Genomic DNA, 43033 nt, shown 5'->3' on the forward strand with positions numbered 1-43033 from the left:
TCTATTCACAAACACACTCCAGCACTAACACGCTGGATTTGCCGCCTTCGGGCGGTTTTTTATTGGAGCAACCATGAGTGACTTGTCCAACATGAGGCGGCGCAGCGTGCCACGGCCTTCAAGCTGTGCAGGCTCCACATATCGGGGTTGCGCGCAGGGCTGAAGCCGTCCAGGTAGATGCTGTCTGCGACCAGCTCCTGCTGGCGCAGCATGGTCTGGCTGTCGCCAATCAGCAGGCTGAGCAGCACCCGGCCACCGGCCAGGCGCAGGCGGTGCACGCCCGGCAGCAGCCCCCACCACTGGGCGGCGAGTTCTTCGGCCAGCGGCAGCAGATGGGGAAACTTGCGCGCCTGCGCCATGAGGTCGGCCGCTGCGATCGGAAAGGCCTCGGTCGAGACAAAATGCAGCAGGCCCGGGCGGGCCGGGTCTTGCTGCCAGGCATGCCAGGTGACCAGAAAATTGAGCCCAAAGCCAAAGCCGGTCTCCAGAATGCGCCATTGCGGATGGCCCGCCCAGGCCTGGGGCAGGCCGCAGCCGGCCAGAAACACCTGCTCGGCCTGGGCCAGTGCATGGGCGGCTTCGCTGTGGTAGCGGTCACCAAAGCGGGGGCTGTAGGGCGTGCCGTCGGCCATCCATTGCACGGTCTCAGTCATGGCTTGCAAAGATTATTTCTCAAAGAAGGGGGATTGTAGGGAGTTCAGTCCCAGCGCGCGGCGCAGCATTCCCTGGATGGCGGTTTTGTGACAATTTGTTGTTAAACCCGTACTATCATGGCTCCATGCCTGATCGACCGTCTGCCCGTTCTCTTGCCGCTCACTGCTTGTGGCTCGCGCTGGCCTGTGCTGCACCCGTCCACGCCCAAACGCAAGCCCACATGCCCGCCCAGGCCCAGCCTGCCGTCTATGCCGCTGCGCAGGCAGAGCAAACGCCGATGCTGGCGACCTTGAAAAACCTGGTGCATATCGAATCGGGCAGCCGCGATTATGGCGGCGTGAGCTATATCGCCCAGGTGGCGGCCGAGCGGCTGAAAGCACTGGGCGGCGAGGTGCAGATCATTCCGGCGACGGATGTGGTGCGGCTGGAAGATACGCCCGAGCAAGTCGGCCCTATGGTGCAGGCCATCTTCAAGGGCCGGGGGCAGTCGCGCATCATGATGATTGCGCATATGGACACCGTCTACCAGCGCGGCGATGTGGACAAGCAGCCGTTCCGCATTGAGGGCGATCGCGTCTACGGCCTGGGTGTCGAGGACGAAAAGCAGGGCGTGGCGCTGGTGCTGCACAGCATCGCGATGCTGCAAAAGGTGGGCTATGACAGCTTTGGCGAGATTACCGTGCTGTTCAACAGCGACGAGGAGATCAGCTCGCCGGGCTCGCGCCGGCTGATCAGCGCACTGGCGCGCGACCAGGATGCCATTTTCTCGTTCGAGAGTGGCGGCCTGCAGGGCAGCCTGCACCTGGCCACCAGCGGCATTGGTGCCATGTTTTTGGATGTGCAGGGCAAATCGTCCCACGCCGGTGCCAAGCCGGAGGCTGGGGTGAATGCGCTCTATGAGCTGTCGCACCAGCTGCTGCAGATGCGCGATCTGTCGCAACCCGACAATGGCCTGAAGCTGAACTGGACCATCGCGCAGGCGGGCACCAGCCGCAATGTGGTGCCGCCGCATGCGCAGGCGCAGGCCGATGTGCGGGCGCTGCGGGCGCAGGACTTTCAGGCGCTGCAGGATGCGGTGCAGGAAAAAATCAAGAACCGCCTGCTGGAGGGCAGCCAGGTGACGGCCCGCTTTGAGCTGCGCCGCCCGCCGATGCAGGCGAGCGACGCCGCACGCCGCATCGCCGCGCAGGCACAAACCATTTACCGCGAGGAGCTGGGCTTGCCGCTGCATGTGAACGACGTAGCACTGGGCGGCGGCACCGATGCCGCTTTTGCCGCCCTCAACACCCGGGGTGGCGTGGTCGAGGGCATGGGCGTGTGCGGCTATGGCGCGCATGACATGTATGGCGAATACATCCTGCTGGACTGCATTGCGCCGCGCCTGTACCTGGTCGCGCGCATGGTGATGGCGCTGTCGGAGCCGCCGACCGCACCCTGATCGCCGGGTTCCAAGCAGGGGTGGGGTTCAGCCCTTTTTCTGCAGCATCTTGATGACGCTGGAGAAGTCCTCCGCGCCATGGCCGGCAATGCTGTGCGCCGCATACAGCTGGCGCGCCATGCCGCCCAGCGGGGTGCTGGCCTTCACGGTCATCGCGCTTTCCTGGGCCAGGCCCAGGTCCTTGAGCATCAGGTCGGTGCCAAAGCCGCCGGTGTAGCCGCGCGTGGCGGCGCTGGCTTCCTGCACGCCGGGGAAGGGGTTGTAGACCTCCAGTGCCCAGTTGCCGCCCGAGCTGCGGCGCATGATCTCGCTGAGCACCTTGGGGTCCAGGCCATTGGCCACACCCAGCGCAATCGCCTCGCTGGTGCCCACCATCAAAATGCCCAGCAGCATGTTGTTGCAGATCTTGGCGGTCTGGCCCGCACCCACATCGCCGGCGTGGAAGATGTTCTTGCCCATTTTCTCGAGCAGCGGACGGGCGCGCTCCAGGTCGGCTGCGCTGCCGCCGACCATAAAGGTCAGCGTGCCGGCAATGGCGCCGCCGGTGCCGCCGGAGACCGGCGCATCGATAAAGCCAATGCCCAGCGCCTGTGCGGCCTTGGCCACTTTCTGGCTGGTCGCTGCTGCAATGGTGGAGCTGTCAATGATCAGCGCGCCCTTGGCAATGCCTTGCAGCAGGCCTGCCTGGCTGCCGTTGCCCAGAAACAGGCCTTCGACATGCTGGCTGGCGGGCAGCATGCTGACGATGACCTCGGCGCCTTCGACCGCCTCCTGGGCGCTGGTTGCCGCGCTGCCGCCTTCTGCCACGACCTTGGCCACCGCCTCGCGGCTCAGGTCAAAAGCGCGGACCTGGTGGCCGGCCTTGGCCAGGTTGATGGCCATGGGCGCGCCCATATTGCCCAGGCCGATAAATGCGATAGTTGCCATATTTGTCTCCTTGAAGGTGTTATTGCACAGGGTTGTGGTTTGGCATGGATAGGGAAAGACAGCGTCAGTGTTCAAAGATCGCTGTCGAACACGCTGTGGCGTTTGCGGGCGGCAGGCGCTGGGTTCGCATCGCCAGCCGCCTTGGCGGTTTTAGCTTTTTTCAGCGGCTTGGCGGAGGGATCGGAAGCGGCTGCCTTGGGCTTTTTCTTCGGTGTGGCCTTGGCACGCGGGTTAAAGGCCAGCGCAGCATCGATCCAGTGCTGCCAGGCCTCACGCGTGGCATAGGCGGCAGGCCCGACCAGAAAATAACCGTCCATCAAGCCCTTGGATGACAGCGGCCGCACGCCCGGCACTTCTGCCACCTGGGCATGGGTTTCAGGCGCAATGCGTACCAGCAGCTCATCGTTCTCCACGCCCAGGCACATCTTGCCGTCGACCATGAACACATGGCAGCCGAACATGGTTTTCTCGTCGACCGAGACGCCCACGGCTTGCTCGGCCAGCGCCAGGCGCACGCCATCGATCAAGCGCAAGGTTTCGGGGTCTAAGGGGCGGCGTGGCATGGCTAGGGTTTGGGGCGGGGGTGAATCGATCAGCGAATGGCCTCTGGCGCATCCCCATCGAGCATGCGCCGGGCGATGATGACCCGCATGATCTCGTTGGTGCCTTCCAGAATCTGGTGCACCCGGGCGTCGCGCACCAGGCGCTCGAGCGGGTACTCACGAATATAGCCGTAGCCGCCGTGCAGTTGCAGCGCATCGTTGCAGACACTGAAGCCGGCGTCCGTTGCAAAGCGCTTGGCCATCGCGCAGTAGGTGGAGGCGTCGCGCGCGCCGGCATCGAGCTTGCTGGCGGCCAGGCGCACCATCTGGCGCGCGGCGACCAGCTCGGTGGCCATGTCGGCCAGCTTGAACTGCAGCGCCTGAAAGCTCGCAATTGCCTTGCCGAACTGCTTGCGCTCCTGCATATAGCGTTGCGCCTGGGTCAGGGCGCCCTGGGCCGCGCCCACCGAGCAGGTGGCGATATTGATGCGGCCGCCGTCGAGCCCCTTCATCGCAATCTTGAAGCCTTCGCCCTCGCGGCCCAGCAGGTGGTGGGCGGGAATGCGCACATTGTCAAAGCTGATCGTGCGCGTGGGCTGGCTGTTCCAGCCCATTTTTTCTTCCTTCTTGCCGTAGCTGATGCCTTCCAGGTGCGCGGGCACCGCAAAGGCACTGATACCCGAGGCACCCGATTGCGCATCGCCCGTGCGGGCCATCAGCACCAGCATGTCGGTGGCGCCGGCCCCGCTGATAAAGGCCTTGCTGCCGTTGATGACGTAGTCATGGCCGACCAGCTCGGCCCGGGTCTTGAGCGAGGCGGCATCCGACCCGGCGCCGGGCTCGGTCAGGCAGTAGCTGGCGAGTTTTTGGCCGCTGGCCAGCAAGGGCCCCCACTCGTCGCGCACCGCGTCGCTCGCCCAGGTGCCCAGCATCCAGGTGGCCATGTTGTGGATCGTGATGAAGGCGGTCGTGGACGGATCCACCGCGGCAAGCTCTTCGAACACCAAGGTGGCATCGAGCCGGGGCAGCGCCAGGCCGCCGGCGTTTTCGGGCGCATACAGGCCGCAAAAGCCCAGCTCGCCCGCCTTGGCAATCGCCTCACGCGGAAAGACGGCCTCCGCATCCCAGTGCGCGGCATGCGGGGCGAGCTCCGCCTGGGCAAAGGCGCGCGCGGTGTCGGCAAAGGCGCGTTGGTCTTCTGATAGCTCGAAATCCATGGGCTGGTCTCTTGTCTCTTATCGTGCTGCGCCGGGCATGGGAAGCCTGGGCAGCACCGTTTTGTTGTGAACGCGGTTGGCTATGGTTTTTGCAGCGGCTCGGGCGGCGGGCCTTCGTGCAGCCAGACCATTAACTCCTTCTTGCGCTTGCCGATTTCGGCCACCAGGCATTCGTGGTAGCGGCGTGGCCAGTCGAGCTGGGCCTCGTGCGCGGCCTGCTGCTTTTTGCAGGTGGCAGCGCGCTGGCGTATCCACTCGTTCTGGTCGCGGCGCAAGGCAGGGCGCTCGTGCGCCGAGAGTATGCGCATCACATCGGCATACAGGATGTTGTTGTCGGTATCGGCTTGCTGAAATGCCTGCACCGCGCAGGCATTGGTTTGCTCGGTGCTGCCGCCGCTCACGCAGGCCGCACCGGCCTGGGCCAGCACGGTCTGCGGGGCGAGGGCCGCCGAGGCTGCAAAAAACAGAGCCAGCAGCGCTGGGCGGGATGCGGGGGGAATAGGCATACCTGCAATCATCGCCGCAAAACAGCAGCGGCCCAGCAAAGGGCCGCAGCTGTGCTGGGCTTACTTCAGGCTGATGGTGGTGTTCACCCCATGGGCAATGGTGCTGTCGTCAAACCAGCGGGCGGTCACGGTCTTGGTCTGCGTGTAGAACATGACGACCTGCTTGCCGTAGGGGCCCAGGTCGCCGAGCTTGGAGGCGCGGCTGCCGGTGAACGAGAACAGCGGCACGGGCACAGGGATCGGCACATTGATGCCGATCTGGCCGACATCGATCTCTTCCTGGAACTTGCGCGCAGCGGCGCCACTTTGCGTGAAGATGGCGGTGCCGTTGCCATTGGGGTTGGCATTGATGAAGGCAATGGCTTCGTCGATATCGGCGGCCTCGGCAATGCAGAGCACGGGGCCAAAGATTTCCTGGTCATAGATGGCCATGCCGGGCTTGACGCCAGAGAAGACCGTTGGGCCGACAAAGTTGCCCTTTTCAAAGCCGGCGACGGCAGGCTTGCGGCCATCGAGCTCCAGCTTGGCGCCATCGGCAATGCCGCGCTCGATCAGGCTCTCCACCCGCGACAGCGCCTGGCAGGAGACGACCGGGCCCACATCGGTGCCCGCTTCGGTACCTGCAGACACCTTCAGGGTCTTGGCCTTTTCGACCAGCTCGGGGATCCACTTCTGCGCCTCGCCCACCAGCACCACCACCGACAAGGCCATGCAGCGCTGGCCAGCGGCGCCAAATGCGGCACCCGCCAGGGCGTTGAGCGACTGCTCCTTGTTGCAGTCAGGCAGCACGATGGCGTGGTTCTTCGCGCCCATCATGCATTGCACGCGCTTGCCGTTGAGCGATGCGCGGTTGTAGACATGGGTGCCGACCTTGGTCGAGCCAACAAAGCTGATCGCCTTGATATCGGGGTGGTCGCAGATGGCGTTGACCGCGTCTTCGCCGCCGTGGATGACGTTGAGCACGCCCGGGGGCACGCCGGCTTCCAGGGCCAGCTCGCACAGGCGCATGGTCACCATCGGGTCTTGCTCGGAGGGCTTGAGCACAAAGGTGTTGCCCGTGGCAATCGCCATCGGGAACATCCACAGTGGGATCATCGCCGGGAAGTTGAAGGGGGTGATGCCCGCGCACACGCCCAGAGGCTGGTTCAGGGTATAGGTGTCGACGCCATTGGCCACATTGTTGGCCAATTCCCCCAGCTGCAGCGAGCCGATGTTGGCGGCATGCTCGACCACCTCCAGGCCCCGGAAGACATCGCCTTCGGCATCGGGCAAGGTCTTGCCTTGCTCGGCCGTCAGGATGGCGGCGAGCTCCTTCATGTTCTCGCGGATCAGCTGCTGGAGCTTGAGGAAGATGCGGGCGCGCACGCCAATGGGCGTCTTCTTCCAGGTCTTGAACGCTTCCTTGGCATTGGCCACCGCGGCGTTGATTTCTTCGGGCGTGGCAAAAGGCACGCGGGCCAGCACCTGCTGGGTGGCGGGGTTGACCACATTACGCCATTGCGTGGTCTTGGATTCGACCAGCTGGCCGTTAATCAGCAGCTTGACGGTCGGCGCCAAGGTGCTGGTGGATTGCGGTGCGTTCATGGTTTGTCTCCTGGGAATCTGGGATAGAGAGAGGCGGCAGGCTGCCCGCAGGCGGCGCACCGTTATGCACATGGTAGATGTGCGCATTCGCCCAAACAAGAGGTTGGGTGCACAGGGCTGTGCGGCGCTGCACAGTCTGCGGCTTGCAGGTGGCCTGGTGCATACTGCTTCGATCGCATGCAGCAGGGAGATTTCCATGGGTTGGTTGAACAAAATCGGTCAGCTGTTGGGCGCCAAGGCGCCTGTGCAGGGCGAACGCGCCGCGTCTGCGCTTGCACCTGACCCCGCACCCGAGCCCACGATGGACGATTGGCAGGCCTTGTGCATGGCCCTCGGCCAAGCGCTGGCCTTGGACGATAGGGATGAACTGTGGGGCGAGGTGCGGCAGGCGATCGAGCTGCCCGCGCAGTACCTCGATCGCTTTGCCGACGAATTGGTCAACCGAGGCATGGACGAGCCCGCACATGTGACGCCCTGGCTGGCGCTGGTCGAGGGCCTGCAACGCCGCAGCCAGAACGTCGAACTGGACTGGAAGCTGACCATGGATGACGCCATCTGGGCGCTGCAGCAGCTCCGGACCGTGCAGCAGCGGGGGCTGGACCTGCAGGCGCTGGCGGGCAGCCGAGCGCTGAACCACGAGGCCTTGCAGGAGGCGGGCGACTACCTGCGTCGCCAGGGTTTGGCGCTGGTCAGTATCGACATCGATAGCGACAGCTATCCGCTGTCGGTGCTGGAGGCCAGCGCGGTTGCGCCTTTGCAGGCCTTGGCCGCGCAGGTGGGCGGTAAATTGCTGCCTTTGCACAATTAGTTGCGCAGCAGAATAACCTTTTGCCCCTGGCTGGGCTGACGCTGTTTTATCCTTGCGCACCTTCGCGGTGCGTCCGGGCCTAGGCTCGCAGGCCGCACCACCTTTCTCGCTAACGCACTGCGCTTTTTTCTCATGAGCAAACAGGCCCCAGTGGAGCAATCGGGGGCTTCGCCCGGCACCGATGACCTCCAACGCAACCTCAGCAACCGCCATATCCAGTTGATCGCCATCGGTGGCGCCATCGGCACCGGGCTTTTCATGGGCTCGGGCAAGACCATCAGCCTGGCGGGGCCCTCCATCGTGCTGGTCTACGCCATCATCGGCATCATGCTGTTCTTTGTGATGCGGGCCATGGGCGAGCTGCTGCTGTCCAACCTGCAGTACAAGTCCTTCATTGATTTCTCGGACGACCTGCTGGGCCCCTGGGCCGGCTTCTTCACCGGTTGGACCTACTGGTTCTGCTGGATCATCACCGGTATTGCCGATGTGATAGCCATTTCGGCCTATGCGCAGTTCTGGTGGCCTGATTTGCCGCAGTGGGCACCGGCCATTGCCTGCGTGGCCGTGCTGCTGTCGCTCAACCTGCTGACCGTCAAGCTCTTTGGCGAGGTCGAGTTCTGGTTTGCGATGATCAAGATCGTGGCCATCGTCGCGCTGGTGGGCACGGGCCTGTACATGGTCAGCACCGGCTTTAGCTCGCCGGCCGGGCGCCAGGCGAACATTGCCAACCTCTGGAACGATGACGGGCTCTTCCCCCATGGCGCCATGGGTTTTTTTGCCGGCTTTCAGATTGCGGTGTTTGCCTTTGTCGGTATCGAGCTGGTCGGCACCACGGCCGCCGAGGCCAAGGATCCGCACCGCACCCTGCCGCGCGCGATCAACTCGATCCCTGTGCGCATCATCATCTTCTACGTCTGCGCGCTGATCGCCATCATGGCAGTCACCCCCTGGCGCGATGTGGTGCCCAGCAAGAGCCCGTTTGTCGAGCTGTTTGTGCTCGCCGGCCTGCCGGCTGCTGCCAGCGTGATCAATTTTGTCGTGCTGACCTCGGCCGCCTCGTCGGCCAACAGCGGCGTGTTCTCCACCAGCCGCATGCTCTACGGCCTGGCGCTCAAGGGCGATGCCCCACGCTCCTTTGGCCAGCTCTCGGCCAGCAGCGTGCCCTCGCGCGGCCTGCTGTTCTCCTGCGTCTGCCTGCTGGGCGGTGCCTTTTTGATGTGGGTGGTACCCAACCTGGTGGAAGCCTTCACGCTGGTGACCACCGTCTCGGCCATCCTCTTCATGTTTGTCTGGTCGCTGATTCTGCTGTCCTACATCAGCTACCGCAAGCAGCGCCCCGCGCTGCACCAGGCCTCCCACTACCGCATGCCCGGTGGCGTGTTCATGTGCTGGGTCTGCCTTGCGTTTTTTGCCGCCGTGCTGGTGCTGCTCAGCCTGGAGCTGGACACGCGCCAGGCGCTGATCGCGACGCCGGCCTGGTTTGTGCTGCTGGGCCTGGCCTACGCCTGGCAGCGCAAGCGCGCCAAAGCCGCCTGATCGGAGCCAGGCACGGTCCCCATCTGCTGCCCCTGTTGCAAATTTGCACAATAATGCTGTGCAACATCGACAAGGGGCTGGCATGGATTGGGATCATTTGCGCTTTTTCTGGGCCTTGGTGCAGGCCGGCACCCTGGTGGGTGCGGCCAAGGCGCTGGGCGTGGAGCACACCACAGTCTCGCGCCGCATCCAGGCGTTGGAAAAGCAGCTGGGTGCGACCTTGTTCACCCGCGAGGGCAGTGGCTACAAGCTGACCGATGCCGGCCGCCAGCTGCAGCCGCGCGCCGAGGCCATGGACCAGATTGCGCGCGGCATCGCTCCCATTGCCGCGAGCCAAAGCGCCGAGACGCCCAGCGGCGTGGTGCGCATTGGCGTGACCGAAGGCTTTGGCACCCAGGTGCTGGCCAAGCACCTGGCCTTGCTGGCCCAGCGCTACCCCTTGCTGACGATCGACCTGCTGGCCGTGCCGCGCATGCTGCAGCTCTCGCGCCGCGAAGCCGATATCGTCATCTCGCTCGAGCGTCCAGTGCGCGATACCGTCGTCACCAGCCGCCTGACCGAGTACCGGCTGTACCTCTATGGCCAGCGTGAATACCTGGCGCGCCACCCGCTGATCACCTCGACCGAGGGCCTGGCCAGCCACCGCTTTGTGCACTATGTCGATGACCAGCTGTTCACCAAGGAGCTGCAGTTCCTCGACAGCCTGAGCGCGCCTCAGCGCTTTAGCTTTCGCAGCACCAGCATCCTGGCGCAGTACACCGCCGTGCGCACGGGCGCGGGCTTGGGCGTGCTGCCGGGCTTTCTGGCCGACAAGGATCCCTTGCTGCAGCGCGTGCTGCCCGAGCAGGCGCAGTTCACCCGCACCTTCTGGATGTCGATGCCGCCCGAGCTGCGCTCGGTGCCTGGTATCCAGGTGGTGTGGCGCTTTTTGCAGGCCACGGTGCAGGAGCAGCAGGACCTGCTGCTGTGCTGATCGCTGGCGCATAAAAAAACCGGCTGCCAAGGCAGCCGGTTCGTCGCGGACCAAGGCGAGGTTTACATGTTGTTGGGCAGCACGGTGACGATCTGGGGGAAGAACCAGAGAATCACCAGGGCCAGCACCATCAGCGCAAAGTAGGGTGCGCAGACGCGTGCCAGGTAGGTGATCTGCTTGCCTGTCATGCCTTGCAGCACAAAGAGGTTGAAGCCCACCGGCGGCGTGATCTGCGCGGTCTCCACGGTGATCACCAGGAAGATGCCGAACCACAGCGGATCGATGCCCGCGGCCTGGATGATCGGCAGCACCACACCCATGGTCAGCACGATGGTGGAGATGCCATCGAGGAAGCAGCCGATCAGGATGTAGAAGATGCCCAGCACGATGATCAGCATCGCAGGCGACAGGTTGAGGCTGCCGACATACTCGGCCAGCTGGCGCGGCAGGCCGATATAGCCCATCGACAAGGTCATGAAGGCGGCACCGGCCAGGATCAGCGCGATCATGCAATACAGGCGCGTGGCACCAAACAGCGAGTCCTTGAAGTTCTTCCAGGTGAGCGCCCCTTGCGCCGCAGACAGTACGAGCGAGCCCACCACGCCAATGGCAGCCGCTTCGGTCGCCGTCGCAATACCCGTGTAGATGCTGGCAATGACCGAGGCGATCAGCAGCACCACAGGAATCAGGTGGCGCGACTCGTGGAGCTTTTGCTTGAAGCTCATCGTGCTGTCGGCCTTGGGAATCTTGTTCGGGTTGAGCAGCGCCCAGAACACGATCCAGCCGCTGAACATCAAAGCCAGCATGATGCCGGGCAACACGCCGGCCATGAAGAGCTTGGAGATCGACATCTCGGCAGCGACGCCGTAGACGATCAGGATGATCGAGGGCGGAATCAGCAGACCCAGCGTGGCAGGGCCGCCCAGCGAGCCGATGACCATGTTCTCGGGGTAGCCGCGCTTCATCAGCTCGGGCACATTCATCTTGCCCACCGTGGCGCAGGTCGCGGCCGACGAGCCCGACACCGCCGCAAAAATCGTGCAACCGATCACATTGGTGTGCAGCAGGCGGCCAGGCAGCAGGTTGACCCAGGGAGCCAGGCCCCGGAACATGCTCTCCGATAAATTCGTGCGGTAGAGAATCTCACCCATCCAGACAAACAGCGGCAGCGCCGTTAGGGTCCAACTGCTGGCCGAGCCCCAGATGGTGATCGCCATCGCATCCCCGGCGGCGCGGGCGGTAAAGAACTCCATGCCGAACCAGGCGACCCCGGCCAGGGTCAGGCCCACCCAGACGCCGCCGCCCAGCAGGATCAGCAGCACCACGATCAGCGCAATGCTGGCGGTAATTTCATTCATGGTGGGCGTCCTCCTTGGCCACAGGTTTGCGTTTGCCCATCAACTCCAGCACCAGCTCGTCGCAAAAGGCGATAAAAAACACCAGGGTGCCCAGTGCCATGAAAATTTGGGGAATCCACAGCGGCGTCGCATCGATGCCTACGGAGATATCGTCGATCTCCCAGGATTGCCAGACCAGGCGTGCGGCGTAGAACGCCAAAAAGCCCGAGAGGATGGTCGCGATGCCCAGGGCAATCACTTCCATGGTTTTCAGGGCGCCACCTTTGAGCGCGCCCAGCAGCAGGGTCACGCGGATGTGCTCACCTTTTTTGAGGGTGCTGGCCAGGGCCATGAAGCCCGCTCCCGCCATGGCGTAACCGGCGTAGGAATCGGTGCCGGGTGCACTGAAGCCGATCAGGCGGCTGACCACGGTGAGCAGCACCATCAAGAGGATGCCGATCATCGACAGCCCCGCCAGCCAGGCAGAGGCGTCATACAGTCCATTGAGTAGCTTGCGCATGCTTGTCATTCAAAGCAGTAAGGGTTGCTGACTGTGCAGCCCGCCAGGACCAGGCCGGTGGGCTGCAAAGACAAGGGGCCGTGGCTTACTTGGAGGCCTGGTAGGCGTCCAAAATGGCCTTGCCTTCGGCGCCGGCCTTGTCGGTCCATTCCTTGATCACGGTCTCACCGACCTTGGCCAGGTCTGCCTTGAGCTGGGCCGATGGCTGCTCGATGCTCATGCCGCCTTGCTTCAAGGTCGCCAGCGACTTGGCATCGACTTCCTTCGATTCCTTCCAGCCGCGCTCTTCAGCGGCAGCGGCAGCCTTGAGCACCGCGTCTTGCTCTGCCTTGCCCAGCGCGTTGAAGGCCTTCTTGCTCACGGTCACGGCGTTCTTGGGAATCCAGGCCTGCACGTTGTAGTAGTACTTGAGGTTTTCAAACAGCTTGTTGTCGGCGCCGGTGGCCGACGAGGTGATCAGGCCATCGACCACGCCAGTGGCCAGCGCCTGGGACAGCTCGGCCTCTTGCACGGTGGCCGGTTGCGCGCCAATCAGCTCGCCAATGCGGGCGGTGGTGGGCGAGTACACGCGCCACTTCATGCCCTTGAGGTCCGCTGCCGAACTGATGGGCTTTTTGGTGTAGATGCCCTGCGGTGGCCAGGCCACCGAATACAGCAGCACCTGGCCTTGCTTGTCCAGCAGCTTTTGCAGCGCCGGCTTTTGGGCCTGATAAAGCTTGAACGCTTCGTCGTAGTTGTTCACCAGGAAGGGCAGGCCGTCAACACCGAAGATCTGCGATTCGTTCTGGAAGCTCACTAGAAAGAATTCACCCATCTGGGCATTACCGGTTTGCACGGCGCGCTTGATTTCGGGCATTTTGAATAGCGATGCACCAAAATGGGGCGTGATCTTGAGTTTGCCGCTGGTCGCTGCGTCCACGTCCTTGACGAACTGCTCGTTGTTTTTGGAGTGGAAGTTAAATGGCGCATACGCGGTGGCGAAATCCCATTTGGTTTGGGCAGCGGCTGCGGTGGCAAATCCGATGCTGGCAACCAGGGTGGCGGTGGCACAAAAAACTCGACGCTTCATGACGGCTCCTTCTAGAGACAAATAGGGCGCAGCGGATGCTGCCCGGGATGAATACGATCAACAGCCACAGCAGAGCGTGCAGCAACTGCTATGCTGGTGAATTGTTTGCCAAAATTAACAGTTATTGCAAAGTCGCGCTATACGGGGTTTCAACAATAATTAAATTTTGTAGGTTTCAAATTTTCTTTTGTGGGATGTGTTATTAAAAATTGTTCAACGATTTTTGATTTTGAGCGAACACGCCCATGCATTTTGCTGTCATTGTTTCCTAGGGTTTATGCTAGGTTTGTCTGAAACTGGGGCCGATGCGCAGTTCCGGCAGCAGGGTATGCAACTGGTATCCAGAGCGGCAAAAGCCTGGCCGATACAGGCGAAAAAAAACCACCGTCGCGGCTTGCGCGCGGTGGTGGCTGGAGGGTATCAGTTAGGGCGCTCGCTGGGTCATCAGCCTTTGCTGGCGCCGTCCGTTGCGGGCTTGTCCGCAGCGCGATCGCTAGTGCTTGCCACCGCTGCAGCGCTGGTGCTGCCTGGCTTGGGCGCTTGCCAGCCGACGAATTGGGGGTAGATGGCGGCCACGCCCGCGCCATTGAAATCCCAGCCCTTGCACTGCCCCAGATGGCGCGGTGGCTGGTCCGATTGGGGGCGGGTAAAGGCCTGGTTCACGCTCTGGAAAGCGGCGGTCGCCATGTTGAACAACAGCTCGCGCATATGGGTGCAGCCCTCGATATGGCCGAGGTTGGCCTCGATGGCCTTGCGCCAACCCCGGGCCATGCAGCAGCCGACCATTTTCTGCATGGCAGGCAGGGCCAGCGGGCACTCGCCCAGTGGGTGCGCATCCATCGCGACTTCGATGGCAACAACTGTAAGTGTTGTATCAATGGTACAGCGAATCCACATATGGTGAATGGGCTCTCCGGCTTTGCGTTTGCGCTCGCCGGACAGCACTAGGTCATAGGCTTTCGTATCCACCAGCTCGCCTTCGACATCCCACAGGCCATCTTCGCGCGCAAAGCTGCGGTAGCGCACATCACGCAAATGTTTGGGGACTCGGTTGGGGACGGGAGACAAAGGCATGGAAAGAGGGTGTCGCGGTGGGATTGTTGTTGTGGATGACCCAGCTTGGTGCAGACCAGCGCTTGGTGGACGGCGCTGCGATGCCCACCGTGCTGATCACTATGGGGCTGTTGCTGCGGGCTGTCTGTGCAGCAGGTGACAGGCCGGCTGTGTGCTGCGCGCAGCCCCCCATTGTAAAAACAATCACGCCGCCGCTGCAGAGCAGGGGCGGCGCTGGGGGGAGGGCGGGTGGATCGCCCCCAGGTCCGTATCAGCCGTGGCGGATGGCGACGGTCTTCAGCGTGGTGAATCCATACAGCGCCTCAAAGCCCTTCTCGCGGCCATGGCCGCTGGCCTTGGTGCCGCCAAAGGGCAGCTCCACGCCGCCGCCGGCGCCGTAGTTGTTGATGAAGACCTGACCGCTGCGCAGGCGCTTGGCCACGCGGAACTGGCGGCCGCCATCGCGCGTCCAGACGCCGGCGACCAGGCCGAACTGGGTGGCGTTCGCCATCTTGATGGCTTCTTCTTCGCTGTCGAAGGCCATGGCGCTCAGCACAGGCCCAAAGATCTCTTCCTGGGCCAGGCGGTGGTCCACCGGCACATCGCGCAGCAAGGTGGGGGCCTGGTAGTAGCCGCCTTCGGGCGCCTCGTCGATGATCTGGCCTTGGGCGACGACGGAGATGCCGTCGTTGTGCGCATCGCTCAGAAAGTCCCAGACGCGTTGCTGCTGGGTCTGGCGGATCAGCGGGCCCAGGTCCAGGTCCAGGCTGGCGGGGCCAACGCGCAGCGCTTCGAAGGCGCTGCCCAGGCGAGCGAGCAGGGTTTCGTAGATGCTGCGCTCGACCAGCAGGCGCGAGCCGGCCGAGCAGGTCTGGCCGGAGTTCTGGATGATGGCGTTGATGATGGTGGGGATGGCGGCATCCAGATCAGCATCGGCGAACACGATCTGCGGGCTCTTGCCGCCCAGCTCCAAGGTGCAGGGGCAGTGGCGCTCCGCAGCCGCTTGCTCGATCAAGGTGCCGATGCGGGGGCTGCCGGTAAAGCTGATGTGGTCCACATCGGGGTTGCGCGCCAGCGCATCGCCCACCTCATGGCCAAAGCCGGTGACGATGTTGATCGCCCCGGCAGGAAAGCCCACGTCAGCGGCCAGCTGCGCCACGCGGATGAGGCTCAGGCACGCATCTTCGGAGGGCTTGACCACGCAGACATTGCCCGCTGCCAGCGCCGCGCCCACGCAGCGGCCAAAAATCTGCATCGGGTAGTTCCAGGGCACGATGTGGCCGGTCACGCCATGGGGCTCGCGCCAGGTCAGCACGCTGAAATCGTTGGGGTAGGGAATGGTCTCGCCATGCAGCTTGTCGGCCGCGCCCGCATAGAATTCGAAATAGCGGCCCAGGGCCAGCGCATCGGCCTTGGCCTGCTTGGTCGGCTTTCCGCAGTCGCGCTGCTCGATGGCGGCGAGTTCGTCGGCGTGCTCGAGCACCTTGGCCGACAGGCGCATCATCAGGCGGCTGCGCTCGGCCGGGCTGGTCTTGCGCCACACGTTGTCGTAGCACAGGCGCGCGGCTTGCACCGCGTGGTCCACGTCCTCCGCATTGCCGCGCTGGATTTCATCAAAAGGTTGGCCGTCCGAGGGGTCAATGACAGGGATGGTCTTGCCCGACAGCGAGGGCACAGAGGCGTTGGCGATGTAATGCAATTGCATGGCGTGGTTCCGTTATGGGTGCAATAGGCGGCAGAGTCTGCCAGGCGGCAGGCTCGAAACGGCCCCCACGATAGCGCAGGAATGGGGCTGCGCCTACCGGGATGAGCCCGCGGTTGTCACGGGTTTGACCGCCCCATTTGCCCAGGCGCTAGGCATTTTTTGGCCAATGGCTGGCCAATGCACCTAAAATCACGGGGTTTTGCCGCTGGCGGGCCGCTCGCGTGCTGTCGGCCCTCCATTCAATTGACCTCATAGGAATCGCATGTCCTTCGAAAAACTGACCCCTGGCTCCAAGGCCCCTGATGTCTTCAATGTTGTGATCGAAATCTCGGCCAACTCCGCTCCTGTGAAGTACGAAGTGGACAAGGATTCGGGCTGCGTGTTCGTGGACCGCTTCCTGGGTACCGCCATGCACTACCCGGTGAACTACGGCTATGTGCCCCAGACCCTGTCGGGTGACGGCGACCCCGTGGACGTGCTGGTGATGACGCCTTTCCCCCTGCCTACCGGCGTGGTCGTGCCTTGCCGCGCGATCGGCATCCTGCACATGGAAGACGAGTCCGGCGTGGACGGCAAGGTGCTGGCCGTGCCCACCCAAAAGCTGCTGCCTGCCTACGACAAGATCAACCACCTGAGCGACATCCATGACCTGGTGCTCCAGCAGATCTCGCACTTCTTCGAACACTACAAGGACCTGGAAAAGGGCAAGTGGGTGAAGGTGCTGGGCTGGAAGGGTGTGGACGAAGCCCACAAGGAAATCGTGGACGGCATCGCCAACTACAACAAGTAAGCAGACGCCGCCTGCTGGGGCCCTGCGGCCCTGGCCGGGCAACGCTGACGAAAGCCGGTTTTTAACCGGCTTTTTGTTTTGGGGCGACGCGCCAGGCGCTAAGCTGGCGGGCATATAAAAGCGAAGGAGCGAGCAAGTGGCCGATATTGTCGATTGCGTGGTGATTGGTGCGGGTGTGGTGGGGCTGGCTGTCGCCCGCGAGCTGGCCTTGGCCGGGCGTGAGGTGCTGGTGCTGGAGGCGCAGGATGCCATTGGCACGGGCACCAGCTCGCGTAACAGCGAGGTGATCCACGCGGGCATCTACTATGCCCAGGGCTCGCGCAAGGCGCGCTGGTGCGTGGAGGGCAAGGCCTTGCTGTATGCCTACTGCCAGGAGCGCGGTATTGACCACCAGCGCTGCGGCAAGCTGATCGTGGCCACGTCGGAAGCGCAACGCGCCAAGCTGCAGGACATTGCCCGCCATGCCGCTGCCAACGGGGTGGATGACCTGGTGCCGCTCAGCCGCGAGGAGGCCAGGGCCATGGAGCCCGCGCTGGAATGCGTGGCCGCGCTGCATTCGCCCAGCACCGGCATTGTCGACAGCCACGGGCTGATGCTGAGCCTGCAAGGCGATCTGGAAAACGCCGGTGGCATGGTGGTGTTCAACAGCCCGCTGGCCACTGCCCGTTGCGAGGAGGGCGGCATCGTTCTGCGCACCGAAGACGGCACCGAGCTGCAGGCCAGGACCGTGGTCAATGCCGCAGGTCTGTGGGCGCCTGACTTGGCGCGCAAGTTTGCAGGCGCTGATCTGTCGCAGCTGCCAGTCGCCCACTACGCCAAAGGCAATTACTTCACGTTGGGTGGCCGCGCGCCATTCAAGCAGCTGATCTACCCCGTCCCCGAGGTGGGCGGCCTGGGTGTGCACCTGACCCTGGACCTGGGCGGCCAGGCCAAGTTTGGCCCGGATGTGCAATGGGTGGACAGCGCCGATGACCTGGTGGTGGACCCGGCACGGGGTGAGGCCTTTTATGCTGCCGTGCGCCGCTACTGGCCTGGCCTGCAAGATGGCGCGCTGGTCGCAGGTTACGCCGGTATCCGGCCCAAGATCACTGGCCCGGGCGCGCCCGATGCCGATTTTGTGCTGCAAGGGCCCGAAGTGCATGGCGCGCCGGGCCTGTTCCACTTGCTGGGCATCGAATCGCCCGGGCTGACCAGCTGCCTGGCCATTGCCAAGGCGGTCAATGAGGCGGTGGCCCAGGAAGCGGCTTGACCGCCGTCAAGGGGCAGACGCGCAGGACCTTCGATGCGCACATAAATGCGACAAAAGCCACAGTTTGACGGCGATAGTCGGAATCTTCTGACAGGCAGGGGTGCATATCGGAACCCGGGGCCGCAGCTTTCTCCGTTAACATGTAACGGAGCGAATGCCATGCAGCAGCCAGCCTTGGCTGCACAGGGCGGATGCGGAACTTTCCTGTAGCCTGACCAAGAAAAGGATGATGAACATGCGTAAATCCAATTTGCTGAGCGATACCGTTGAGAATGCCCAGGCTGATCTGGAAAAACTGGTGAGCGATCTGCGCGGCGTGCTGTCGAGCAAGGACCTGGACGGCGTGCCCGACATCAAGCAACTGCGCCAACGCCTGGAAGACAGCGCCGGTGATGCCCGTGAGGGCGCCGTGCGCGCGGCCCAAGAAGCCGCCCGCCAGGCCAAGGAAGCTGCGCTGGCTGCTGACCGCTACGCCCATGACGAGCCATGGCGTGTTGCCGGTGCAGCGCTGGCCGTCGGCGCGTTGATCGGTTTTATCTTCTCGCGCCGCTAAGCTGAGCCCGAAGCCAGCGTGGGCCCCATGGCCGCGCTGGCAAGGCCCGCCGGGCCGACACCAAGAACAAGGGGCACGCAGGTGCCCCATATGCACGAGGAGAGTCCATGAACTGGTTGTCTGTGCTGGGCGTCGATGACATGCTGGCGCGTTTTCGCGCCTTGCTGTCGGAAAGCGCCATAGCGGCTGAAGACCGAATGGATCTGCTGGCCATTGAATGGCAGGAGCAGAAAAAGAACCTGATCTGGCTGGTCCTGATGGGTTTGGTGGTCGCGGGTCTGACCATTGTGGCCCTGACGGTGCTCTCGGGCGCCATCATCATTTCGTTCTGGGATACGCCCAACCGCATGCTGGCCACCTGGTTGGTCGCCGGTGTCTGGCTGGTGCTGTGGCTGGGTGTGCTGGCCTTTTTGTACCTGACCACGAAGAAGGCGGCCAACCCCTTCCAACTGACCAAGACCGTGCTGCGCCAGGACTGGCAAGCGGTCAAGGGCCGTCTCAAGTAATGCAGGGGACCCAAGCGATGATCAACCCAAGCAAAGACGCGGAGCTGCAACTGCTGCAGGCCACAGACCCTGAGGCCCGGGAAGTGCTGCTGCGCATCCAGAACCAGCGCGAGCGCCTGGATGGCCGCCGCCTGGCGCGTGAACAAGCCTTGGCGCTGCGCCGCGATGCCACCGGCGGCCAGCACCACCCCATGGCCTATGGCACGCTGGCCGAGCGCCTGATCAGCTTTGGCCGCGAGCATCCGCTGGTCTGCGCTGGCCTGGTCGGCGCCGGCTTGCTGCTGGGGCCGCGCAAGCTCATTCGCATGGCCACCATTGCGATGCCGATTGTGATGAAGCTGCGCCGCAACCACTGAGTGGCGTCTTGCGCGGTGCCTCCGCGCTGCGATCGCGCTGCTCGGTATCTACCGACCCCCTGAGACCGCCATGCCGCGATGCATGGCGGTTTTTTTGTGCCACATCGGCCTACGCATATTCCCGAAGATAGGGACTGCCCGCTTGCTGCCGGCGATCGCGTGGCGAAAAATGGCTTTCAAGCGCCGCTGATGTGGGTAGAATGCGCGGCGCGCTGTGTATATACGCATTGCGTGTTGCGCTTGTTTTGTGTGTGTTCTGCTGCTGCAAGCGCTGTTGCTTGTCGGCCAGCTGCACTTTGCTGCTCTTAATGCAGTAGCGGCCACAAGCGAGTGCAGCACGTTGGCACAAGACATGGTACAGAACTTGCTTCTCTCGCCCGCCCACTTGGATGGCAAGTGGATCTCACCCCTAAGGAGTTTCTTGATGACTACACGGCGTCGTATTGTTCAAACCTGCCTGGCTGCACTGCCCCTCGCGCTGGCTGGCCTGTCGGCTGCACCGGCCTGGGCGCAGACCAAGGTGAAGGTCGCGGCGGTCTACACCGTGCCGTACGAGCAGCAATGGGTCAGCCGCATCCATGAGGCACTGAAGGCCGCCGAGGCGCGGGGTGAGATCGAGTACAAGTCCAGCGAAAACGTGGCCAATGCCGACTACGAGCGCGTGATGCGCGAGTACGCCACCGGCGGCGCGCAGCTGATGTTTGGTGAGGTGTTTGGCGTGGAAGCGGCCGCGCGCAAGGTTGCCAAGGACTTTCCCAAGACCGCCTTTGTGATGGGCTCGTCGGGCAAGATCCAGGCGCCCAACTTCAGCGTGTTCGACAACTACATCCAGGAGCCTGCCTACCTGTCGGGCATGGTCGCTGGCGGCATGAGCAAGACCAACAAGATCGGCATGGTCGGCGGCTTCCCCATCCCCGAAGTCAACCGCCTGATGCACGCCTTCATGGCGGGCGCCAAGGAAACCAATCCCAAGGTGGAGTTCACCGTCAGCTTCATCAACAGCTGGTTTGATCCACCCAAGGCCAAGGAAGCGACCTTTGCGATGATCGACAAGGGCGCCGATGTGCTCTACGCCGAGCGTTTTGGCGTGAGCGATGCAGCCAAGGAAAAGGGCAAGCTGGCCATTGGCAATGTGATCAACACCCAGGCGCAGTACCCCGACACCGTGGTGGCCTCGGCCCTGTGGCACATGGAGCCGAGCGTCGAGCGCGCGATCAAGGCGGTCAGGGACGGCAGCTACAAGGCCGAGGACTACGGCCCGTACTCGATGATGAAGTACAAGGGCTCCTCGCTGGCACCGTTTGGCACCTTCGAGAAAAAGCTGCCGGCGGACCTGATCGCCAAGGTGCAGGCCAAGCAGGCCGATATCCTGTCGGGTAAGTTCGTCGTGAAGGTCGACGACTCGCAGCCCAAGTCCACGGCCAAGTAAGCCGGGCCTGGATTGCCTAGGCGCAGCGCTATAGCAGCTCGGCGCCACCAACTTCCAGCTCCGGCGCATGCCGGGGCTGTTTTTGTGCCAGCTGCCAGGCCCCGTCGCCTGCCCAGCGAACCCAGCGGCCTGTTGCCCATGTCTCCTCCAAGTTCCTCTCCTGTTGTGCTCCAGCTGCACGGCATCACCAAACGCTTTGGCCCGCTGGTAGCCAATGACGCCATTTCGCTGACCCTGCATCGGGGCGAGATCGTGGCCTTGCTGGGCGAGAACGGCGCGGGCAAATCCACCTTGATGTCGATCCTGTTTGGCCACTATGTGGCCGATGAGGGGCGCATTGAGGTGATGGGCCAGCCGCTGCCGCCGGGCCAGCCGCGCGCCTCGCTGGCTGCGGGCATCGGCATGGTGCACCAGCACTTTGCGCTGGCCGACAACCTGAGTGTGCTGGACAACATCATGGTGGGCAGCGAATCGCTGCTGCGCCTCAAGTCAGCCAAGCGCCAGGCCCGCGCCAAACTGGTCGAGGTCGCACGCCAGTTTGGCCTGGTGGTGGACCCCGATGCACGGGTGGGCAACCTGTCGGTGGGCGAGCGCCAACGGGTGGAAATCCTCAAGGCGCTGTACCGGGGCGCCAGGATCTTGATTCTGGACGAGCCCACGGCCGTGCTGACCCCGCAGGAGAGCGAGGCGCTGTTTGCGACCTTGTCCCAGATGGTGGCCCAAGGCCTGTCGATCATCTTTATCAGCCACAAGCTGGGCGAAGTGCTGCGCGTGGCCGACCGCGTGGCCGTGCTGCGCCACGGCAAGTTGGTGGCCGAGGCGCCGACCGCAGGCACCACGCAGGCGCAGCTGGCGCAGTGGATGGTGGGCGAGGCGGTGAGCCTGCCCGAGCGCCAACCTGCCGCCAAGGTGGGCGACGAAGTCTGCAGCCTGCGCAATGTGCACACCACGGCCTCGGCCAAATCCACCGCGCGCGATCGCCTGGTCGATGTGTCGCTGGTGCTCAAGGCCGGGGAGATGGTGGCGATTGCCGGTGTTTCGGGTAACGGCCAGGTGGCCTTGGCCGATATGCTCTGCGGCATGCGCCGACCGGGCCAGGGCACGGTGCAGTACCTGGGCGCGCCGATGCCGGCATCGGCCGTGGCCCTGGTCGCCCAGGGCGTGGCGCGCATCCCGGAAGACCGCCATGGCACCGGCGTGGTCGGTGACTTGCCGGTGTGGGAAAACGCCGTGTCCGAGCGGCTGCGCAGCCCCTGGTTTTCGCGCTGGGGCTGGGTGCGCCGTGCACAGGCGCGCAGCCAGGCCCAGCATGTGTCGAAGCAGTTCGATGTGCGCGGCGGCGGTCTCGATGCACCGGCCCGTTCGCTGTCGGGCGGCAATATGCAAAAGCTGATTCTGGGCCGGGCGCTGTTGGCACCCCAGGGCGCCGAGGGCATGGCGCCGCGCCTGATCGTGGCGCACCAGCCCACCTGGGGCCTCGATATTGGCGCGGTGCGCTTTGTGCACCAGCAACTGCTGGCCGCGCGCGATGCCGGCGCCGCGGTGCTGCTGATCTCGGACGACCTGGACGAGGTGCTGGCCCTCGGAGACCGTATCGGCGTGATGCACGAGGGACAGCTGTCGCCCGTGCTGCCTTTTGCGGACTGGAGCCGCGAGACCATCGGTCTGGCCATGGCCGGATCTCCTATGACAGCGCCTGCGCGCCAGGGCTGAGAGACTGCAATGCGTATAGAAAAAAGAGCAACCCCCTCGACGCTGGCCATGGTGGCTGCGCCCCTGGGTGCGGTGGTATTTACCTTGGCCATCAGCGGCTTGCTGGTGCTGTGGGCGGGCGCGCCCGTTGGTGCTACCTATGTGGCGCTGTTCAAAGGAGCCTTCGGCTCACTGTTTGCGCTGTCTGAGACCTTGACGCGCGCCGTGCCGCTGATCCTGACCGGTCTGGCTGCAGCGGTGGCTTTCCGGGCGCGGCTGTTCAATATCGGTGCCGAAGGCCAGCTCTATGCCGGCGCAGTGGCTGCCGTGGCCGTAGGCGGCATGCATGGCGGCACGGGCTTTGAGCTGCCCATTTATCTGCTGTTTCCGCTGATGCTGCTGGCTGCCGCACTGGCTGGCGCGGCCTTGCTGCTGGGCCCGGCCTTGATGAAGACCAAGCTGGGTGTTGACGAGGTGGTGACCACCTTGCTGCTGAACTTTGTCATGCTGCTGGCCGTGTCCTACCTGCTCGATGGCCCGATGAAAGACCCGATGGCGATGGGCTGGCCGCAGAGCGTCGCGCTGCAGGGCGACCTGGAGCTGGGCAAGCTGATTGCGCAGACCCGTTTGCACAACGGCTTGCTGATGGCGGTGGGCCTCGCGGTCGCGCTGTGGCTGCTGCTGCAGCGGGCGGTGCCAGGCTTTGACATCCGCGCAGCCGGCGCCAACCCCCGCGCGGCAGCCTTTGCCGGCGTGCCGGTGACCCGCACGGTCGTGCTGGTCGCGCTGCTGTCGGGCGGGCTCGCGGGCATGGCTGGCGCCATCGAGGTGGCGGGCCGCACCAGCTACCTGACACTGGACATGTCGCCGGGCTATGGCTATAGCGGCATCGTGATTGCGATGCTGGCCGGCCTGCACCCGCTGGGTGTGGTGGCCTCGGCCGTATTTGTCGCCGGCATGCTCGTGGGTGCCGACAGCATGAGCCGCGCCGTCGGCGTGCCCAATGCGATTGCCGATGTGATCGTGGCCGCCTCGCTCTTGTCGGTGCTGGTGGCCAGCCTGATGACCCAATACCGCCTGCGCAGAAAGTGAGCGCTGTGATGTTGAAACCCCTAAAACAAACGCCAGTGCGAGGTGCATCATGAGCGATGTGATGGATATTTTGGCCAATGCGTCTTTTTGGGTGGCCGTGCTGCGCACCGCTACGCCGCTGCTGCTGGGCACGCTGGGGGTGCTGCTGTGCGAGCGCGCTGGCGTGCTGAACCTGGGCATCGAGGGCATCATGGTGGCCGGTGCCTTTACTGGTTGGCTGACCGTGTATGCCGGCCACGGCCTGTGGACGGGCGTGCTGGTCGCGGCACTCACCGGCGCGGTGCTGGGCAGCCTGCATGCCTGGCTGACGGTGGGCCTGGCGCTGTCGCAGCATGTCTCGGGCCTGGGCATCACGATGCTGGCGACGGCCTTGTCGTACTACGGCTACCGCGTGAGCTTTCCCAAGGTGAACACGCCGCCCACGATCACGCCGTTTGAGGCGATGGACTGGCTGCCGATTCCGATTCTGGGCGACCAGACCGCCTTGACCTTGCTGGCTTTGCTGCTGGTGCCGCTCTTGGCCTGGGTGCTGTTTCGCACGCCTTTGGGTTTGGCGGTGCGCATGGTGGGCGAGAACCCGCAGGCCGCAGAAGGCCAGGGCGTGGCCGTGATGGCGGTGCGCAGTGGTGCGATCATTGCAGGCTCGGCGCTGATGGGCGTGGCGGGTGCGTTTTTGACGCTGTCGGCCTTCAACGCGTTTTTCTTCAACATGGTCAACGGCCGGGGCTGGATCTGCGTGGCGCTGGTGGTGTTTGCCTCCTGGCGGCCAGGCAAGGCCTTGCTGGGCGCGCTGCTGTTTGCGTTTTTCGATGCGCTGCAGCTGCGACTGCAGCAGTCGGGCGATGGCCTCGTGCCCTACCAGTTCTATCTGATGCTGCCATACCTGCTGTCGATCCTGGCGCTGGTGCTGGTGGCCCGCAAAGCCGCCTACCCACAGGCTTTGATGAAACCCTACCGCAAAGGTGAGCGCTGAGCCGCGCTTTGCGCTCCACGATGCAGACCCTGGTCTGCCTACAAGGATAAAAAATGCTTGATTTTTTGATTCACAATGCCAGCTTGCCCGATGGCCGCAAGAACATGTCGGTGGCTGTGCAGGACGGCAAGATTGCCGAGGTGAGCGAGGGCCTGCAGGCGCCCGCTGCCGAGGTGGTGGACGCCCAGGGCCTGCTGCTGAGCCCACCCTTTGTGGACCCGCATTTCCACATGGATGCGACCCTGAGCTACGGCATGCCGCGTGTCAACGAAAGCGGCACCTTGCTCGAAGGCATTGCGCTGTGGGGCGAGCTCAAACCCCAGCTGACGCATGAGGCGCTGGTCGAGCGTGCCTTGGCCTACTGCGACTGGGCGGTGGCGCGCGGCCTCCTGGCCATCCGCAGCCATGTGGACACCAGCGATCCGAGCCTGCTGCCTGTCGAAGCGATGCTCGATGTGCAAAAGCGCGTGGCGCCCTATATCGACCTGCAGCTGGTGGCCTTTCCGCAAGACGGCGTGCTGCGCACACCGGGCGGGCTGGACAACCTCAAGCGCGCGCTGGACCTGGGCGTCGATGTCGTCGGCGGCATTCCGCACTTTGAGCGCACCATGGCCGATGGCGCCGAGAGCGTGCGCATTCTCTGCGAGCTGGCCGCCGAGCGCGGCAAGCGGGTGGACATGCACTGCGACGAGTCGGATGACCCGATGTCACGCCATGTGGAGACCCTGGCCTACCACACCCAGCGCCTGGGCCTGCAGGGCCGCGTGACCGGCTCGCACCTCACCTCCATGCACAGCATGGACAACTACTACGTCAGCAAGCTGATGGCACTGATGGCCGAGGCGCAGCTGGGCGTTGTCAGCAACCCCTTGATCAATATCACGATCCAGGGCCGCCATGACAGCTACCCCAAGCGCCGGGGCATGACGCGCGTGCCCGAGCTGATGGCCGCGGGCCTCACGGTGGCATTTGGCCATGACTGCGTGATGGACCCCTGGTATAGCCTGGGTTCGGGCGACGCGCTAGAGGTGGCCAGCATGGGCCTGCATGTGGCGCAGATGACCAGCCGCGCGGGCATGCAGCAATGCTTTGATGCCATCACCCTGAACCCCGCACGCTTGCTGGGCCTCCAAGGCTATGGCATCGAGCAAGGTGCAAATGCCGACTTTGTGCTGCTGCATGCCAAGGACCCGGTCGAGGCGCTGCGCCTGAAGGCCACGCGCCTGGGCGTATGGCGCCGTGGCCAGCGCATTGCCAGCACGCCGGCACCGGTGGCCACGTTGAATGTGCCAGGGCGCCCAGCCAGCACTACGCTGCTGAGCGCGCGCTAATCGGCAGCTTTCAGCGCTGTTGCAAGCGCTTGCGGATGGGCTCGAACTCGGGGGTCGCGCTGCGCTTGACCGGATCGGGCAGGCCTTTTTCCATCGCCTCCCAGTAGCGCCAGTGCACCTTGGCCTGGCCCAGTTCGTAGTCCATCGCATCCCAGGCATCTTCCCGAAAGCTGTAAAAGGCCCAGTGGTAGCGCTTGTCCTCGGCATAGGACAGAACATCGTCCAGGTACTGGCTGCAGCTGTCGAGCATGCGCACACAGCCAAACTCGCCCATGACGATCTGTTCGGGCGCAATCGCCAAGGAGCGTGCCCAGCCGTTGACGGCATCCAGGTACTGGGCCACGCGCTGCTGGTTCCACAGCTGGGTCTTGCCGGCAAAGGGCACCTCTCCCGGGTAGCGGTAGGGCTGCTTGCGCATCAAGTTGGGGCCGCTGGTCGCCTGGTAGGGCTCGTACATGTGAAAGCTGTAGAGCACCCTTTTGTCCTGCAGCGCCTCGGGCCAATAGACGAAGGCGTCCGCCGCGCCATACCAACCGGCATCGACCATGACGGGTGTGTACGGGTCGACCGCGCGGATCTGGGCAATCAGGTACTGGTAGAAGGCGGGTAGATCATGCGATCCGCCCTGGGCATTGGCATACCAGGCCTGCATGTCTGGTGCACTGGCATGCTCGGCCAGGCCGCCTTGTTTTTCGGGCGCGGGCTCGTTGATCAGGTTATAGGCCGCTATGCCGGGCGTGTCCTTCAAGGCGCGCGCCAGGTCCTGCCAAAACTGGCCGGCGGCCTTCCAGTGCGCCTTGTCCTGCCAGATGCGGTCATCAAACTTACCCTGATTGTTTTGCGACCAGCGTGACAGCGGCAGGGACAGCGGCGCAATCACCACTTTGAGCCCCGCCGCATGGGCCTTGGCCACCGACGCCTTGAGCGTGGCAAGGTCCGATGCCATCAGCTGCTGGTAGTCATCCGCATTGCCCATCAAAAAATCGCGCTGCTCGGGCTTCCATTTGTCGTAGGACAGCCGCACCCAGCTGGCGCCATAGCCGCGCAAGTCCTGGTAATAGCGGGTATCCGGCGGCAAGCGGTTAAAGCTGTTGCCCCCGCGTTGTGTGGTGGTCCAGAAGGCGGCCCGGTCGGCCGCTCGCACCGATGCGGACAGCGCCAGTGCAAGGCAGAGGGCAGAAATCTTGAACATGGAAGCAGGGCGGAGGGCAAGCCGGTAGCAAAGGGGTGTGCAGATGCTATCACTGCGATTGGGGTGATTGATTTCTATTTGCAACCAGTCGGGGCGCTTTCGAGGCTGCTTTTTGGGGGCTGTGTCGTGTATCCATGCCATTGGCCCGGTAGCACACCATGAAGCACCCTGTCGCTTGGTGTCGCAGCAAGGCAGGTCCCAACCAAGGCTGCGGGCGCCAAGTCCTGCCCATGCGGGCTGGGTAGATGCCGTGCAGGCCAGGGTTTTGAAACCACATGTCTGCAGGGCCGAGGGACCCTGGCTGTATCGCCCGTTAGTGGACCGTACACCCATAAAAAAATGGCAGCTGAGGCTGCCATTTTTCAGGCCGGGGAGTTGTCCCTGGCCTGCACTTGTACGAGTGCCGTATCAGTCTGCAGTGGGCGGCACGTAGCCGACGGCTGCATCAGCGCCTTCGCCAAAGAAATGGTTTTCCATTTGGCGAGCCAGGTACTGGCGAGCGCGCTGGTCGGCCAGGTTCAGGCGGTTTTCGTTGACCAGCATGGTCTGGTGCTTGAGCCAGCCAGCCCAGGCTTCCTTGCTGACGTTTTCCCACAGGCGCTTGCCCAGCTCACCAGGGTAGGGGGGAAAGTCGAGGCCCTCGGCTTCTTTGTGCAGTTTGACGCAGTTGACCATACGTGCCATGGGAGATGCTTCCTTCGTTGGGTTGACGCTGTTGCACTGGCAGGGTGCTTGCCCGATGCTGCCGCAGTCTGCGGGCGGTTGCCCAGCATGGACTGCTTTGCCCACACTGCCAACCAGAGTTGGGGCATTGGCGAGCTTCCTGCCTTGCCAGTCCCGAAACCGGGCCTGGCAGATGCGTTTTCGCGTCTTGTTAATAAGTTTCAGTCATAAAAAACTGAATTAATAGTAGTTTGAGTTTTTATGGCCGCGTTTCAGAATGTGTTCAAGCCTAACAAGCCCTACGACTTTTGCCATTCTGAAAGTGTTCCATGCAACAACGCCGCCACTTTATCAAGTTTCCGATAGCCGCAGCCGCAGTCGCGTCTCTGATGGCGCTGGCGCCCGCTGTTTTTAGCGGCGCAGCCCATGCCCAGGCACCAGCACCGGTGACCTTGCTCAACGTGTCCTACGACCCGACCCGTGAGCTGTACAACCAGTTCAACCAGGCCTTTGCCAAGCACTGGAAGGACACGACCGGCCAGACCGTGACGATCAAGCAGTCGCATGGCGGCTCGGGCAAGCAGGCGCGGGCCATCATCGATGGCATCGAGGCCGATGTGGCCACCTTGGCCTTGGCCGGTGACATTGATGCACTGAACAAATACGGCCAGCTGGTGCCGGCCGATTGGCAAAAGCGCCTGCCGCTCAACAGCGCGCCTTACACCTCGACCATTGTGTTCCTGGTCAAAAAGGGCAATCCCAAGGGCATCAAGGACTGGGGCGATCTGATCAAGCCCGATGTCAAGGTGATCACGCCCAACCCCAAGACCAGCGGCGGCGCGCGCTGGAACTACCTGGCCGCCTGGGAGTTTGGCAAACGCAACTATGGCGGTGAGGCCGGTGCCAAGGACTACATCACCAAGCTGTTCAAGAATGTGCCGATTCTCGACACCGGCGCGCGTGGCTCGACCGTGACCTTTGTGCAGCGCGGCCAGGGCGATGTGCTGCTGGCCTGGGAAAACGAGGCCTACCTGGCATTGAAGGAGTTTGGCCCCGAGAAGTTCGAGATCGTCACCCCCTCGCTGTCGATCCTGGCCGAGCCCACGGTGACCGTCGTCGACAAGGTGGTGGACAAGCGCGGCACGCGCAAGATTGCCGATGCCTACCTGCAGTACCTGTACTCGGACGAAGGCCAGGACATTGCCGGCCGCAACTTCTACCGCCCCACCGCCGAAGCGGCCAAAGCCAAATACGCCAGCCAGTTCGCGACGCTCAAGCTCTTCACCATCGATGAGGCCTTTGGCGGCTGGACCAAGGCCGACGCTGCGCACTTTGCCGATGGCGGCAGCTTTGACCAGATCTACACCAAGAAATAAGCAAGGACGCTGAACCAGCCGCCGGGGACCCCTGGCGGCTGGGTCCACAAAGGTGAATGTTATGAATTTTCAGCAACTGCGGGCCGTGCGCGAAGCCGCCCGCAATGGCTACAACCTGACCGAGGTGGCGCATGTGCTCTACACCTCGCAGCCAGGCGTGAGCCGCCAGATCCGCGAGTTGGAAGACGAGCTGGGTGTGGACATCTTTATCCGCGCCGGCAAGCGCCTGACCGGGCTGACCCCACCGGGTGAGGCCATTTTGCCGATCGTGGACCGCCTGCTGCTGGAGTCCGAAAACCTGCGCCGCGCTGGTGCCGATTTTCATGCCAGCCGCAGCGGCCAGCTGAGCATTGCCGCCACCCACTCGCAGGCGCGCTACGCGCTGCCGCTGGTGGTGCGCGATTTTCGCGAGCAGTTTCCCGATGTGGCCCTGCACCTGCACCAGGGCTCGCCCCGGCAGGTCGCTGAGATGCTGCTGAGTGGCGCGGCCGATATCGGCGTGGCCACCGAAGCGCTCACCGGCTATGCGAGCTTGGCGACCCTGCCGGGTTACCGCTGGACCCACTCGGTGGTTGTGCCCCCAGGCCACCCCTTGCTGGCCCAGCAAGAGGCTGGAAGGCCGCTGACCTTGCAATCGCTGGTGCGCTTTCCGATCATCACCTATGAGCAGGGCTACACCGGCCGCTCGCACATTGATGAGTCGTTTTCCGCCGCCGAGGTCACGCCCAATGTGGTGCTGACCGCCATGGATGCTGACGTGATCAAGACCTATGTCGAGCTGGGCATGGGCATCGGCATCGTCGCCTCCATCGCCTTTGATGAGGAGCGCGACCGCAACCTGCGCGCCATCGACGCGGGCCATTTGTTCAAGGTCAACACCACCCGTATTGCACTGCGCAAGGGCGTGTGGCTGCGCGCCTATGCGCTGCAGTTCATCGAGAGCTTTGTGCCGACCTTGAAGCGCGAGGTGGTGCTGCAGGCCGTGTCGGCGACGGCACCGGATGACGCATCGGCGCAGGCCGCCACGCAAAAAGCTGCCTGAGCGATCTCTGGGGTATAAAAACTATCATTTCGATAATCGCACGCTATGATGCACGTTTTCAACGTGCAGATGAGGAGATAGCGGATGCGCAAAACGATGATGGTGACGGGCCTGGTGGCTGCTTTGGCCCTGGCCGGCTGCAAGACCATGGATACGGGCAATCTGGGCGGACTGATGGAGTCCGGCTCGACGGCGATGAAGGCCATGACATTGACCGACGGCGATGTCGTGGCCTTGTCCAATGAATCCTGCGCCGCGCTGGACCAGCAAAACAAGCTCGCGCCTGCGAACAACAAGTACAGCCAGCGCCTGGCCAAGGTCGTCGCCAACATGCCCCAGGAAGTAGAAGGCAAGAAGGCCGACTACAAGGTCTACCTGACCAGTGATGTGAACGCCTGGGCGATGGCCAATGGCTGCATCCGCGTCTACAGCGGCCTGATGGACCTGATGAACGACGACGAGCTGCGCGGCGTGATCGGCCATGAAATCGGTCACGTGGCGCTGGGCCACAGCAAGCGCCGCATGCAAACGGCCTATGCCACCTCGGCCGCACGCCAGATTGCCGCCAATAGCGGCAATGCCACCTTGGCATCGCTGTCGAGCTCGCAAGCGGGCGAGCTGGGTGAAAAGTTCATCCATGCGCAGTTCTCGCAGGCCAACGAGTCTGCCGCCGACAACTACTCCTTTGACCTGCTCACCAAGCAAAAGATGGAGCGCAAGGGCCTCGTCACCGCTTTCCAGAAGCTCGCCAAGCTGAGCGGCGGTGGCGGCAACTCGCTGATGGATTCGCACCCACCGTCGGAGGCCCGCGCCAAGGCGATGCAGGCACGGCTGGACAGCGGCAAGTAAGCAGTCGATAGGACAAGAAGAGACTGGCGCGGGGCATGCCGCCGCGCCAGTTCTTTTTTTGCGCTCGGCTCCTTTGTCGGCGCCGACCTTCTGTGCTTGGGTGACGCCGCCGCAGTGCAGGGGCTGCTATGCTGGCTGCCTCATTCAAAGAGGTGTTATGCAGTTACTGTTGTTGAGCAACTCCCGCGCGCCCGATGGCGGCTACCTGACTTTTTGCCGCGAGGCGCTGGCAGCCCAGCTGCAGGGTGTGCAAAAGGCGCTGTTTGTGCCCTTTGCCGGGGTCTCGCTCAGTTGGGACGACTACACAGCGCAGGTGCAAGCGGCCATCGCCCACACCGGCGTGCAGCTGGTGGGCGCGCACCAGGCGGATGCGCTGGAGCCATTTTTGGCCGGGGATATCCAGGCCATCATCGTCGGCGGCGGCAATACCTTCCAGCTGCTGGCCCAATGCCGCAAGCGGGGCTGGCTGGTGCGCATTGGCGACGCGGCACGTTCGGGCCGCATGTCCTACACCGGCTGGAGTGCCGGCGCCAATCTGGCGGGCCTGACGATCAACACCACCAATGACATGCCCATCGTCGACCCGCAGGGCTTTGGCGCGTTGGGCCTGGTGCCGTTTTGCATCAACCCCCACTACCACAACAGCCTGCCGCCTGGCCACCAGGGCGAGACGCGCGACCAGCGCCTGGCGGAGTTCCTGGTCGCCAACCCGGACAAGCAGGTGGTCGCTCTGCCCGAGGGCAGCTGGCTGCACGTGCGCGGTGGCCAGGCCCAGGTCGCAGGGCAGTTTGCGGCCAAGCGCTTTGCAGCGGGCAAGCCGGTGGAAGACTTGCCCGTGGGGACTGCGCTGACGCTTTAAGGCTTGGTTAGACGCGTTCGAAGATGGCGGCAATGGCCTGGCCGCCGCCAATGCACATGGTGACGAGTGCATAGCGGCCGCCGGTGCGGTGCAGCTCATGGATCGCCTTGACGGTGATGATCGCGCCGGTCGCTCCAATCGGGTGGCCCAGCGAGATGCCCGAACCATTGGGGTTGACCTTGGCCGGGTCGGCGCCCAGGCCCTTGGTCACTGCGCAGGCTTGTGCGGCAAAGGCTTCGTTGGCTTCGATGACATCCATCTGGTCCAGCTTGAGGCCGGTCTTGGCCAGCACCGCCTTGGAGGCAGGCACGGGGCCAATGCCCATGATCTTGGGGTCAACCCCTGCATGGGCATAACCCACCAGCCGGGCCAGCGGCTTGGCTCCGCGCGCCTTGGCGGCGGCGGCTTCCATCAGCACCACGGCGGCTGCGGCGTCATTGATACCCGAGGCGTTGGCGGCGGTGACCGTGCCGTCTTCCTTGATGAAGACGGGCTTCATCTTCTGGAAGTCCTCGATCTTGGCGCCGGCGCGGAAGTGCTCGTCCTTGTCAAAGCTGATATCACCCTTCTTGCTCTTGAGGATGACCGGCACGATCTGGCCGGCAAAGCGGTTCTCGGCCCAGGCCTGCTCGGCGCGCTGGTGGCTGCTCAGTGCCAATTGGTCCTGGTCATCGCGGCTGATGCCAAATTCCTTGGCCACGTTCTCGGCGGTCACACCCATGTGGATGTTGTGGAACGGGTCATGCAGCGCGCCGGTCATCATGTCGATCATCTTGAAATCGCCCATGCGTGCGCCCCAGCGGCTGGTGGTGCTGGCGTAGGGCGCGCGGCTCATGTTCTCGGCGCCGGCGCCAATGGCCACGTCATAGTCACCGAGCAAAATGCCCTGGCTGGCCGTCACAATCCCCTGCAGGCCCGAGCCGCAGAGGCGGTTGACGTTCATCGCCGGTGTCTCCTGCGGGCAGCCACCCTGGATGGCCGCCACGCGGCTCAGGTACATGTCCTTGGGCTCCGTGTTGACCACGTGGCCGAAGACCACATGGCCCACATCCTTGCCTTCAATGCCGGCGCGGGCCAGCGACTCCTTGACCACCAGTGCGCCCAGCTCGGTCGGTGGAACATCCTTGAGGCTGCCGCCAAAGGTGCCGATGGCAGTGCGCACGGCGCTGCAGACAAGTACTTCACGGGACATGGAACGGTCTCCTGTTTAAATGAATAGAGGCATGCAAATGTTGCCTTGCAGCATTATTGCCAGCCAGACCGCCGCTGTGTCAACCAGAGAGGGCGAGCACGCACCTTGGTGACAGTCCACGACGGGCTGGGAGCGTTCAGTGCGCTTCGTCGTTCAAGGCTCGCGGACGTCGGCGATCACATTCTGGCCAAAATCGGCGCGGTCCAGCCAGCCCAGCACCTTGGCACCGGCTTCTGCCGGGCTGCTGAGTTTGCCGCCCTCATGCAGGCCCTTGAAGTTGCCCACATCGGGGAAGGCGCCCGCATCGGCATTGCGCAGCTGCACCTGCATGTCGGTGTCGATCACGCCGGGCGCGAGTGAGACGATCTTGGCGCCATGGGGCTTGTGGGCTTCTTCCAGCGCCACGCAGCGGGCATAGGCATCCATGCCGGCCTTGGCCGTACAGTAGGCGGCCTGCGATGCCATGGGGCGGCGGCCCAGGCCGGACGAGACATTGAGCACTTTCTTGGGGACGGTCCAGCTGTCGGTCGCACCCAGAAACACCCCCGTCAGCGCCATCGGCGCCTCCAGCCCCACGCGCAGCGCATTGCGCAGGTCGGGCGTGGCCAGGTCGGACAGCGGCGCGATCTGCGGAATCACGCCGGCGTTGTTGATCAACGTGATGCTGGCCCAGTCGCTGGCCTGGAGGCTGCGCAGCCAGTCGCCCAGGCGCTGGGCGGCGGCATCGGTATCGCCCAGGTCCTGCTCCCACTGGATGAGCTGGTCCGGCGATGGAGCGGCAGCGGCCAGCGCGCTGGAGCTGCGGCGCGCGATGCTCAGCACGGTATGGCCCTTGGCCAGAAGTTGCTGGCCCATGGCCAGGCCCATGCCGCGCGAGCCGCCGGTAAGGATGGTGAGGTGTTTGGTGGTCATAACCGGCTATCGTAACGGCAGTTGGGCCTGGGCGTTACGGCGTTTTTCCCGGTGGCCTGCACAAGCGCGGCGGCTTGGTTAGGATGGTCAGCTTTGGAATCACAAAGACAAAGGAAGCACAGCATGAACCAATCCAAAGTAGCCATCGTGATCGCCGGTGGATCCGGCATGGGCGCAGCGGCGGCACGCCAGTTGCACCAGGCCGGTTATGCGCTGGGGATTATGTCGTCCTCGGGCAAGGGCGAGGCGCTGGCCCAGGAGCTGGGCGGTGTTGGCGTGACCGGTTCCAACCAGCATGTGGCCGACATGCAAAAGCTGGTGGATGCCGTGATGGCGCGCTACGGCCGCATCGATGTGCTGGTCAATGGCGCCGGCCACGGCCCCAAGGGTGACCTGCTGTCGATCAGCGATGAGGACTGGATCAAGGGCCTGGAGGTCTACTTTCTGAACGTGGTGCGCGCCACGCGCCTGGTTGCGCCCATCATGCAAAAGCAGGGCGGCGGCGCCATCATCAATATCTCATCGGCCTGGGCGTTTGAGCCGGCAGCGCTGTTCCCCACCTCGGCGATGGCACGCTCCGGCCTGGCCGCCTTCACCAAGATCTTCTGCGACGAGTACGGCAAGCACAACATCCGCATGAACAATGTGCTGCCCGGCTGGATCGACAGCCTGCCCAAAAAGGACGAGCGCCAGGCAGCGGTGCCGCTGCAGCGCTACGGCAAGGCCGACGAGATTGGCGCGACGGTGGCCTTTTTGGCCTCCGAGGGTGCGGCCTACATCACCGGCCAGAACATCCGCGTGGATGGCGGCTTGATGCGCCACGTCTAAGCACCTCAAGCCGCTCCAGGGCCGCTTTTAGAAATCAGCCGCCAGCCGGCAGTCCAGCCATTGGCCGGTCACCGGGTGTTCAAAGCCCAGCTGCTGCGCCTGCAGCAGCAGGCGTGGTGCCATCGCCTGCACCGCTGCGCTGGCATACAGGCCGTCGCCCAGCATCGCATGGCCAATCGCCTGCATGTGCAGGCGCAGCTGGTGGGTGCGGCCGGTCAGCGGCTCCAGCCACAGACGCGTGCTGCCAGCGGGGATGGCGGGCAGGGCGGCCGCTTCCTCAGCACCCATCGCCCGCCACCAGGTCTGGCTGGGCTTGCCCATCTCCCCATCCACCCGCTGCAAAGGGCGGCGCTCCCAGTCGGCGATCAGCGGCAGATCGACCAGGCTCCAAATATTCCCGTCCTGCGGCATCGCGGCATGCAGCGCATGCTCGGGTGTCAGAGGCTGTGCAACTGGATTGCCGCAGACCACGGCGGTATAGCGCTTGCGCACGGTACGGGCCGCAAAGGCGTCGCCCAGCGCGCGCTGCACCGCCAGGCTGCGCGCCATCACGACGAGGCCCGAGGTGGGCTGGTCCAGCCGGTGCACTACCAGCGCATCGGGCCATTGCTGGCGGGCCCGGGCGCTGAGGCAATCTTGCTTGTCCTCTCCCCGGCCGGGCACACACAACAGGCCCGATGGCTTGTTCAGCACCAGCAGGTGTTCGTCGATGTAGTCGGGGATCAGCATGGGGCGGTGTGAGACGAAAGCAGCGCCTGATTCTAAGTGCTGCAGCCTAGGTGACAGCGCGCGCTGCGCACTGCGCGCGCCTGCCTGTACTGTATGCCTCGTCATATGCTGCAGGCATTTGCTCATGCAACCCGCTGGCAGTGCGGGTTGCTACGATGCACTTTGCTGCGCGCACGCGCTATAAAAACAGATGCATGCCGGTGGTGGTATGTGCAGCCTTGACTGTGCGCCGCCACTGGCCATACCACAAGGAGACCCAATGCTAGGCCTGATGCAAAAGCAGCAACTGCTGACCTCCAACCTGCTGGAGTTTGCGGAGCGTTACCACCGCGATACCGAAATCGTCTCGCGCCGCGTGGAAGGTGATATCCACCGCTACACCTATGGCGACTTTGCGCAGCGCGCCCGCCAGCTGGCGCAGGCCCTGGATGGCATGGGGCTGGCCGCGGGCGCGCGCGTGGCGAGTCTGGCCTGGAATGGCTACCGCCATATGGAGCTGTACTACGGCGTGGGCGGCTCGGGCCGGGTCATCCATACCTTGAACCCCCGGCTGCACCCCGACCAGGTGGTCTGGATCGTCAACCATGCCGAGGACGAGGTGCTGTGCTTTGACACCTGCTTCCTGCCCATCGTGCAGGCCATCCACGCGCGCTGCCCGACGGTACGCCAATGGGTGGCGCTGTGTGATGCTGACCAACTGCCTGCCGATGCCGGCATCCCCGGCCTGGTGGCCTACGAGGCCTGGATTGCGGCTGCCGACGGCGCCTACCAGTGGCCCGAGTTTGACGAAAACACCGCCTGCGGCATGTGCTACACCAGCGGCACCACGGGCAACCCCAAGGCCGTGCTGTACTCGCACCGCAGCACCGTCTTGCATGCCTATGGCGCTTCGCTGCCCGATGTGATGGACATCTCCTCGCGCGATGTGGTGCTGCCGGTCGTGCCGATGTTCCATGTCAACGCCTGGGGCCTGCCGTTTTCCGGGCCGCTCAATGGCGCCAAGCTGGTGTTTCCCGGCCCGGCGCTCGATGGCCCCTCGGTCTACGCGCTGATGGAGGCCGAGAAGGTAACCTTTGCCGCTGGCGTGCCCACGGTCTGGCAGATGCTGCTGAGCCATGTGCAAAGCCAGGGCCTGCGCTTTGGCAGCCTGCAGCGCACCATCATTGGCGGCTCGGCCTGCCCGCCGGCGATGATCAAGACCTTCCAGGAGGACTATGGCGTCACCGTGCTGCATGCCTGGGGTATGACCGAACTCAGCCCGCTGGGCACCGTCTGCACCTTGAAGCACAAGCACCTGGACCTGCCGGCCGACACCCAGGCGCAGCTGCTGGCCAAACAGGGCCGGGTCATCTTTGGCGTGGACATGAAGATCGTCGGTGACGACGGCCAGGACCAGCCCTGGGATGGCAAGACCTATGGCGACCTGCTGGTGCGCGGCCCCTGGGTGGTGGCGGACTACTACCGCAGCGAGGGCGCCTCGCCGCTGGTCACTGATGCGCAGGGGCGCGACTGGTTTCCCACCGGCGATGTGGCCACCATCGATGCCGATGGCTTTATGCAGATCACTGACCGCAGCAAGGATGTGATCAAGTCCGGGGGCGAATGGATCAGCTCCATCGATATCGAGAACATTGCGATGGCCCACCCGGCCGTCGCGATGGCTGCCTGCGTGGGCATGCCCCATCCCAAGTGGGACGAACGGCCGGTGGTTTTTGTAGCGCTCAAGAAGGGCGCTGCCGTGAGCGAGGAGGACTTGCTCGCCTTCTACCAGGGCAAGATGGCCAAGTGGCAGATCCCCGATGCCGTGATTTTTGTGGAGGCCATTCCGCTGGGTGCCACTGGCAAGATGCTCAAGACCCGGCTGCGTGAGCAGTTCAAGGACTATGTGCTGCCAGCCTGATGGCTGCATTTTGAATGACTCGCTGAACGACTTTTCAGCCCTACCAGGAGGCCTTTGCATGACGCGCAAGATTGGGCAATTATTGGATCTGACCGGCAAGACGGCGCTGGTGACGGGCGGCTCGCGCGGCTTGGGCCTGCAGCTGGCCCATGCGCTGGGCGAGGCTGGCGCCAAGGTGGTGGTGACCAGCCGCAAGGCCAGCGAGCTGGAAGCGGCGGTGGCCGAGCTGGGAGGCGCAGGCATTGATGCGCGCTGGATTGCTGCCGACTGCGCGGTCGACAGCGAGATCGAGCGCCTGGCCATCGAGGTGCTGGGGCGCGTGGGCGATGTGGACATTCTGGTCAACAACGCCGGTGCCAGCTGGGGCGCACCGGCCGAGGACCACCCGGCCGCCGCCTGGGACAAGGTGATGAACCTGAATGTACGCGGCTATTTTCTGCTGTCGCAGCAGCTGGCCAAGCGCTGCATGATTGCGCGCCGGCAGGGCGCCATCATCAACCTGGCATCGATTGCCGGGCTGGGCGGCAACCCGGTGGGCATGAAGACCATCGCCTACAACACCAGCAAGGGCGCGGTCATCAACTTCACCCGCGCGCTCGCTGCCGAATGGGGGCACTACGGCATCCGCGTCAATGCCATCGCACCGGGTTTTTTCCGCACCAAGATGGCCAATGGCCTGATTGACCAGATCGGCGAGGATGCGATGACGGCCGGCGTGCCGCTGGGCCGCCTGGGCGGGGATGATGATTTGAAGGGGGCTGCGGTGCTGCTGGCCAGCGATGCGGGCAAACACATCACCGGCCAATGCCTGGCCGTGGATGGCGGCGTCAGCATTGTCACTGCGGGTTGATGCGGGCAGCCTGAACCGGTCAGGCTGGCCGGGTACTTCGATGGGCTGCCCACAAAGGGCAGCCCCCCTGTATCAGCTGTGGTCCGTCTGCGCCAGGTAAAACCACTCGCGGTTCACGGCGGCATCGGGCTGGGGGAAGATCACGCAGCCATCGAAGGGCGCCAGAATCTGGCTGCCATCGGCGCGGGTCGCGAGCAGGTCACCCTGGCGGAATGGGTCAAAGTTCTGCCACTCCTTTTGCATGCGGTCATCGGCGCTTTGGCGCATGAACACCTGGCGCATATGGTGGGTGGTGTACTGGGCGACGGGCTCGACGGTCACATCGGCCATCTCCAGCAGATTCAGCACGCCAGCGATACAGCGGTCGGCCACCTCGATGGCCTGGGGCTCTTCGTGCGAGCCCGACTCCACGGTGATCGCGTAGCCCCCGCGGCTGCGCATGAACTCATTGGTGCCGATGCCGTGCTCGGGGCGAAGGGCGCCGCCGCTGGCCTTCACTGCCTGTTCATACACCTCCAGCCAGCCTTGCACGATGATGGGCAGGCCCACGGCCTTGGCAAAGGCCTCTTCCTCTTGCTGGCGGGCAAAGGGCTCGAGCGTGCCGGTGTTGTTGAGCGGGCCGGTCATCGCAAAGGCCCGGCCTTCGCCGCTGTAGGAGTGCAGATCGAGCAGCGCATCATGGCTCTCGAGCAGCGGGGCCAGTGCATTGACCATATGGTCTTCAAAGTTCTGCGGCTGGGCCTGGGGCACAAAGTTGCGGTTGAGGTTGCGGTCGCCTTCGCGCTCGTTCTTGATAAAGGCCTTGGGGTTGGCCACGGGCACCATCGTCAGGCGCCCGCGCTTGAGGCGCACCTGGCCCGATTCAAAGCGCTCGATCCAGCGGCGGATCGCATGCGTGCCACTTTGCTCATTGCCATGCACGGCGCCAAAGATCAGCAGCGACGGGCCCGGCACGGCGGACGCCCAGCCGTAGCTGCGCAGCGCAGCAGGTTGCTCGGCAGAAGGGCTGTGGTCCTGTTGCGGGATATGGAAGCGAGAGACGGTCATTGCAGTTTTCCGGTGTGATGGCCTGCCAGCCCGGGCCGCTGCGTCACAAGCCTTGCATCCCGCCAGGGACTGTCGCACCAGAGCAGGGCGCAAGGTTTATACCCACAACCGTGGGGCAGGGGGCGGCATGTGCCATTGGCCCCAGCGTCTGGGTGCCAGCAGCCATCCTACCGCATCGGGCACTGCAGGCGGCCGATTCTGCTATCAATTTTGATACGCAAAGCAACGGTTACCTGGCCCCTGGGGTGCGCCGCACTCTGCAAAAAGCAAAAAAGACTGCCCAAGCAGCCTTTTTCAGCAAAGCGGGCATCTAGGCCCAGCGCGCTTATGCAGCGCGCGTGAACACCAGGTCCCAGACACCATGGCCCAGACGCAGACCGCGGTTTTCGAACTTGGTCAGCGGGCGGTACTCGGGCTGCGGCGCGTAGCCGTCGGCCGTGTTATTCAGGTCGGGGTTGGCCGAGAGCACCTCGAGCATCTGCTCGGCATAGGGCTGCCAGTCGGTGGCGCAGTGGATATAGCCACCGGGCTTCAAATGGGCGACGAGCTGGGCCACAAACGGCGCCTGGATCAGGCGGCGCTTGTTGTGCTTTTTCTTGTGCCAGGGATCGGGGAAGAACACATGGATGCCGTCGAGCGAGCCCGGCTGCAGCATGTTCTCCAGCACTTCCACGGCGTCGTGCTGGAAGATGCGGATATTGGTGATGTCCTGCTCGCCGATGCGCTTGAGCAGCGCGCCCACGCCCGGCTCATGCACTTCGCAGCACAGGAAATTGTCGTCCGGGCGAACGCGGGCGATGTGCGCCGTGGCCTCGCCCATGCCAAAGCCGATTTCCAAAATCACCTTGCCCTGGCGGCCAAAGGCGGCCTCGGCGTTGAATGCCTCGCCGGTGTAGGGCAGCACATAGCGCGTGCCCAGCGTTTCAAAGGCCTTGGCCTGGCCGGTGGTGGTGCGGCCGGCGCGGCGCACGTAGGAGCGGATGGTCTTGGGATGGGCCACATCCGCAGGCGCATGGCCGGGGGCACTGCTGGCATCGCGTGCGTTGGTGATGATGGGCTCGGGCACGGGGCCAGCAGCAGGCGTCGAAGAAGATTGCATGGTCATGGAGGTGCCGCTCAGCACAGGCGGCAAGGTGGCGCTTGCCCGGCAAGGGGCGCTGGGCCGCGTCAAAAAAGGGGCTATTGTAGATTTTTCCAGTCTGCAATGACGAAACGCTGGGCAATCGCCGTGTGCGCCCACTGCCATCTGGCTGCAAAGTCGCTGCCTATAATGCCTTTTTCAAAGTGACGTCTGTCGTGATTGCAGGTCTGTGTGCGACAGGAAACACGGGGTAGGGGCTCGGGAGCGCAGCATGCGCCTGGCCGCTTTCTGCCCCATGGGTTCCGGTATGGGCCTGCCTTTGCGCCAGCATCTGGAGCAGCATGGACATTCTTTCGTCGTTGGAGCCGATTGTGCGCGACCTCATTGCGCCGGCGGCCGCGCATACCGATAGCCAGGCGGTCTACCCGCGCCAGGCGCTGCAGGCCTTGGGCAGCCAGGGCCTGCTGGGCCTGATCAGCGCGCCCGAAGTAGGCGGCATGGGCGCGGGCCTGCCTGACGCGGTACAAGTGGTCGAGCGCATTGCCCAGGACTGCCCCTGCACGGCCATGGTGCTGACCATGCACTACTGCGGCGTGGCACTGATCGAGCCTTTTGCGGCACAAGACACCCGGCGCGCCATTGCGCAGGGCCGCCATATCACCACCCTGGCGGTGTCCGAGACCGGCTCGCGCAGCCATATCTGGGCACCCACCGGTACCGCCGCTGCGCAGGGCCAGGACGCGGTGCTGCTCAATGCCCACAAAAGCATGATCACCTCGGCGGGCGAGGCCGACTCCTATGTCTGGATCTCGCGGGCTAGCACGGGCGAGGGCAATACGCTGTGGCTGGTCGACAGCCGCCTGCCCGGGCTGCAGATCCCATCGCGCTTTGATGGCATGGGACTGCGCGGCAATGCCTCGTCTCCGATCATTGCGCGGGATGTAGCCGTGCCGCTGGCCTGCCGCTTGGGAGACGACGGCCAGGGCGAGGACGTCAAGGCCCGCTACCTGATGCCGTATTTCCCCACCTTGATCGCCACCACGTCGGTGGGCCTGATGCAAGGCGTGCTGCGCCGCGCTGTGCAGCATGTGGCCAACACCCGCTTTGCCGAAAATGGCAGCGGCCTGGCCGACCTGCCGACCATCCGGGCTTACCTCGCCAAGGCCCAGCTCAAGGCCGACCAGGCCCGCTTGCTGCGCGATGACGCCGTGCAGGCGGTGCTGGCGGGGCGCCCCGATGCCAAAACCCGGCTCTTGCAATGCAAGGCCGCTGCGGCCGAGGCGGCGCTGGAGGTGAGCGATACGGCGATGCGCGTCTGCGGCGGCGCAGCCTTCCGCAAGGACCTGGGCATCGAGCGGCTGTTCCGCGATGCCCGCGCCGCCTCCGTGATGGCCCCCACCACCGATGTGATCTATGACCTGCTGGGCAAGGCGCTGTGCGACGCCGCAGGCTGAGCCCCCGTGACCCAACCAACCGGAGAGACATCTATCCATGACCGTTTCCTACACCACCCTCAAGATGGGCGCCGTGGCCTACGCGCCCAAGGTCATCACCATCTGGGAGGGCTTCAAGGCCCATTTCATCGAGCAGGGCCTGTACTTTGACTATGTGCTGTATTCCAACTATGAGTCGCTCACAGAGGCGCTGATGGATGGCACGGTGCAACTGGCCTGGAACTCGCCGCTCGCCTTTGTGCGCGCCGAGCTGATGGCGCGGGCCGCTGGCCAGCAGGTGCGATCGATCGCGATGCGTGACACCGACATGGATGTGCAGTCGCTGCTGGTGGTACGCGCAGACAGCCCCGCCCAGGCCCTGGCGGACCTGCGCGGCCAGACGCTGGGCTTTGGCGCCATTGATTCGCCCCAGGCCACCTTGATCCCGCTGGACCACCTGCGCCAGCACGGCCTGCTGGCGGGCCAGGATTTTCAGGCGCGCCGCTTTGATGTGCTGGGCGGCAAGCATGGCGACCATATTGGTGGCGAGCGCCTGGCGGCCAAGGCCATGGTGGCGGGGGAGATTGCGGCGTCCTGGATGGTTGCCAAGAACTACCTGGCCTTTGCCGCCGAAGGGACCCTGCCTGCAGGCACCACGCGCGTGCTCGACACCTCGCAGCCTTTTGACCACTGCAATATGACCGCCGGGCCCAGTATCAGCGCTGCCGATGCGGCGCGCTTTACCGAGATCTTGCTGGCCATGTCCTGGGCCGACCCGCTGATTCGCCCCTTGCTGGAGTTGGAAGGCCTCAAGGTCTGGCACCCCGGCCGCGCTTCGGGCTATGTGCCCTTGTCCCGTGCGGTGCGCGATGAGCGCTTCTATGATGATGCGGGCCGCATCCTGGCGGCGGACTACCGGTACTGAGGCCCATGGAAAAACCGCCAGCCCCCTCCAGCAGTACGGGTCCTGCAATCCCAGGCCAGGCCGACCTTGCCAGCATGCCACTGGTGGATTTGGGCCGGCTGGGCTTTGATGCCGGTGCGCACCTGCTGGTCAAGCACGGCCTGGCGGCCGTGGCCGTGGGCGAGTCGATCCGGGTCAGCGGCCAGGCGCCGGGCTGGCAAGCGCAGTTGGCGGCCTGGTGCCAGGCCCAGGGCCATGCGCTGCAAACGCCGACCGGCTGGCTGCGGCAGCCGGCCTTGCTGGTGCGGCGGGGCAGCGCGCAAGCGGGCCGCTGGC

The 43033-nt window shown here is 64.1% G+C and carries 40 protein-coding genes and 2 pseudogenes; 24 read left to right on the forward strand and 18 right to left on the reverse strand.

What is annotated here, in order from left to right:
• Window positions 1–101: 101 nt before the first annotated feature.
• Window positions 102–653, reverse strand: a pseudogene (gene mnmD / locus DCO45_RS21200) (tRNA (5-methylaminomethyl-2-thiouridine)(34)-methyltransferase MnmD); the annotation flags it as partial.
• A 125-nt stretch (window positions 654–778) separates the two neighbouring features.
• Here mnmD and DCO45_RS21205 point away from each other — a divergent pair.
• Entirely contained in the window at window positions 779–2092 is a 1314-nt protein-coding gene (locus tag DCO45_RS21205; protein ID WP_116927675.1) for a glutamate carboxypeptidase, read from the forward strand.
• 27 nt (window positions 2093–2119) lie between these two features.
• On the opposite strand, the gene mmsB is transcribed toward DCO45_RS21205, so the two are convergent.
• The 5 genes from mmsB to DCO45_RS21230 form a co-directional block, all read right to left on the reverse strand.
• Window positions 2120–3049, reverse strand: a complete 930-nt coding sequence (gene mmsB, locus DCO45_RS21210) for a 3-hydroxyisobutyrate dehydrogenase (RefSeq protein ID WP_260720271.1) — start codon at window positions 3047–3049, stop codon at window positions 2120–2122.
• A gap of 41 nt (window positions 3050–3090) precedes the next feature.
• Window positions 3091–3582 carry a TfoX/Sxy family protein gene (locus DCO45_RS21215; RefSeq protein WP_116927677.1) on the reverse strand — a complete coding sequence of 164 codons (492 nt, stop codon included), beginning with the start codon at window positions 3580–3582 and terminating at the stop codon, window positions 3091–3093.
• 29 nt (window positions 3583–3611) lie between these two features.
• Window positions 3612–4778, reverse strand: coding sequence for an acyl-CoA dehydrogenase family protein (locus tag DCO45_RS21220; protein ID WP_116927678.1), 1167 nt, complete (start codon window positions 4776–4778; stop codon window positions 3612–3614).
• Between the two features lie 80 nt (window positions 4779–4858).
• The gene (locus DCO45_RS21225; protein WP_116927706.1) at window positions 4859–5284 is read right to left on the reverse strand and encodes a lysozyme inhibitor LprI family protein; all 426 of its coding nucleotides are present in this window, start codon (window positions 5282–5284) and stop codon (window positions 4859–4861) included.
• A gap of 60 nt (window positions 5285–5344) precedes the next feature.
• Window positions 5345–6868, reverse strand: a complete 1524-nt coding sequence (locus tag DCO45_RS21230; RefSeq protein WP_116927679.1) for a CoA-acylating methylmalonate-semialdehyde dehydrogenase — start codon at window positions 6866–6868, stop codon at window positions 5345–5347.
• 196 nt (window positions 6869–7064) lie between these two features.
• Between DCO45_RS21230 and DCO45_RS21235 the strand changes: the two genes are divergently transcribed.
• The 3 genes from DCO45_RS21235 (at window position 7065) to DCO45_RS21245 (ending at window position 10185) form a co-directional block, all read left to right on the forward strand.
• The gene (locus DCO45_RS21235; RefSeq protein WP_116927680.1) at window positions 7065–7676 is read left to right on the forward strand and encodes a hypothetical protein; all 612 of its coding nucleotides are present in this window, start codon (window positions 7065–7067) and stop codon (window positions 7674–7676) included.
• A 132-nt stretch (window positions 7677–7808) separates the two neighbouring features.
• Window positions 7809–9212, forward strand: coding sequence for a D-serine/D-alanine/glycine transporter (cycA, locus tag DCO45_RS21240; protein WP_116927681.1), 1404 nt, complete (start codon window positions 7809–7811; stop codon window positions 9210–9212).
• A gap of 82 nt (window positions 9213–9294) precedes the next feature.
• Window positions 9295–10185, forward strand: coding sequence for a LysR family transcriptional regulator (locus DCO45_RS21245; protein ID WP_021025105.1), 891 nt, complete (start codon window positions 9295–9297; stop codon window positions 10183–10185).
• A 62-nt stretch (window positions 10186–10247) separates the two neighbouring features.
• On the opposite strand, the gene DCO45_RS21250 is transcribed toward DCO45_RS21245, so the two are convergent.
• The 5 genes from DCO45_RS21250 to DCO45_RS21270 form a co-directional block, all read right to left on the reverse strand.
• Window positions 10248–11543, reverse strand: a complete 1296-nt coding sequence (locus DCO45_RS21250) for a TRAP transporter large permease subunit (RefSeq protein ID WP_116927682.1) — start codon at window positions 11541–11543, stop codon at window positions 10248–10250.
• Window positions 11536–12042 carry a TRAP transporter small permease gene (locus tag DCO45_RS21255; protein ID WP_116927683.1) on the reverse strand — a complete coding sequence of 169 codons (507 nt, stop codon included), beginning with the start codon at window positions 12040–12042 and terminating at the stop codon, window positions 11536–11538. The genes DCO45_RS21250 and DCO45_RS21255 overlap by 8 nt, the downstream gene beginning before the upstream one ends.
• Before the next feature lie 85 nt (window positions 12043–12127).
• The gene (locus tag DCO45_RS21260) at window positions 12128–13111 is read right to left on the reverse strand and encodes a TRAP transporter substrate-binding protein (protein ID WP_116927684.1); all 984 of its coding nucleotides are present in this window, start codon (window positions 13109–13111) and stop codon (window positions 12128–12130) included.
• 444 nt (window positions 13112–13555) lie between these two features.
• A complete protein-coding gene (locus tag DCO45_RS21265; RefSeq protein ID WP_116927685.1) occupies window positions 13556–14185 on the reverse strand; it encodes a DUF2889 domain-containing protein in 630 nt (209 codons plus the stop codon).
• 250 nt (window positions 14186–14435) lie between these two features.
• Window positions 14436–15869 carry an aldehyde dehydrogenase family protein gene (locus tag DCO45_RS21270; RefSeq protein WP_116927686.1) on the reverse strand — a complete coding sequence of 478 codons (1434 nt, stop codon included), beginning with the start codon at window positions 15867–15869 and terminating at the stop codon, window positions 14436–14438.
• Between the two features lie 262 nt (window positions 15870–16131).
• Between DCO45_RS21270 and ppa the strand changes: the two genes are divergently transcribed.
• From ppa to DCO45_RS21320, 10 genes are all read left to right on the forward strand, one after another.
• The gene (ppa, locus tag DCO45_RS21275) at window positions 16132–16659 is read left to right on the forward strand and encodes an inorganic diphosphatase (protein WP_116927687.1); all 528 of its coding nucleotides are present in this window, start codon (window positions 16132–16134) and stop codon (window positions 16657–16659) included.
• A gap of 136 nt (window positions 16660–16795) precedes the next feature.
• Window positions 16796–17908: an NAD(P)/FAD-dependent oxidoreductase gene (locus DCO45_RS21280; RefSeq protein WP_116927688.1), complete on the forward strand. Its 1113-nt coding sequence runs from the start codon at window positions 16796–16798 to the stop codon at window positions 17906–17908.
• A 235-nt stretch (window positions 17909–18143) separates the two neighbouring features.
• Window positions 18144–18461 carry a DUF883 family protein gene (locus DCO45_RS21285; protein WP_043338381.1) on the forward strand — a complete coding sequence of 106 codons (318 nt, stop codon included), beginning with the start codon at window positions 18144–18146 and terminating at the stop codon, window positions 18459–18461.
• 107 nt (window positions 18462–18568) lie between these two features.
• Window positions 18569–18967: a phage holin family protein gene (locus DCO45_RS21290; RefSeq protein ID WP_021025096.1), complete on the forward strand. Its 399-nt coding sequence runs from the start codon at window positions 18569–18571 to the stop codon at window positions 18965–18967.
• A 17-nt stretch (window positions 18968–18984) separates the two neighbouring features.
• Window positions 18985–19323, forward strand: coding sequence for a hypothetical protein (locus DCO45_RS21295; RefSeq protein ID WP_133248230.1), 339 nt, complete (start codon window positions 18985–18987; stop codon window positions 19321–19323).
• Between the two features lie 424 nt (window positions 19324–19747).
• Window positions 19748–20752, forward strand: a complete 1005-nt coding sequence (locus tag DCO45_RS21300) for a BMP family protein (protein WP_116927690.1) — start codon at window positions 19748–19750, stop codon at window positions 20750–20752.
• 138 nt (window positions 20753–20890) lie between these two features.
• On the forward strand, window positions 20891–22465 hold the full coding sequence (locus DCO45_RS21305; RefSeq protein ID WP_116927691.1) for an ABC transporter ATP-binding protein: 1575 nt from the start codon (window positions 20891–20893) through the stop codon (window positions 22463–22465).
• 9 nt (window positions 22466–22474) lie between these two features.
• Window positions 22475–23536 (forward strand): ABC transporter permease, encoded by a 1062-nt coding sequence (locus tag DCO45_RS21310; RefSeq protein ID WP_116927692.1) that lies wholly within the window; start codon window positions 22475–22477, stop codon window positions 23534–23536.
• A gap of 49 nt (window positions 23537–23585) precedes the next feature.
• Window positions 23586–24509, forward strand: coding sequence for an ABC transporter permease (locus DCO45_RS21315; protein ID WP_021025091.1), 924 nt, complete (start codon window positions 23586–23588; stop codon window positions 24507–24509).
• A gap of 53 nt (window positions 24510–24562) precedes the next feature.
• A complete protein-coding gene (locus DCO45_RS21320) occupies window positions 24563–25840 on the forward strand; it encodes an amidohydrolase family protein (protein WP_116927693.1) in 1278 nt (425 codons plus the stop codon).
• 10 nt (window positions 25841–25850) lie between these two features.
• Here DCO45_RS21320 and DCO45_RS21325 read toward each other — a convergent pair whose 3' ends face one another.
• Window positions 25851–27032: a cellulase family glycosylhydrolase gene (locus tag DCO45_RS21325; protein ID WP_116927694.1), complete on the reverse strand. Its 1182-nt coding sequence runs from the start codon at window positions 27030–27032 to the stop codon at window positions 25851–25853.
• Between the two features lie 408 nt (window positions 27033–27440).
• The gene (locus DCO45_RS21330) at window positions 27441–27716 is read right to left on the reverse strand and encodes an oxidative damage protection protein (protein ID WP_027010457.1); all 276 of its coding nucleotides are present in this window, start codon (window positions 27714–27716) and stop codon (window positions 27441–27443) included.
• 308 nt (window positions 27717–28024) lie between these two features.
• Between DCO45_RS21330 and DCO45_RS21335 the strand changes: the two genes are divergently transcribed.
• From DCO45_RS21335 to pepE, 4 genes are all read left to right on the forward strand, one after another.
• Window positions 28025–29071: a sulfate ABC transporter substrate-binding protein gene (locus DCO45_RS21335; RefSeq protein ID WP_116927695.1), complete on the forward strand. Its 1047-nt coding sequence runs from the start codon at window positions 28025–28027 to the stop codon at window positions 29069–29071.
• Window positions 29072–29132: 61 nt separating this feature from the next.
• Window positions 29133–30113 carry a CysB family HTH-type transcriptional regulator gene (locus tag DCO45_RS21340; protein ID WP_116927696.1) on the forward strand — a complete coding sequence of 327 codons (981 nt, stop codon included), beginning with the start codon at window positions 29133–29135 and terminating at the stop codon, window positions 30111–30113.
• A gap of 84 nt (window positions 30114–30197) precedes the next feature.
• Window positions 30198–30962: a M48 family metallopeptidase gene (locus DCO45_RS21345; protein ID WP_243419448.1), complete on the forward strand. Its 765-nt coding sequence runs from the start codon at window positions 30198–30200 to the stop codon at window positions 30960–30962.
• A gap of 157 nt (window positions 30963–31119) precedes the next feature.
• Window positions 31120–31821 carry a dipeptidase PepE gene (pepE, locus tag DCO45_RS21350; RefSeq protein ID WP_116927697.1) on the forward strand — a complete coding sequence of 234 codons (702 nt, stop codon included), beginning with the start codon at window positions 31120–31122 and terminating at the stop codon, window positions 31819–31821.
• A 7-nt stretch (window positions 31822–31828) separates the two neighbouring features.
• Here the strand turns inward: pepE and bktB are convergent, their stop codons facing one another.
• Entirely contained in the window at window positions 31829–33013 is a 1185-nt protein-coding gene (gene bktB / locus DCO45_RS21355) for a beta-ketothiolase BktB (protein WP_116927698.1), read from the reverse strand.
• Window positions 33014–33166: 153 nt separating this feature from the next.
• Entirely contained in the window at window positions 33167–33925 is a 759-nt protein-coding gene (locus DCO45_RS21360; protein WP_116927699.1) for an SDR family NAD(P)-dependent oxidoreductase, read from the reverse strand.
• A 123-nt stretch (window positions 33926–34048) separates the two neighbouring features.
• On the opposite strand from DCO45_RS21360, the gene DCO45_RS21365 reads away from it, so the two are divergent.
• Window positions 34049–34753: an SDR family oxidoreductase gene (locus DCO45_RS21365; protein ID WP_116927700.1), complete on the forward strand. Its 705-nt coding sequence runs from the start codon at window positions 34049–34051 to the stop codon at window positions 34751–34753.
• Between the two features lie 27 nt (window positions 34754–34780).
• Here DCO45_RS21365 and DCO45_RS21370 read toward each other — a convergent pair whose 3' ends face one another.
• Window positions 34781–35482 carry a pseudouridine synthase gene (locus tag DCO45_RS21370; RefSeq protein WP_116927701.1) on the reverse strand — a complete coding sequence of 234 codons (702 nt, stop codon included), beginning with the start codon at window positions 35480–35482 and terminating at the stop codon, window positions 34781–34783.
• 259 nt (window positions 35483–35741) lie between these two features.
• Here DCO45_RS21370 and DCO45_RS21375 point away from each other — a divergent pair, with 259 nt between their 5' ends.
• Window positions 35742–37382 carry a 3-(methylthio)propionyl-CoA ligase gene (locus DCO45_RS21375; protein ID WP_116927702.1) on the forward strand — a complete coding sequence of 547 codons (1641 nt, stop codon included), beginning with the start codon at window positions 35742–35744 and terminating at the stop codon, window positions 37380–37382.
• A gap of 58 nt (window positions 37383–37440) precedes the next feature.
• Window positions 37441–38232 carry an SDR family oxidoreductase gene (locus tag DCO45_RS21380; protein WP_116927703.1) on the forward strand — a complete coding sequence of 264 codons (792 nt, stop codon included), beginning with the start codon at window positions 37441–37443 and terminating at the stop codon, window positions 38230–38232.
• Between the two features lie 72 nt (window positions 38233–38304).
• Here DCO45_RS21380 and DCO45_RS21385 read toward each other — a convergent pair whose 3' ends face one another.
• Window positions 38305–39279 (reverse strand): succinylglutamate desuccinylase/aspartoacylase family protein, encoded by a 975-nt coding sequence (locus DCO45_RS21385; RefSeq protein ID WP_116927704.1) that lies wholly within the window; start codon window positions 39277–39279, stop codon window positions 38305–38307.
• A 325-nt stretch (window positions 39280–39604) separates the two neighbouring features.
• Window positions 39605–40378 (reverse strand): tRNA (guanosine(46)-N7)-methyltransferase TrmB, encoded by a 774-nt coding sequence (trmB, locus tag DCO45_RS21390; protein WP_243419449.1) that lies wholly within the window; start codon window positions 40376–40378, stop codon window positions 39605–39607.
• A 323-nt stretch (window positions 40379–40701) separates the two neighbouring features.
• Between trmB and DCO45_RS21395 the strand changes: the two genes are divergently transcribed.
• The 3 genes and pseudogenes from DCO45_RS21395 to DCO45_RS21405 all read left to right on the forward strand — a co-directional run.
• A complete protein-coding gene (locus DCO45_RS21395) occupies window positions 40702–41814 on the forward strand; it encodes an acyl-CoA dehydrogenase family protein (protein ID WP_207788106.1) in 1113 nt (370 codons plus the stop codon).
• Between the two features lie 37 nt (window positions 41815–41851).
• Window positions 41852–42718: a PhnD/SsuA/transferrin family substrate-binding protein gene (locus DCO45_RS21400; RefSeq protein WP_243419450.1), complete on the forward strand. Its 867-nt coding sequence runs from the start codon at window positions 41852–41854 to the stop codon at window positions 42716–42718.
• 74 nt (window positions 42719–42792) lie between these two features.
• A pseudogene (locus tag DCO45_RS21405) lies at window positions 42793–43033 on the forward strand (ferritin-like domain-containing protein); the annotation flags it as partial.

Source organism: Comamonas sp. JNW, assembly GCF_003105075.1.
Classification (GTDB): domain Bacteria; phylum Pseudomonadota; class Gammaproteobacteria; order Burkholderiales; family Burkholderiaceae_C; genus Comamonas; species Comamonas squillarum.

Excerpts from the sequence above, each read along its gene's own strand:
- DCO45_RS21255 (WP_116927683.1), bottom strand. The coding sequence starts at position 12,042 with ATGCGCAAGCTACTCAATGGACTGTATGACGCCTCTGCCTGGCTGGCG.
- DCO45_RS21215 (WP_116927677.1), bottom strand. The coding sequence starts at position 3,582 with ATGCCACGCCGCCCCTTAGACCCCGAAACCTTGCGCTTGATCGATGGC.
- DCO45_RS21285 (WP_043338381.1), top strand. The coding sequence starts at position 18,144 with ATGCGTAAATCCAATTTGCTGAGCGATACCGTTGAGAATGCCCAGGCT.
- DCO45_RS21330 (WP_027010457.1), bottom strand. The coding sequence starts at position 27,716 with ATGGCACGTATGGTCAACTGCGTCAAACTGCACAAAGAAGCCGAGGGC.
- DCO45_RS21345 (WP_243419448.1), top strand. The coding sequence starts at position 30,198 with ATGCGCAAAACGATGATGGTGACGGGCCTGGTGGCTGCTTTGGCCCTG.
- DCO45_RS21245 (WP_021025105.1), top strand. The coding sequence starts at position 9,295 with ATGGATTGGGATCATTTGCGCTTTTTCTGGGCCTTGGTGCAGGCCGGC.
- DCO45_RS21310 (WP_116927692.1), top strand. The coding sequence starts at position 22,475 with ATGCGTATAGAAAAAAGAGCAACCCCCTCGACGCTGGCCATGGTGGCT.
- DCO45_RS21295 (WP_133248230.1), top strand. The coding sequence starts at position 18,985 with ATGATCAACCCAAGCAAAGACGCGGAGCTGCAACTGCTGCAGGCCACA.
- DCO45_RS21360 (WP_116927699.1), bottom strand. The coding sequence starts at position 33,925 with ATGACCACCAAACACCTCACCATCCTTACCGGCGGCTCGCGCGGCATG.
- DCO45_RS21265 (WP_116927685.1), bottom strand. The coding sequence starts at position 14,185 with ATGCCTTTGTCTCCCGTCCCCAACCGAGTCCCCAAACATTTGCGTGAT.
- DCO45_RS21225 (WP_116927706.1), bottom strand. The coding sequence starts at position 5,284 with ATGCCTATTCCCCCCGCATCCCGCCCAGCGCTGCTGGCTCTGTTTTTT.
- DCO45_RS21290 (WP_021025096.1), top strand. The coding sequence starts at position 18,569 with ATGAACTGGTTGTCTGTGCTGGGCGTCGATGACATGCTGGCGCGTTTT.
- bktB (WP_116927698.1), bottom strand. The coding sequence starts at position 33,013 with ATGTCCCGTGAAGTACTTGTCTGCAGCGCCGTGCGCACTGCCATCGGC.
- DCO45_RS21235 (WP_116927680.1), top strand. The coding sequence starts at position 7,065 with ATGGGTTGGTTGAACAAAATCGGTCAGCTGTTGGGCGCCAAGGCGCCT.
- DCO45_RS21260 (WP_116927684.1), bottom strand. The coding sequence starts at position 13,111 with ATGAAGCGTCGAGTTTTTTGTGCCACCGCCACCCTGGTTGCCAGCATC.
- DCO45_RS21340 (WP_116927696.1), top strand. The coding sequence starts at position 29,133 with ATGAATTTTCAGCAACTGCGGGCCGTGCGCGAAGCCGCCCGCAATGGC.
- pepE (WP_116927697.1), top strand. The coding sequence starts at position 31,120 with ATGCAGTTACTGTTGTTGAGCAACTCCCGCGCGCCCGATGGCGGCTAC.
- DCO45_RS21375 (WP_116927702.1), top strand. The coding sequence starts at position 35,742 with ATGCTAGGCCTGATGCAAAAGCAGCAACTGCTGACCTCCAACCTGCTG.
- DCO45_RS21305 (WP_116927691.1), top strand. The coding sequence starts at position 20,891 with ATGTCTCCTCCAAGTTCCTCTCCTGTTGTGCTCCAGCTGCACGGCATC.
- DCO45_RS21250 (WP_116927682.1), bottom strand. The coding sequence starts at position 11,543 with ATGAATGAAATTACCGCCAGCATTGCGCTGATCGTGGTGCTGCTGATC.
- DCO45_RS21395 (WP_207788106.1), top strand. The coding sequence starts at position 40,702 with ATGGACATTCTTTCGTCGTTGGAGCCGATTGTGCGCGACCTCATTGCG.
- DCO45_RS21300 (WP_116927690.1), top strand. The coding sequence starts at position 19,748 with ATGACTACACGGCGTCGTATTGTTCAAACCTGCCTGGCTGCACTGCCC.
- ppa (WP_116927687.1), top strand. The coding sequence starts at position 16,132 with ATGTCCTTCGAAAAACTGACCCCTGGCTCCAAGGCCCCTGATGTCTTC.
- DCO45_RS21325 (WP_116927694.1), bottom strand. The coding sequence starts at position 27,032 with ATGTTCAAGATTTCTGCCCTCTGCCTTGCACTGGCGCTGTCCGCATCG.
- DCO45_RS21370 (WP_116927701.1), bottom strand. The coding sequence starts at position 35,482 with ATGCTGATCCCCGACTACATCGACGAACACCTGCTGGTGCTGAACAAG.
- DCO45_RS21365 (WP_116927700.1), top strand. The coding sequence starts at position 34,049 with ATGAACCAATCCAAAGTAGCCATCGTGATCGCCGGTGGATCCGGCATG.
- DCO45_RS21270 (WP_116927686.1), bottom strand. The coding sequence starts at position 15,869 with ATGCAATTGCATTACATCGCCAACGCCTCTGTGCCCTCGCTGTCGGGC.
- DCO45_RS21335 (WP_116927695.1), top strand. The coding sequence starts at position 28,025 with ATGCAACAACGCCGCCACTTTATCAAGTTTCCGATAGCCGCAGCCGCA.
- DCO45_RS21220 (WP_116927678.1), bottom strand. The coding sequence starts at position 4,778 with ATGGATTTCGAGCTATCAGAAGACCAACGCGCCTTTGCCGACACCGCG.
- DCO45_RS21205 (WP_116927675.1), top strand. The coding sequence starts at position 779 with ATGCCTGATCGACCGTCTGCCCGTTCTCTTGCCGCTCACTGCTTGTGG.
- cycA (WP_116927681.1), top strand. The coding sequence starts at position 7,809 with ATGAGCAAACAGGCCCCAGTGGAGCAATCGGGGGCTTCGCCCGGCACC.
- DCO45_RS21385 (WP_116927704.1), bottom strand. The coding sequence starts at position 39,279 with ATGACCGTCTCTCGCTTCCATATCCCGCAACAGGACCACAGCCCTTCT.
- DCO45_RS21400 (WP_243419450.1), top strand. The coding sequence starts at position 41,852 with ATGACCGTTTCCTACACCACCCTCAAGATGGGCGCCGTGGCCTACGCG.
- DCO45_RS21230 (WP_116927679.1), bottom strand. The coding sequence starts at position 6,868 with ATGAACGCACCGCAATCCACCAGCACCTTGGCGCCGACCGTCAAGCTG.
- DCO45_RS21320 (WP_116927693.1), top strand. The coding sequence starts at position 24,563 with ATGCTTGATTTTTTGATTCACAATGCCAGCTTGCCCGATGGCCGCAAG.
- DCO45_RS21380 (WP_116927703.1), top strand. The coding sequence starts at position 37,441 with ATGACGCGCAAGATTGGGCAATTATTGGATCTGACCGGCAAGACGGCG.
- DCO45_RS21315 (WP_021025091.1), top strand. The coding sequence starts at position 23,586 with ATGAGCGATGTGATGGATATTTTGGCCAATGCGTCTTTTTGGGTGGCC.
- trmB (WP_243419449.1), bottom strand. The coding sequence starts at position 40,378 with ATGCAATCTTCTTCGACGCCTGCTGCTGGCCCCGTGCCCGAGCCCATC.